General features: G+C 68.1%; 42 protein-coding genes and 1 tRNA gene (2 of these 43 running past the window's edge). 19 read left to right on the forward strand and 24 right to left on the reverse strand.

Translation table 11 applies throughout. From position 1 onward, the window contains the following. The 3 genes from ACODRV_RS03245 to ACODRV_RS03255 all read right to left on the reverse strand — a co-directional run. Positions 1-996: the 5' portion of a GH92 family glycosyl hydrolase gene (locus ACODRV_RS03245; RefSeq protein ID WP_141626183.1), read on the reverse strand. Its footprint begins 1,341 nt before the window's first position; only the first 996 of its 2,337 coding nucleotides appear in the window; the start codon lies at positions 994-996; its stop codon lies off the left edge, out of view. Positions 997-1,065: 69 nt separating this feature from the next. Then, a complete protein-coding gene (locus tag ACODRV_RS03250; RefSeq protein ID WP_488907396.1) occupies positions 1,066-1,614 on the reverse strand; it encodes a DUF4334 domain-containing protein in 549 nt (182 codons plus the stop codon). Positions 1,615-1,691: 77 nt separating this feature from the next. After that, entirely contained in the window at positions 1,692-2,303 is a 612-nt protein-coding gene (locus ACODRV_RS03255; protein ID WP_141626184.1) for a TetR/AcrR family transcriptional regulator, read from the reverse strand. Positions 2,304-2,362: 59 nt separating this feature from the next. Between ACODRV_RS03255 and ACODRV_RS03260 the strand changes: the two genes are divergently transcribed. The 3 genes from ACODRV_RS03260 to ACODRV_RS03270 are packed head-to-tail and all read left to right on the forward strand — an operon-like array spanning position 2,363 to position 5,336. After that, a complete protein-coding gene (locus ACODRV_RS03260) occupies positions 2,363-3,160 on the forward strand; it encodes a Coq4 family protein (protein WP_240811746.1) in 798 nt (265 codons plus the stop codon). Continuing rightward, a complete protein-coding gene (locus ACODRV_RS03265; protein ID WP_141626185.1) occupies positions 3,160-3,585 on the forward strand; it encodes a DUF2147 domain-containing protein in 426 nt (141 codons plus the stop codon). Before ACODRV_RS03260 ends, ACODRV_RS03265 begins: the two co-directional genes overlap by 1 nt. Further along, positions 3,552-5,336, forward strand: coding sequence for an AMP-binding protein (locus ACODRV_RS03270; RefSeq protein WP_488907397.1), 1,785 nt, complete (start codon positions 3,552-3,554; stop codon positions 5,334-5,336). The genes ACODRV_RS03265 and ACODRV_RS03270 overlap by 34 nt, the downstream gene beginning before the upstream one ends. A 14-nt stretch (positions 5,337-5,350) precedes the next feature. Here the strand turns inward: ACODRV_RS03270 and ACODRV_RS03275 are convergent, their stop codons facing one another. After that, positions 5,351-7,027, reverse strand: coding sequence for an FAD-binding dehydrogenase (locus tag ACODRV_RS03275; protein ID WP_488907398.1), 1,677 nt, complete (start codon positions 7,025-7,027; stop codon positions 5,351-5,353). A gap of 215 nt (positions 7,028-7,242) precedes the next feature. Between ACODRV_RS03275 and ACODRV_RS03280 the strand changes: the two genes are divergently transcribed. The 3 genes from ACODRV_RS03280 to ACODRV_RS03290 all read left to right on the forward strand — a co-directional run bounded on the left by ACODRV_RS03280 (position 7,243) and on the right by ACODRV_RS03290 (position 13,166). Next, entirely contained in the window at positions 7,243-10,242 is a 3,000-nt protein-coding gene (locus tag ACODRV_RS03280; RefSeq protein ID WP_488907399.1) for a TonB-dependent receptor, read from the forward strand. A 187-nt stretch (positions 10,243-10,429) separates the two neighbouring features. Next, complete coding sequence (locus tag ACODRV_RS03285) at positions 10,430-10,909, forward strand: hypothetical protein (protein WP_141626189.1); 480 nt, start codon at positions 10,430-10,432, stop codon at positions 10,907-10,909. An 88-nt stretch (positions 10,910-10,997) separates the two neighbouring features. After that, entirely contained in the window at positions 10,998-13,166 is a 2,169-nt protein-coding gene (locus tag ACODRV_RS03290) for a TonB-dependent receptor (protein WP_488907400.1), read from the forward strand. 199 nt (positions 13,167-13,365) lie between these two features. Here the strand turns inward: ACODRV_RS03290 and ACODRV_RS03295 are convergent. Then, positions 13,366-13,441, reverse strand: a tRNA-Lys gene (locus ACODRV_RS03295). A gap of 176 nt (positions 13,442-13,617) precedes the next feature. Here ACODRV_RS03295 and ACODRV_RS03300 point away from each other — a divergent pair. Together ACODRV_RS03300 and ACODRV_RS03305 are read left to right on the forward strand one after the other, a co-directional pair. Continuing rightward, positions 13,618-15,033, forward strand: coding sequence for an amino acid permease (locus tag ACODRV_RS03300; RefSeq protein WP_488907401.1), 1,416 nt, complete (start codon positions 13,618-13,620; stop codon positions 15,031-15,033). Continuing rightward, positions 15,033-15,386, forward strand: coding sequence for an Hpt domain-containing protein (locus ACODRV_RS03305; RefSeq protein ID WP_141626192.1), 354 nt, complete (start codon positions 15,033-15,035; stop codon positions 15,384-15,386). The genes ACODRV_RS03300 and ACODRV_RS03305 overlap by 1 nt, the downstream gene beginning before the upstream one ends. 62 nt (positions 15,387-15,448) lie before the next feature. Here ACODRV_RS03305 and ACODRV_RS03310 read toward each other — a convergent pair whose 3' ends face one another. Next, complete coding sequence (locus tag ACODRV_RS03310; protein ID WP_488907402.1) at positions 15,449-15,805, reverse strand: chorismate mutase; 357 nt, start codon at positions 15,803-15,805, stop codon at positions 15,449-15,451. Further along, a complete protein-coding gene (locus tag ACODRV_RS03315; protein ID WP_141626194.1) occupies positions 15,777-16,601 on the reverse strand; it encodes a ferredoxin--NADP reductase in 825 nt (274 codons plus the stop codon). The genes ACODRV_RS03310 and ACODRV_RS03315 overlap by 29 nt, the downstream gene beginning before the upstream one ends. A 610-nt stretch (positions 16,602-17,211) precedes the next feature. Here ACODRV_RS03315 and ACODRV_RS03320 point away from each other — a divergent pair. From ACODRV_RS03320 to ACODRV_RS03335, 4 genes are all read left to right on the forward strand, one after another. Further along, entirely contained in the window at positions 17,212-19,482 is a 2,271-nt protein-coding gene (locus ACODRV_RS03320; RefSeq protein ID WP_488907403.1) for a S9 family peptidase, read from the forward strand. 196 nt (positions 19,483-19,678) lie between these two features. Beyond that, positions 19,679-21,262: an amidase gene (locus ACODRV_RS03325; RefSeq protein ID WP_488907448.1), complete on the forward strand. Its 1,584-nt coding sequence runs from the start codon at positions 19,679-19,681 to the stop codon at positions 21,260-21,262. A gap of 215 nt (positions 21,263-21,477) precedes the next feature. Then, positions 21,478-21,927 (forward strand): low affinity iron permease family protein, encoded by a 450-nt coding sequence (locus ACODRV_RS03330; protein WP_488907404.1) that lies wholly within the window; start codon positions 21,478-21,480, stop codon positions 21,925-21,927. Positions 21,928-22,159: 232 nt separating this feature from the next. Then, the gene (locus ACODRV_RS03335) at positions 22,160-27,748 is read left to right on the forward strand and encodes a Calx-beta domain-containing protein (RefSeq protein ID WP_488907405.1); all 5,589 of its coding nucleotides are present in this window, start codon (positions 22,160-22,162) and stop codon (positions 27,746-27,748) included. Positions 27,749-27,772: 24 nt separating this feature from the next. Here the strand turns inward: ACODRV_RS03335 and cysC are convergent, their stop codons facing one another. Next, positions 27,773-29,545: an adenylyl-sulfate kinase gene (gene cysC / locus ACODRV_RS03340; protein WP_488907406.1), complete on the reverse strand. Its 1,773-nt coding sequence runs from the start codon at positions 29,543-29,545 to the stop codon at positions 27,773-27,775. After that, entirely contained in the window at positions 29,545-30,441 is an 897-nt protein-coding gene (cysD, locus tag ACODRV_RS03345) for a sulfate adenylyltransferase subunit CysD (RefSeq protein ID WP_488907449.1), read from the reverse strand. Before cysD ends, cysC begins: the two co-directional genes overlap by 1 nt. Before the next feature lie 82 nt (positions 30,442-30,523). On the opposite strand from cysD, the gene ACODRV_RS03350 reads away from it, so the two are divergent. After that, positions 30,524-31,429 (forward strand): ROK family protein, encoded by a 906-nt coding sequence (locus ACODRV_RS03350; protein ID WP_488907407.1) that lies wholly within the window; start codon positions 30,524-30,526, stop codon positions 31,427-31,429. Here the strand turns inward: ACODRV_RS03350 and ACODRV_RS03355 are convergent. Both ACODRV_RS03355 and ACODRV_RS03360 read right to left on the reverse strand, forming a co-directional pair. Then, complete coding sequence (locus tag ACODRV_RS03355; protein WP_141626199.1) at positions 31,426-32,763, reverse strand: sigma-54-dependent transcriptional regulator; 1,338 nt, start codon at positions 32,761-32,763, stop codon at positions 31,426-31,428. The genes ACODRV_RS03350 and ACODRV_RS03355 overlap by 4 nt on opposite strands. Then, positions 32,760-34,574 carry a sensor histidine kinase gene (locus ACODRV_RS03360; protein ID WP_488907408.1) on the reverse strand — a complete coding sequence of 605 codons (1,815 nt, stop codon included), beginning with the start codon at positions 34,572-34,574 and terminating at the stop codon, positions 32,760-32,762. The genes ACODRV_RS03355 and ACODRV_RS03360 overlap by 4 nt, the downstream gene beginning before the upstream one ends. A 245-nt stretch (positions 34,575-34,819) precedes the next feature. Here ACODRV_RS03360 and ACODRV_RS03365 point away from each other — a divergent pair, with 245 nt between their 5' ends. From ACODRV_RS03365 to thrC, 4 genes are all read left to right on the forward strand, one after another. Next, positions 34,820-36,169 carry a dicarboxylate/amino acid:cation symporter gene (locus ACODRV_RS03365; protein ID WP_141628245.1) on the forward strand — a complete coding sequence of 450 codons (1,350 nt, stop codon included), beginning with the start codon at positions 34,820-34,822 and terminating at the stop codon, positions 36,167-36,169. Between the two features lie 33 nt (positions 36,170-36,202). Then, a complete protein-coding gene (locus ACODRV_RS03370; protein WP_488907409.1) occupies positions 36,203-39,295 on the forward strand; it encodes a TonB-dependent receptor plug domain-containing protein in 3,093 nt (1,030 codons plus the stop codon). Positions 39,296-39,369: 74 nt separating this feature from the next. Further along, the gene (locus ACODRV_RS03375; RefSeq protein ID WP_141626202.1) at positions 39,370-40,677 is read left to right on the forward strand and encodes an alpha/beta hydrolase; all 1,308 of its coding nucleotides are present in this window, start codon (positions 39,370-39,372) and stop codon (positions 40,675-40,677) included. A gap of 40 nt (positions 40,678-40,717) precedes the next feature. Further along, the gene (gene thrC / locus ACODRV_RS03380; RefSeq protein WP_488907410.1) at positions 40,718-42,088 is read left to right on the forward strand and encodes a threonine synthase; all 1,371 of its coding nucleotides are present in this window, start codon (positions 40,718-40,720) and stop codon (positions 42,086-42,088) included. Here thrC and ACODRV_RS03385 read toward each other — a convergent pair. Both ACODRV_RS03385 and ACODRV_RS03390 read right to left on the reverse strand, forming a co-directional pair. Beyond that, the gene (locus tag ACODRV_RS03385) at positions 42,085-43,035 is read right to left on the reverse strand and encodes a homoserine kinase (RefSeq protein WP_488907411.1); all 951 of its coding nucleotides are present in this window, start codon (positions 43,033-43,035) and stop codon (positions 42,085-42,087) included. The two genes, thrC and ACODRV_RS03385, sit on opposite strands and share 4 nt — an antisense overlap. A gap of 2 nt (positions 43,036-43,037) precedes the next feature. After that, positions 43,038-44,777 carry an amino acid kinase family protein gene (locus tag ACODRV_RS03390; RefSeq protein WP_488907412.1) on the reverse strand — a complete coding sequence of 580 codons (1,740 nt, stop codon included), beginning with the start codon at positions 44,775-44,777 and terminating at the stop codon, positions 43,038-43,040. A 445-nt stretch (positions 44,778-45,222) separates the two neighbouring features. Here ACODRV_RS03390 and ACODRV_RS03395 point away from each other — a divergent pair, with 445 nt between their 5' ends. Beyond that, a complete protein-coding gene (locus ACODRV_RS03395) occupies positions 45,223-45,651 on the forward strand; it encodes a DUF2141 domain-containing protein (protein WP_141626206.1) in 429 nt (142 codons plus the stop codon). 70 nt (positions 45,652-45,721) lie between these two features. Here ACODRV_RS03395 and leuB read toward each other — a convergent pair whose 3' ends face one another. The 10 genes from leuB to ACODRV_RS03445 form a co-directional block, all read right to left on the reverse strand. Then, positions 45,722-46,822 (reverse strand): 3-isopropylmalate dehydrogenase, encoded by a 1,101-nt coding sequence (leuB, locus tag ACODRV_RS03400; protein WP_141626207.1) that lies wholly within the window; start codon positions 46,820-46,822, stop codon positions 45,722-45,724. Beyond that, positions 46,822-47,406, reverse strand: coding sequence for a 3-isopropylmalate dehydratase small subunit (gene leuD, locus ACODRV_RS03405; RefSeq protein WP_488907413.1), 585 nt, complete (start codon positions 47,404-47,406; stop codon positions 46,822-46,824). Before leuD ends, leuB begins: the two co-directional genes overlap by 1 nt. Beyond that, entirely contained in the window at positions 47,399-48,856 is a 1,458-nt protein-coding gene (leuC, locus tag ACODRV_RS03410; RefSeq protein WP_488907414.1) for a 3-isopropylmalate dehydratase large subunit, read from the reverse strand. Before leuC ends, leuD begins: the two co-directional genes overlap by 8 nt. Beyond that, the gene (locus tag ACODRV_RS03415) at positions 48,849-49,814 is read right to left on the reverse strand and encodes a branched-chain amino acid transaminase (RefSeq protein WP_488907415.1); all 966 of its coding nucleotides are present in this window, start codon (positions 49,812-49,814) and stop codon (positions 48,849-48,851) included. Before ACODRV_RS03415 ends, leuC begins: the two co-directional genes overlap by 8 nt. Continuing rightward, a complete protein-coding gene (locus tag ACODRV_RS03420; protein ID WP_141626211.1) occupies positions 49,798-51,027 on the reverse strand; it encodes a 2-isopropylmalate synthase in 1,230 nt (409 codons plus the stop codon). The genes ACODRV_RS03415 and ACODRV_RS03420 overlap by 17 nt, the downstream gene beginning before the upstream one ends. After that, on the reverse strand, positions 51,024-51,287 hold the full coding sequence (locus ACODRV_RS03425) for an ACT domain-containing protein (RefSeq protein WP_141626212.1): 264 nt from the start codon (positions 51,285-51,287) through the stop codon (positions 51,024-51,026). The genes ACODRV_RS03420 and ACODRV_RS03425 overlap by 4 nt, the downstream gene beginning before the upstream one ends. Before the next feature lie 3 nt (positions 51,288-51,290). Continuing rightward, complete coding sequence (gene ilvG / locus ACODRV_RS03430; protein ID WP_141626213.1) at positions 51,291-52,997, reverse strand: acetolactate synthase 2 catalytic subunit; 1,707 nt, start codon at positions 52,995-52,997, stop codon at positions 51,291-51,293. 3 nt (positions 52,998-53,000) lie between these two features. Beyond that, complete coding sequence (ilvC, locus tag ACODRV_RS03435) at positions 53,001-54,014, reverse strand: ketol-acid reductoisomerase (protein WP_141626214.1); 1,014 nt, start codon at positions 54,012-54,014, stop codon at positions 53,001-53,003. A 3-nt stretch (positions 54,015-54,017) separates the two neighbouring features. After that, positions 54,018-55,763 (reverse strand): dihydroxy-acid dehydratase, encoded by a 1,746-nt coding sequence (gene ilvD, locus ACODRV_RS03440; RefSeq protein ID WP_488907416.1) that lies wholly within the window; start codon positions 55,761-55,763, stop codon positions 54,018-54,020. A gap of 100 nt (positions 55,764-55,863) precedes the next feature. Continuing rightward, positions 55,864-56,016 carry a hypothetical protein gene (locus ACODRV_RS03445; protein WP_168196797.1) on the reverse strand — a complete coding sequence of 51 codons (153 nt, stop codon included), beginning with the start codon at positions 56,014-56,016 and terminating at the stop codon, positions 55,864-55,866. Between the two features lie 241 nt (positions 56,017-56,257). On the opposite strand from ACODRV_RS03445, the gene ACODRV_RS03450 reads away from it, so the two are divergent. After that, positions 56,258-57,058: a TonB family protein gene (locus ACODRV_RS03450; protein WP_141626216.1), complete on the forward strand. Its 801-nt coding sequence runs from the start codon at positions 56,258-56,260 to the stop codon at positions 57,056-57,058. 9 nt (positions 57,059-57,067) lie between these two features. Here ACODRV_RS03450 and ACODRV_RS03455 read toward each other — a convergent pair whose 3' ends face one another. Continuing rightward, positions 57,068-57,671, reverse strand: partial view of a cytochrome-c peroxidase gene (locus ACODRV_RS03455; RefSeq protein WP_488907417.1) — the 3' portion only. It continues 539 nt past the right edge of the window; only the last 604 of its 1,143 coding nucleotides appear in the window; the start codon falls outside the window, past its right edge; the stop codon is at positions 57,068-57,070.

The raw sequence follows: 57,671 nt of genomic DNA on the forward strand, positions 1-57,671 counted from the left end.
CATCTCCTCGGGCGCCTCGATCTCGACCGCCTGCAGCGCGTCGGACCATGCGTTGCGACTGGCGGCGCGGACGGCGTCGAAATCAAAGGCGCCGCCTTCGGACTCCAGATTGCGGAGAGCGCCGGCCTCATCGACCGAGGAGACGGCGACCTTGACCATCAGGGGGCCGGTGATCTGGCCGAAGTCGAAGGCGGCCTCGAGCTGGCGGCCCTGCACCTGCGCGCGGTCCGTCATATCGCGGCCCGGCTGACGGAAGCCGCGATACGGAACCTCTGTGTCGCGATCCTGAAGCTGGTAGCCGACCAGCGGCTTGGAGAAGCGCATGGCGAAATAGAGCTGGCGGCCGGGCGCCCAGCCGCGCGTTTCGCGGAAGCCGGTGACGGCGCCGTCCGGATGCACCCGGATGCGCGACCACAGCACCTTGCCCGGGTAGTCATAGATGGACGGACGGAAGTCCAGCAGGATCCGGGCGGGCTGGGACCGGGGGAAGCTGTAGCGATGCAGGCCCACGCGAACGCCGGCGGTGAGTTCGGCGCGCACGCCCGAGTCGGTCAGGCTGACGGCGTAATAGCCGGGCTCGGCCCGTTCGGAGGCCTTGTTGTAGCGGGAGCGATAGCCCGAACCCGGCTGGGCCGGATCGCCCGCATCCCAGCGCACCTCACCCGAGATCGGGGTGATCAGGACGTCGCCCAGATCCGAATGGCCGGTGCCGGAGAAATGGGTGTGGGAGAAGCCGAGGATGGTCGGGTCGTCATAGCGATAGCCCGCGGCCCAGTCGTAGGACTGGCGGAAGGGGCGGAAGTCGGTGTCGGGGCTGAGCTGCACCATGCCGAAGGGGGCGACGGCGCCGGGGAAGGTGTGCCCCTTGCCCGCCGTGCCGATGAAGGGATCGACGGCTTCGTAGGGCGTGGGCGGGGCAGGGGGCGCTTCCTGCGCCGTGGCGCAACCGCCCAGCGCGAGGGTCGCGAACACAGCCGTCAGTCCGAGATGCCGCATATGGGAAAGCCTCCACCCGTGAACGGCACGGAAACTAGGCAGGTTGGCCGCCGGAGGGAAGGCGGTGGGCTATCCGGCGTCGCGGATTTCGGGCGCGCGGGTCAGCAGGAAGAAGAAGGGGGCGGGCATGTCCCGATAGTCCATCAGTCCCATGACCCGGTTCTGGTCCACCCGACGGAAGTGATCGATGATCGGCAGGCCGTCGTAGATCATCGCCGCCGAGACTTTTGAGCCCCACTGGGCGAGGCGAAGGCGAGCGCCGGGGCGGTGCGTGGACAGCAGCGGCAAGAGGACGGCGACCGCCTGTCGGGCGGCGGCGGCGCGCGCGAGCCGCGGCGGCCGCAGGATGAGGCTGTAGGGGATGCGGGCCGCGGCCACGGACAGGGTTCCGGAGCCGTGACGGAACAGCAGGGGATCAACCGTGTCGGGATCGCGGAACCGTTTGCCCCGCCACCCATGGTATTCGAGCAAACCGTCGAGGGGATGGCCGCTGGGCAGTCCCGCGCCGTCCCACGTCCCCTGCAGCGCCTCCACCGGACTCGCGGGCAGGTGATCAAAGACCGCACCGGCGGTCTCTGGTCTTACGCCCTGTTTCAGCCAGGCGTCCAACGCGTCCAAGCCGGTCTCCCTGTTTACGCCCGGTATCCAACGCCAGCGGGAGGAAGACGATCCTGACCGTCCGGGCGGGCGAGCGGTCAGACGGCGTCGGGCTTCAAAAGGAAATGAGGCAGCAGGCCCGCTATGATCTGGCGGCCGGATTCGTCGTCCTGATCCAGCATTTTGCGCAGCGGGGGGCCGATCAGGGCTTCGCCGAACGCGCTGACGGCGATGAAAAGCACCGCCGCCGGAATGCGGGTATGGGCCTGACCGTCGGGATCGCCGAGCTTTTCCCGCACCGCGTCCACCAGATTGGTCACGGCGTCGCGCACCGGATCGAGGTGTGACAGGTCGCCCCGAAGAACGATCCAGGCGGCCAGCTTCGCGGCGCCGCCCCTGTCGAAGGCGTCGAAGACGGCGTTGATCAGCTCCAGCGGAGCGCCCTCGTCCGTCCGAAGCCGGGCGATCGCCGCATCGAGCGCCTGGGCCAGGTCGGACACCATCGACCCCATAAGGGCCGATTGCAGGCCGGCGGCGGAGCCGAAGTGATGGATGAGGTTGGCGTGGCTCATGCCGAGGTCGTCCGCGACGGCCTTGAGCGTCACTGCGTCAGGACCGCCGTCCAGCAGGCGTCGCCGCGCGAAGACCAGGGCTTCGGAGCGGGCTTCATCAGGCGTGCGCCGCCGACGTCCAGAGGCTACTATTGACATCTATGTAAGTTACATCCATGTAGATAGCGATGGTTAAGCTCAGCCCCCGGAGAGAGCAAGTGACAGCCGAATTGTTGGTCGATATGGCGGACCTTCGCCGCCCCGGTCATCCGGCGACGCGGGCGTCCACGCGGCTGAAGCCGCGTCGCGTCGAGCCGCTGCGCGCGCTCAAGGCCTTGAGACGTCTGATCGCCGACAAGGAGGACACCACCCAGGTGTTCGAGATCATGAACGCTCTGGCCGGCGGTTCGCTGCGCCGGGGCTACCAGAGGCTCCTGGAGGATTCCGAGGGCGCCCGGCAGGCCTTCCTGATGGGGGAGCTGGCGGATCGACTGCAGGACCGCGAGTGGCTGGAGACCTTGCCCGCGGACAGCGTCGGGGCGGCGTACCTGGCCTTCATCGACGAGCGTAACCTGTCCGCCTATGGTCTGGCCGACGAAAGCCGCAAGGTGGCCGATACCGAGATCGAGGCGGCGCATCCGCATGCCTGGTACGCGAGACGCCTGCGTGATGTGCACGACATCTGGCATGTCCTGACCGGTTACCGCACCGATGCCCTGGGCGAGGCCTGCGTGGTCGCCTTCTCCCTGCCGCAGACGCGCAGCCCGGGGTTCGGGTTGATCGCGGCGGGGGTGGCGATCCAGTTCGCCCGGGCGCGCACGGGGCATCCCTGCGCCCGGTCCGTGCTGGAGGCGTTCGGACGAGGACGACGCGCGGCCTGGTTGCCCGCGCTTGATTATGAGGCCCTGCTGGCCGAACCGCTGGTCGCCGCGCGGACGCGGCTGGGGCTGGCGGGGGCGACGCTCTATGATCGGGTGCCGCCCGAGTTCCGTAACGCCTACCACGGGGCCGCCTGATGCGAGCGGTTCTGCTGGCCGGCCTCGTTCTCTTCGCCGTTCCGTCCGCGGCCGCGGCGCAGGAGGCGTCAGTCCTCGGGCGTTGGCGCACGCCGGCCGAGGGCGGGGTGGTTGAAATTCACCGGTGCGGCGCCGCCCTGTGCGGACGGCTGGTGGACGCCGCCCCTCTGCGTCGGAATGCGGATCAGCGGGATGTCCGCAACCGGGACGCCGCCTTGCGGAACAGGCCTCTGCGCGGGGTGCTCGTGTTGAGAAATTTCACCGGCGGTCCGGACGAGTGGCGCGGCGGTCCCCTGTATGATCCCAACAGCGGCCAGACCGCCGAGCGCGGCACGCTGACCCTGACGGCGCCGGACAGGCTGGCCGTGCGGGGCTGCATCGCGCGGGTTCTGTGCCGGACGCAGACCTGGCGGCGGGCGGACTAGGGCCGGCGCGGGTGGACGGAGCGACCGAGGGCGACGATGCGCTGTGGGCGCGACGCTTCTGGACAGACCATTATCGGGCGGACGTGCCCGTCTGCATCCTGGAAGAGTTGTCACGACAGCCTCGCCTTGACGATCTCTTCGCGGCCGATGCGCAGCGGTTCAGCGAGCGGACCGGCTTCGTCAGCCTGGGCAGCGGCCTGACCTACGGCAGGGCCCTGGCCGAAGCGCGCGCCTTCGCCGGCTGGCTGCAGTCCATCGGGGTGGAACCCGGCGCCCGCGTGGCGCTGATGATGCCCAACTGCCTGCAGTATCCGGTCGCCCTGTTCGGGGTGCTGATGGCCGGCGCGGTCGTGGTCAACGTCAACCCGCTCTATACCGCCCGCGAACTGCGTCACCAGCTGGCGGACAGCGGCGCCTGCGTGGTCGTCGCGGCGCGCCTGTTCGCCGGGACGCTGGCGGAGGGGGTGGCGGGAACGGACGTGCGCCGGGTCGTGCTGACGGGTCTGGGCGATCTGATGCCGGCGCCCAGGCGATGGCTGGTGAACGCCCTCGGCGGTCGCGCCGCCTCCGCGCGATGGACCGGCCCGGTCGCGGCTGAACCGTGGCGGCGGGTGCTGGCCCGGGGTCGGGCCGCCGGCTATCGCCGGGCGCCGCGCGAGGCGGATGATCTGGCCTTCCTGCAATACACGGGCGGAACGTCGGGGACGGCCAAGGGCGCCATGCTGAGCCACCGCAACGTCGTGGCCAATGTGCTGCAGGGGCGCGCATGGGTGATGCGGCAAATCCCGCCGGAGACGGCGGTGAGCAATGTGACCCTGCTGCCGCTTTACCATATTTTCTCACTGACGGCGAACCTGCTGATGTTCACGGGCGTGGGCGGTCGCAATGTGCTCATCGCCAATCCGAGGGATGCGCGACTGGTCAACCTGATCCTGGCGCGCGAGCGCTTCGCTGGTCTGGCCGGGCTCAACACCCTGTTCGCGGGACTGCTGGCGACCCCGGCGTTTCGCCGACGGGATTTTTCGGATCTGAAGCTCACCATCGCCGGAGGCATGGCCACCCAAAGCGCTGTCGCCCGGGCGTGGGAGGCCGTCACCGGGGCGCCACTGGTGGAGGGATACGGGCTGACGGAATGTTCGCCCATCGTCTGCATCGGCCACGTCGATCTGGACCGGCCGGACTCGATGGGGTTCGACGGAACGGTCGGACGGCCGGTTCCGTCCACCGAGGTCCGCATGCGTCGCGCCGACGGAAGCTGGTGCGGCGTGGAAGAGCCGGGCGAGCTTTGCGTGCGCGGTCCTCAGGTCATGACGGGATACTGGAACCGACCGCAGGATACGGCGGCGATCCTGTCCGGCGACGGCTGGCTCGGAACCGGGGACGTGGGGGTCATGCTGGCCGACGGGCGGGTCCGGCTGGTGGATCGGTTAAAGGACATGATCCTGGTGTCCGGGTTCAACGTCTATCCCAGTGAGATTGAAGACGTCGTCGCCGCGCATCCCCTGGTGGCGGAGGTGGCGGCGCTCGGCCTGCCGGATCCGGTGCAGGGTGAGCGTGTGAAGATCGTGGTCGTGCCGCGATGCGAGACCCTGACCGAGGCGGAGCTGCTACGCCACTGCCGCGCCCATCTGACCGCCTACAAGACGCCGAGAGTGGTGGAGTTTCGATCAGAGCCCTTGCCGCGCAGCGCGGTGGGCAAGCTGTTGCGTCGCGATCTGGCCGTCAGTGCTGAGCGTTCAGACGGCGACTGATCGATGCACCGCGCCTAAAGATCGACGCTCATGGCTCGGCCGGCGGCGCGCCCGGTGAAGATGCATCCGCCAAGGAAAGAGCCTTCCAGCGCATTGTAGCCATGGGCGCCGCCGCCGCCGAAGCCGGCCGCTTCACCGGCGGCGTAAAGACCCTCGAACACAGAGCCGTCGGGGCGCAGAACACGGCTGTCGAGGTCTGTTTGCAGACCACCGAGGCTCTTGCGCGTCAGAATGCGAAGACGGACGCCGATCAGGGGACCGGCGGCGTGATCCAGCAGGCGATGAGGGCGGGCGACCCGCGCGAGGCGGTCGCCAAGATAGCGCCGCGCATCATGGATGGCCCGCACCTGAACGTCCTTGGAGAAGGGGTTTGAGAATTGACTGTCGCGGGCCTCGACCTGACGACGCACCAGCGCCGGGTCCAGCAGGGGCTGGGCGGTCAGGGCGTTCATGCGTTCGACAAGGGTGTCCAGATCGTCGGCGACCACGAAGTCCTCGCCCTGGCGCTTGAAGGCCTCTACCTCCGGCGTCGCGCCCGGGGCCAGCCGGGTTCGCAGAACCTCCAGCCAGCGGCTTGACGTGAGGTCGGCGTTCTGCTCGGAGCCGGAAAGGGCGAATTCCTTTTCCAGAATGGCCTGGGTGAGGATGAACCAGGAATGGTCGTAGCCAGCCAGGTCCGGCGTGGTGCGCAGATGCCGAAGGGTCGACAGGGTGTCGAACCCGGGCAAGGCCGGGGCGGGGAGGCGGCGGCCAAGGGCGTCCAGCCAGAGCGCCGACGGGCCGGGCAGCACACGGATCGCGTGGCGCGGCCAGACCGGGTTCCAGTTCTTCAGGCCCTCGACGTAGCACCACAGGCGATCCTGGTTCACGACACGCGCGCCCGTGTCCGCGGCGATGTCCAGCATCCTGCCGTCGACATGGGCGGGCACACCGGTAAGCATGTCGCGAGGGGGACGCCCCAAACGATCCGGCCAGTGGCGACGAACCCGCGCGTGGTCGCCGCCGATACCGCCCGTCGCCAGCAGAACAACCGGAGCCGAGAGATTGAATGCGCCGGTGACGCGCCTGTTGGTGGGGGCGCCCCTCGGCGCGGCGTCCGGCGCGAGGCGAACGCCCTCTACACCCGTAACGCGCCCGGCCTCGATCGTCAGGGTGTCGACGCGGCAGCGATGGTGAAAGGTCAACAGACCGCGCGTCTCGGCCTCGCGCGCCCGCGCGACGAGCGGCGCGGTCACGCCGGTCCCTGTACCCCAGGCGACGTGGAAGCGAGGGACGGAGTTGCCGTGACCGTCGGCGCGGCCATCGCCTCGTTCAGCCCACCCCACCATAGGGGTCAGACGTATGCCGCGGCTCCGAAGCCAGCGGCGCTTCTCGCCGGCGGCGAACTCCACATAGGCGCGGCCCCAGCGAACAGCCCAGACGTCATCGGCCAGCGCCCCGCCGAGGCGGTCCCAGCCCGCGCTTCCCGACCAGTCGGACCAGGCCAGGTCGAACGAGTCACGGACGCCAAGCCGTCGCTGCTCCGGGCTGTCGACGAGGAACAGTCCGCCGAAGGACCACCAGGCCTGACCGCCGAGGTTGGCCGGAGTCTCCTGGTCGACGAGGGCGACCCTGCGTCCCGCCGTGGTCAGCTCATCGGCCGCGACGAGGCCTGCCAGACCTCCGCCCACGATGATCGCATCCCGCTCCATGAGAACGCCCCGCTCGCTGGTCAAAATTAACACCAATGTCAGTAGCGAGGGTGTCGGTTTCGCCGACATTAATGTCAATAGATATTGACATGATCGTCAGTAGTGCGAAGCTGGTCGCAACTGCCGGTGGTCCCGTCCCACCGAGCGGCGAAACATGAGGCGGGAGGAAACGACATCAGCGCCGTTGGGGAACGGCGCGCCTTGGGAGGGATCTGATGGCTTCACAGGCCTGTATTCGCGCGCGTCTGGCGCTGACCGTGTCCGCCGTCGCCCTGGTGTTCGGGGCAGGCCAGGCTCTGGCCCAGTCCGCCCCCCAGCCCGCAACGCCGCAGGATGATGCAACTGCAACGGTCATCGACGATGTGATCGTCACGGCCCAGAAGCGGGAGCAGTCCGTTCAGGATGTGCCCATCGCGGTGACGGCCCTGACGTCCGAGGTGCTGGATTCGCTACGCATCGAGGGCGGCTCGGAGCTGTTGCGGGCGGTGCCGAACGTCAGCTTCTCGAAATCAAACTTCAGCATGTATAATTTCTCGATCCGCGGGATCGGGACCAAGGCCGTGTCAGCCTCCAGCGACCCGGCGGTCGCTGTCAGCTTCAACAACACGCCGCTGATCCGGAACCGGCTGTTCGAGCAGGAATACCTGGACGTTGATCGGGTCGAGGTGCTGCGGGGACCGCAGGGCACTCTCTATGGCCGCAACGCCACCGGCGGCGTGGTCAACATGTTCCCGAATCTGCCGGTCGGGCGCCATGAGGCCTTTGTGCTTGGGGAGGCCGGCAACTACGGCTCCCTGCGCGGACAGGCGATGCTCAATATTCCGCTGGGCGACACCTTCGCCGTCCGCGCGGCCGGTTCGTTCACCCAGCGCGACGGCTTCGATTACAACAGTTTCAACGATACCCACGTCAACGACCGGGATCTGTGGTCGACCCGGTTGTCCGCAGCCTGGACGCCGACGGACAATTTCCGCGCCAACCTGATCTGGGAGCATTTCGAGGAAGACGACAACCGGTCGCGCACGGGCAAGCAGCTTTGCACCCGCGATCCGGGGCCCGCGACGCTCGGGTCGGTGAACGTGCCCGCCGGTCTGATCCGCAACCAGCTCAGCCAGGGCTGTATGCCGGGCTCGCTCTATGACGACGCCGCGTTCGGCGCCCCCAACGGCGGGTCTCTGGCCTACATCCGCTTCGCCAGCTCCAATATCGGCCTGGGCTGGAACTCGGCGACCAATCCCCGGGTCCGGGTGTATCCGATACCGCTGGGCACGGACCCCTATGAGGGGGTCACCCAGTCCCGCGATCTGCGGGAGATCGCGACCAGCTACGATCCGGTGTTCCGGGCCGCCAATGACGTGGTTCAACTGAATATGTCGCTGGATCTGGGCGACACGCTGACCTTCCATTCGCAGACGGCGTGGTCAGCGGACGACTACTACGCCTCCCAGGACTATGCGCGGTACGTCTCGAACCCGATCTTCGTGGACTCCTCCAACCTGTTCAACACGGCGCGCCAGCCGATCACCTCGCCGATCTCGCCGGGCGGCGTGTTCACGGACCCGCAACTGGGAGCGTCAAACCGCATGCTGTCCGTGGACATGAGCCGCTCGGACAACAGGCAGTGGTACCAGGAGTTTCGCCTCCAGTCGGACATGGACGGACTGTTCAACTTCAGCGTCGGCGCCAACTATCTCGATTTCAAATCGCAGGACGACTACTTCGTCTTCAACAACGTCTTCACCCTGATCGCGCAGTACTGGTACAATCAGGACCTCACGACAGCGAACACCGGGCTGCGGCCGTTGGTCTGCGACGCCAGCGTCGCTCGCGAATGCGTCTATGTGGACCCGAACCCGCTCGACGCGCTCGGCGAGGACGGCCACAACTATTTCCGCAGCAAGAACCAGGTGCACACCCGGTCATGGGCCGTCTTCGGGGAGGGCTACTGGCAACTGGCGCCCGAACTGCGTTTGACGGCCGGGCTGCGCTACACCGTCGATCGCAAGGTCACCACCCCCTATCCCAGCCAGTTGCTGATGGGGGCGGAGCTGAACGGGACGCCTGGCTCGTCCTCCGGCGGGTACGTCCGCCAGGACTATCCGGCCCTGCCGGACGTTGAGCAGGAATGGGATGCCGTCACCGGTCGGCTCGTGGTCGACTGGTCGCCCGATCTCTCGTTCACCAATGACACCCTGATCTATGCGTCGTTGTCCCGCGGCTACAAGGGCGGAGGCACCAACCCGCCGCGGATGGAGATCAATCCCACGGTCGTTCAGTACCAGCCGTTGGCCGGCACCTTCGAGCCGGAATATGTCACGGCGATCGAGATCGGGGCCAAGAATACCCTCCTGGACGGCACGCTGCGGCTGAACACGACGGCCTTCTTCTACGACTACGAAGACTATCAGGTCTCCCAGATCGTGGACCGCATCTCCCTGAACGAGAATTTCGACGCCCGGATCTGGGGGGTGGAGATCGAAGCGCTGTGGCGGCCGGTCGAGCGTTTGCAACTGGACGCCAATTTCGGCTGGCTGAACACCCGGCTGGCCGACGGCTCGCAGTCCATCGATGTGATGGATCGGACCCAGGGCAATGCCGACTGGACGGTGCTGCGGCCCTGGATCCAGGTGCCGTCCAACTGCATCGCCCCGACGCGTTATGTGGAAGCGATCCTTAACCGGTATGTGTCGCCGACGGACCAGACCCAACTGGCGCTGAGCGCCCTGTGCGCGGGATCCAGCCGGTTCGGCACCTTCGACCCGTCCTTCCCGTCCACCATTCCTTTCTACAGCCTGTACGGGTTCACCTATAATCCGCTGCTGGAGGCCCCCAACGGCGGGCGTGGATTCATGGCGGACGTGGGCGGCAACGAACTGCCCAACTCTCCGAACTGGACGCTGAACCTGGGCGTTCAGTACACCTTCGCCCTGCAGCAATGGGACCTGACCGTTCGCGGGGACTACTACCGCCAGGGTGAGAGCTGGGCGCGGATCTACAACACTGAATATGATCGGCTGAAGGGGTGGGACAACGCCAACCTCTCCGTGTCGCTGTCCCATCCGGACGGGTTCACGATCGAGGCCTACGTCAAGAACGTCTTCGACGAGACGCCGATCACAGACGCCTTCACCAACAGCGATGACACCGGACTGACGACCAATGTCTTCACCCTCGACCCGCGCCTGATCGCGGTGCGGTTCAGCCGGAGATTCTGAGGCCTGCCGATCCGTTCGCAGGTTTTTTGACACAGGGGTTTGAACGACCGGCGAGTCCGGCCTCAAGATCGGCTGCGCCCAAATCAAGTCACTGAAATTAAACAATTAATTGGGTTGACTCTTCGCGTTGTTGGCAACTTTATGTAGGCGCTCCAACGAGGGGCTCACGTAAAACGGGAGGACTACCATGATCCGGAAACTCGCCTTCACCGCCGCCGCCCTCGCCAGCCTGACGATGGCGTCGCCGACCTTCGCCCAGACCTTCTCGCCCAGCTCGGGCGCGCTGTCGGGCTCCGGGAATGTCGATCTGCAGCAGACCGCGACCCTGAACTGCGACGTCGATGTCGATGTCGCTTCGATGGGGTCGACCAGCGCCACCATCACCACCCGCGATATCTACGCCGGCGACTTCCTGTGCTTCGTCGTCGCGCCCTACGGCACCTGGAATCTGGCCGTGGTGCCGGGCTACACGGACCGTATCGCCCTGACGATCGGCGCCAACACCATCGCCAACAAGCCGTGCTACGACACCATCATCGTGGCCTGGAGCAATGCCACCAAGGAGATCACGTTCAACAACGACGTGCTCGATCCGGTGACGCCCGGCGATCCGGTTTGCACCATCCTGAGCGGTGCGATCTCCATCCCGGGCCTGACTATCCTCTGAGCGAGTGAAGTTTCACTCCCCGATCCCGCAGACTTGCCGGGCGCCTCGTGCGCCCGGCATTTTCCTGCGTGCGGCGAGGGGCCGAGGATTGGCGGGGCTCCTGCTGGCAAGCGCAGGCGTCGGGTTGGCGAGCGGCGGCGCGGCGAAGGCGGAGCCGGAGGGCCGTGCCGGCCCGCCACAGGCGCACCCCCGGGCCGTCGCGGACCCGCATTCCCGCAACGTCACGGTGCTGGAGGAGGTGATCGTCGAAGGGCGGCGCGGTGCGACGGAGTTCACACCCGAGCGCGAGTTCGACGCCGAAGAGATCGATCGCCTGGGGGCGTGGAACATCGGCGAGGTCATCGCCCGGCTGGGGGAAACGCTGGGCCCGGACGAACCGCCGGTGGTCATCATCAACGGGCGGCGGATTCTTGATCCCCGGAACTTCACGGGATTCCCGGCGGAAGCCCTGTCCCGTATCGAACTTCTGCCGCCCGAGGCCGCCGCGCGCTATGGCGAGGATCCGGGCCGACGGGTGCTCAATGTGGTTCTCGTTCCCGAGTTTCACAGTCGGGACGGCATGGCGGCGGGCTGGCGGCCGACGGCCGGGGGCGCTTCCGGGGTGAACCTCGATCTGCGCCGGTCCTCGATCCAGGAGGACGACACGCGTCAGTATGGGCTGCAGGCCGGACGCGACACCGCCCTGCAGGCGGCGGAGCGCGCCGGCACAACGTCGGACGGGAACAGGACCCTGCGGCCTGAAACCCGCAACATGACCGTCAATCTTGCTGGGACCGGCACGGTCGAAGCTTGGGCCGTATCGCTCAACGGGACGCTTTCGGGCCGTCGGGAGCGCTTTGACGTGGCTTTGGACGGCGTCACGTCCCCGCTCGAGCAAAGCGCGGAGACCCTGGCCCTGAACGCCAGCGTAGGCGGGGAGGCGGGCGGCTGGACCGTGAGGGCAGGGCTGGACGGGCTGCTGGCGGAGACCCGGCAGTCCGGGGCTGCGCCTCTCGACGCGACGACCACGGGGCTGGCGGCTCACGTCACGGCCGATCGCCGGGTATTCGCCTTGCCGGCCGGGCCCGCGACCCTCACCCTTTCCGGGCGATGGAACCGGACCGAAACCCGGACCGAGACGCCGGAGGGAGCGCAGGAACGGTCCGCCGGGGGGCTAGACGTTCGCGCCGGACTGGGCCTGCCCCTGTCCCGCGCCGCCCGACGCGGGCGCGGAGGGACGACCGGGTCTCTCGGTGACGCCGCGCTGACCCTGGGCGGACGTCTGCGTGATGCGAACGCCTCGGATCTGGAGGGAGGGTTGAACGCCGCTCTCAGTTGGTCGCCCGTGAGAGGTGCTCGCTTCACCGCCCAGTGGGCGGGGTCCACGGACAGCCCGTCGGATGAGCAGCGGCTGGCGCCCGTTGTGTTCGGGGCGCCGCAGACCGTGTTCGATCTGCAGGCCGGGGAGGCCGTGGACATCGTCCCTGTGCTGGGCGGCAATCCGGACCTGCGCAATCAGAGGCAGGATCGTCTTGCCGCGTCGATGACGCTCGGCCCGTTCACGCCGTGGCGTCTGCAAGGCAATCTTTCGTGGGTCAGGCAGGACACGCGTGACGCCATCGGCGCCGTGCCGGCGCTTTCACCCGCGGCCGAGGCGGCCTTCCCGGACCGGTTCATCCGCGACGGCGCCGGGCGGCTCGTTCGCATCGACCAACGCCCGATCAATCTGGACCGGGTGCAGACCGAGACCCTGTCCTGGACGCTGAACATGACCGTGCCGCTGGGCGAGGGGAGAGGGGACGCCCTTCAACTGGGCGTCGGACAAAGCCGCCGACTGGTGGATCGCGTCGTTCTGCGGGCCGACTACCCGCTTCTGAATCGCCTTGACGGGGACGGTGGAAGCGGCGTCGCCGATCAGCTGAGCCTTCGGGCTGATGTTCGGCTCGGGCCGTGGACCACCAATCTGGAGGCGCGACGACGGGAGCCGACGCGCGTGCGACGGATGGTCGGGCAGGATGGGCCGGATGATCTCCGACTGGACGCCTTCAATACGGTCGATCTGAAGGTCGGCTACCGGCTGGAGCGGCTCAGCACGACAATGGACGAGGGGCCGGCGCGACAGGATCCGGGTCTGCGCCTAGAACTCGAGGTCACCAACCTGTTCGACACCCGGCAGACGGCTCGGCTCGGTGACGGCCGTTCCGCTCCGGGGTACGGCCGGGATGTCACGGACCCGCTTGGACGCACGGTCCGGGTGACGCTTCGAAGTCGCTTCTAGGGACAGACCCCGCCATCGGTCCGACCGGGGCTGAAGCCGGCCGACCTGTAGCAGCTCAGGGGGCGCGCTGGTGGAAAGCCTCCAGCGCCGCACAGGCGGCGTGGGGGCGGCTTCCGGTCTTTCGGGCCCCGGGGCTCATGACAAAGGGCTGTCGCCGGAGCGACAGAACCTTCAAGTCATCGGAAGTAAAGGGAAACGATGGTGGGTGATCACAGGTTCGAACTGTGGACCCGCTGATTAAGAGTCAGCTGCTCTACCAACTGAGCTAATCACCCGAACTCATCGTCTTCACGCTGACAATCGGTGGGGACCGCGTCGGCGAGGGGGGGGAGATAGAGGCTCGCTTCGCAGAACGCAAGCGGCTTTTGCGTGTCCGTATCGGTTTGTCGCAGGAGCGGTTAGGTTCGCTGCGGAATCAGCCGCCGGGGAGCGGCGCAGGGGAGACGCAGATATGGCCTTCTGGAACCGCCGCCGCTCGATTGACGCGATGCTGGCGCCGCATGACGGGCCCGCGCTGAAGAAGACGCTGGGCTGGCCGCACCTGATGGCGCTGGGCGTCGGGGCCATCGTCGGCACGGGCATCCTGACCCTGATCGGCGTGGGCGCCGGACTGGCGGGCCCGGCTGTCCTGATCAGCTTCGCGCTGGCGGGTCTGGTCTGCGCCTGCGCGGCCTTGGCCTATGCGGAACTGGCGACCATCATGCCCGCCTCGGGCAGCGCCTATACCTACTCCTATGCCGCGATGGGCGAGATCTTCGCCTGGATCGTGGGGTGGAGCCTGATCCTCGAATACTCGCTGGTGGTCTCGGCCGTGGCCGTGGGCTGGTCGGGCTATGCTGTGCCCTTCCTCGCCGGATGGGGGATCGATCTGCCGACGGCCCTGACGGTCGGGCCGCACGTCGCGGGCGGACTGATCAACCTGCCGGCGGTCTTCATTATCGCTGTGGTGACCGGCCTGCTGTTGCTGGGCACCCGCGAGAGCGCGACGCTCAACGCCATTCTGGTGGTCATCAAGATCGCGGCGCTCGTGGCCTTCGTGGCCATCGCCTTGCCGAAGTTCGACACGGCCCACTTCAGCCCCTTCATGCCCAACGGGTTCGGCGCGCCCTTCGTGCAGACCGGAGTCATGGCGGCGGCGGCGATCATCTTCTTCGCCTTTTACGGCTTTGACGCCATCGCCACGGCGGCGGAGGAGACCAAGAAGCCGGAACGCGACCTCGCCATCGGCATCGTCGGTTCGATGGTGATCTGCACCGTGCTGTACATCGCCGTCGCGGCCGCCGCGATCGGCGCGGCCCCGGTGGCCTCGTTCGCCGACAGCCCTGAGCCGCTGGCCCACATCATGCGCGGGCTGGGGCAGGGCGTGGCGGCCCAATGGATCGCCGCCGCCGCCGTGGTGGCTCTCCCGACCGTGCTGCTGGCCTTCCTGTTCGGCCAGAGCCGCATCTTCCTGGGCATGTCGCGCGACGGCCTGCTGCCGAGCCGTCTGGCGAAGATCTCGAACCGGGGCGTGCCGGTGGTGGTGACGGTCTTCACCGCCATCGTCGTGGCCTTCCTGGCGGGGATCATGCGGCTGGACGAACTGGCCTCGCTGGCCAACGCCGGCACGCTGATGGCCTTCATGGCCGTGGGCGTAAGCCTGATCGTGCTGCGTATCCGTGAGCCGAACCGTGTGCGGAAGTTCAAGGCCCCGCTGTGGTGGCTGGTCGGCGGTATCGCCATCGTCGGCTGCATCACCTTCTTCCTGAGCCTGAAGGGTTCGACCCAGCTATACTTCCTCGGCTGGAACGGGCTGGGCCTGGTGATCTACCTCGTCTGGTCGTCGCGGAACTCGCGGCTGGCCAAGGGTGAGGAGGCCGAGGGCTGATGGCGCGTCGGGACCTGTCGGGGGCGGTCGACTTCTCCGTTCTGGAGCGGATGACCGGCGGCGAGGACGCGATCACCGACGAGGTCCTGGGCCTGTTCGGCCAGCAGGCGGCCCTGTGGTCGCCGATGCTGGATATCCGTGAGGAAGGCTGGCGCGACGCCGTGCACACGATCCGGGGCGCGGCCTCGGGCATCGGGGCGGATGCGCTGGCGCAGGCCTGCCGGACGGCGGAGGCGGCGCAGAAGGCCGAAGCGCCGCCGTTGCTGGACCGGGTCAGGGATCAGCTGGAGATCGCCCTGAGCGACGTGGCGGCGTACCGGCATGAGATCATGCTGCGGAGCCTGAGGGGGTAACTGCCGCCGGCGCCCCTCCACCACGCTACGCGCGGTCCCCCTCCCCCAAGGGGGAGGAACGCTTACGTCCGTGTCTTGTCCCAGACGCTGAACTCGTGGGCGATGCAGCGGTCCACGAGGGTGCGCCAGACCGGCTCGGCGATGTCGGCCGAGAGGCCGGCGGGTCCGGCGGCGGCGAGCACCTTGGCGACCACATCCTCGATGCGGGCGTCGTCATGGACGACGTCGCGGCTGGGCTTGATACGCGCGGCGGCGTGCATGTAGCGCTGGCGCTCGGCCAGCAGGGTGACGAGCGCGCGGTCCAGAGCGTCGACGCCGTGGCGGACCTCGGCCATGGTCAGGCAGTCTTCCGGGGCGACGCGGGCGTCGATGGGGACGATCACGGGGGACTCAGCCGACAAAGGCGCGCTCCAGAACATAGTCGCCGGGCTCGGCGTTCGAGCCCTCTTTCAGGCCGTAGGTTTCGAGCAGTTCGCCCGTTTCCTTGATCATGGCCATCGAGCCGCACAGCATGACGCGGTCGGTGTTGGGCGAGAAGCCGATTGGCAGTTGCAGGTCGGCGAAGACGTCGCCGGACTTGATGCGGTCGGTGATCCGACCCGGCGTTTCGAACTTCTCGCGGGTGACGGTCGGGTAGTAGACCAGCTGGGCCTTCGCCTCATCGCCGACCAGCGGGTCCTCGTGGATGCCGTGGGTGAAGAAGTCGCGGTAGGCCAGGTCGGCCACATTGCGGACGGTGTGGCAGACGATGACCTGACCGAAGCGGCTGTAGGTGTCCGGGTCGCGGGCGACGCTGAGCCAGGGCGCGAGCCCCGTGCCGGTGCCGATCAGCCAGAGGCGCTCGCCCCCGGTCAGGGCGTCCAGCACCAGGGTTCCGGTCGGCTTCTTGCCCATCAGGACGGTGTCGCCCGGCTGGATCTTCTGCAGGCGCGAGGTCAGGGGACCGTCGGGCACCTTGATGGAGAAGAACTCCAGCTCCTCGTCCCAGTGCGGGGAAGCGATGGAGTAGGCCCGCAGGACGGGCTTTCCCGCCATTCCGTCCTTGGCCTCGCCGGGCAGGCCGATCATCACGAACTCGCCCGAACGGAAGCGGAAATCCTCCGGACGGCGGATGCGGAAGCTGAACAGCTGATCGGTCCAGTGGTGGACGGTCAGAACCTCAAGCTCATGGAAGGGCGAGGCCTTGGCGGGGGGAGGGGCGACGGCGTCGGTCATTGCCGCGCTTATTACGGCGCGCCGCGCCGGGGGGGAAGGGCGGCGGTGTCGCGCCGTCGGAGCGAAATGTGCACTCGGAAAAAAATGGAGTGCACATCGTGCACTTTTTCCCGTGAGGCGGGGTGTGCGGGGGCGGCTCAACCGGTGGCGAGGGCGTTGGGCGCGACCCGAGGGGCTGGCGACAAGGTGGTCCAGCGGGATTTCTTGTGTGGCGGGCGTTTATCGTAGGCTCAACCCGGAGGGAGCAACCACGGACCGCGATGTCAAAGACCGGCGTGCAGTCTGGCATGCCGATGCGTCGTTTTTGGACGTGTGTGTGAATTCCCTCTCCCGATGGGAGAGGGATTGAGCGCACGGCGGCGTAGCCGTCGTCCTTGCGCGAAAGGGTGAGGGTCGGCTGGTTCAGTCGGCGTGAGCCGCTGCGCAGGACAGGGATGCGGCTTACGCCGAATGCTGACCATAGCCCCTCACCCTTTCGGCTGGCGCATCGCTGCGCTCTGCGAGCCTCAAGCCCTCTCCCGCCGGGAGAGGGTTGGAATGTTGGGGGTGACGGGAGCGGATTCCGTCTCTAGCGTCCGGGTCCGGTTCAAAAATCCATCGTCGGGCGTTCATGCGTAATATCCTGCTGGCCTCCACCCTGCTTGTGGCGACGCTGTCGCCGTTTACCGCCGCGATGGCCCAGCAGGCGTCCGCGCCCGCCGAGGCGCCGGCCCAGAGCGCGATCCTGACGCCGGAGCGGGTGTTCGCGAACCCGTCGCTGGCCGGGCCGGTGGCCAAGGGCGTCAGCCTCTCGCCGGACGGCGAACTGGTCGCCTTCCTGCGCTCGCGCGAGGACGACGCCGATGTGCAGGACCTGTGGGCCGCGCCGACCGGCGAGGGCGAGCCGTTCAAGCTGATCGACGCGCGGGCGCTGGTCCCCGACGCGGGCGAACTGTCGGAAGCCGAGAAGGCCCGTCGCGAGCGCATGCGCATCAGCGCGCGCGGCGTGGTCGAATATTCGTGGGACGAGCAGGGGCGCTACATCCTGGCGCCGCTGGAAGGCGACATCTTCCTGGCGACGCGGGCTGACGGTTCGGTGCGCCGCCTGACCGAGACCGAGGCGGACGAGATCGACGCCAAGGTCTCGCCGAAGGGCAATTTCGTCTCGTACGTCCGGGATCAGGATCTGGTCGTCTATGATCTGAGCACCAACACCGAGACGGCGATCACCGCCGACGGCGACGGGCTGAAGACCTGGGCGACGGCCGAGTTCATCGCGCAGGAAGAACTGGATCGCGACACCGGCTACTGGTGGAGCCCGACCGAGCGCTATATCGCCCTGCAACATACAGACGAGAGCACGGTCGACATCATTCCGCGTCTGGACATCACCGGCGGCGGGGCGACGACAGTGGAGCAGCGCTATCCGCGCGCGGGTCGTCCGAACGCGGTGGTCGAACTGTATGTGCACGACCGCCAGACCGGGAACCGGATCAAGGTCGATCTGGGCCCGAACACCGACATCTATCTGGCGCGGGTGAACTGGTCGTCGGACGGCAGCGTGCTGTACGTCCAGCGCCTGTCGCGGGACCAGAAGACGCTGGACCTGCTGAGCGTCGATCCGGCCACGGGCGCGTCGCGCGTGATCGTCAGCCAGACGTCAAACGCCTGGGTGCCGCTGAGCCACGACTTCCGCGCGCTGGAAAACGGCGACTTCATCTGGTCGACGGAAGAGACCGGCTGGAAGCATCTGTATCTGTACAACCGCGACGGCCGCCGCCTGCGGGCGATCACCCGGGGTGAGTATCCGGTCAAGGGTCTGGCGGGCGTGAACCAGCGCACGGGCGAGGTCTTCTTCACCGCCTCGATGCGGGACGGACGCGAACTGCCGATCGAGCAGCAGCTGTTCCGCGCGAGCCTGCGCCGGACGGTGACGCCGGTGGCGATCACCTCTGCCGGGGGCTGGTGGGGCGCGTCGATGAACCGGACGGGCACGGCCTTCGTCGGCACCTACACCGACCTGAACACGCCGTCGCAATCGGCCCTGTATCGCGCTGATGGAACGCGCATCCGCTGGATCGAGGAGAACCGTCTGGAGCCGGGGCATCCGGCCTATCCGTTCGCGTCGCGCCGGGGCGAGGTGACCTTCGGCACGCTGGAAAGCCATGGCGAGACCCTGGTCTGGCAGATGACGACGCCGCCCGGTTTCGACCCGACGAAAACCTATCCGGTGGTCATGCAGGTGTATGGCGGACCGTCGGGCGGCGGGGTGAAACGCGGCTGGCAGTCGTCAACCAATCAACTGTTGACCGAGGCCGGATACATCGTCTTCCGCCTCGACAACCGGGGAGAGGGCGACCGCTCGGCTGCGTTCAAGCAGGCCCTGTATCTGAAGATGGGACAGCCTGAGATCGAGGATCAGGTCCTGGCGGCTGACTATCTGAGATCATTGCCTTTTGTGGACGATGCCCGCATCGCCATGATGGGCTGGTCCTACGGCGGCTTCATGACCCTGATGGCGGCGACGGAGCCGCGGATGGGGCTGGCCGGGGCGCTGGCGGGCGCGCCGCCGACGGAATGGGGCCTGTACGATACGGCCTATACCGAGCGCTACATGTCGACGCCGGAGCTGAACGTCGAAGGCTATGCCGCCTCGGACGTCATTCCGCGCCTGCCGAACCTGACCGGGCGGCTGCTGCTGATGCACGGCATGGCCGATGACAATGTGATCCTCGAGAACTCGACGCGGGTGATCAACGCCCTGCAGCAGAACAGCCAGCCGTTCGAGCTGATGCTGTACCCGGGACAGCGTCACGGGGTGCGCGGCAACGAGCGCCAGTTGCAACAGTGGCGGACGTATCTGGACTTCCTGGACCGGACCATCGGGACGCGGTCGCATTGATGATCGCCCCTTCCCCTCGAGGGGGAAGGGGTGGGGGGATGGGGTGATGGCAGTGATGATCCAGATATTGCGCGCGTGGCTCGGCCTTCGGTTGGACGGAGCCTTTGGTGATCCATCCGGACGCAGACTGCCTCCACCCCTCCCAACCCTCCCCCTCGAGGGGAGGGCTTTGGCGGGGGCGGCCGCGGCGCTGGTGATGCTGGCGGCGGGGACGGCGCTGGCGCAAAGCCGCGAGCCGCCGCTTATCATAGTGACCGCTAAGGACTTCGATCCAGCTAACTTCCGGCCGTACCAACAGGGCGCCATCAACGAAGCAGACCCGCTACCACAATCGCTGAGTCTCCCGGAGGCTCGAGCCTACATCGACGCCAATAGTGGCACTGGCCTCGTATATCGTTTGACGGAACGGGTAGAACAGGCGGCGCAATACAACAGCGTTGTCGCGATGAACGGCGATGCGCTGGATATAGCTGCTGCCCAGGATCACACCGAGCATGTGTTCACGCCGCTACTCTGGCAGATCCCAGTCCTGTTGAAGGACAACATCGACGCGGTAGAATTCCATACGACGGCGGGGTCGCTGGCGCTGGCGGAGAATGCGCCGGGCCGGGACGCGCCGCTGGTGACACGTCTGCGCGACGCCGGGGCGATCATCCTCGGCAAGACCAATCTGTCCGAATGGGCCAACATCCGTTCGTCGAACTCGATCAGCGGGTGGAGCGCGGTCGGGGGGCAGACGCGCAATCCCTACGACCCGGAGCGGACCCCGTGCGGGTCGTCGTCGGGCAGCGCGGTGGCGGTGGCGATCGGGCTGGCGCCGGCGGCGATCGGAACGGAGACGGACGGGTCGATCACCTGTCCGGCCTCGGTGAACGGGATCGTCGGATTCAAGCCGACCGTCGGGCTGGTGTCGCGCACCCATATCGTGCCGATCAGCCATTCGCAGGACACCGCAGGCCCGATGACGACCACGGTCGAGGATGCGGCTCGCATTCTGACCGTGATCGCGGGGAGCGACCCGCTGGATGCGGCGACGGCCGAGGCGGATGCGCGCAAGGTGGACTATCGCGCGGCGCTGGACGCCGGGTCCCTGCGCGGGGCGCGGATCGGGGTGCTGCGCTATCTGCTGCCGTCCTATTCGGAGGAGACGCGCGAGGTGTTCGAGCGGTCGTTGCAGGTCATGCGCGACGGCGGGGCCGAGATCGTGGACATCACCGAGCCGCCCGCCGACTGGCGCAATCTGGGGACCTGGGAGCTGCAGGTCCTGATGACCGAGCTGAAGGTCGATCTGAACGCCTATCTGGCCTCGACAGACCCGGAGCAGGTGAAGACCCGGACGCTGGCCGATGTGATCGCCTTCAACGCCGCCGAGCCGCGCGAGACGGTGCTGTTCGGACAGGAGCTGTTCCTGCGCGCCGAGGCGACGACGGGACTGGAAGACCCGGTCTATGTACACGCCCGCGAAAGCTCGCTGCGGGCCGCGGGTCCCGACGGGATCGACCGGATGATGGCGGACCACAATGTCGTGGCCCTGATCGCGCCGACCACCTCGCGCGCCTGGACCAACGACCGCGAGGACGATGACGACATGCAGGGTTCGGCCAGCCGTCTGGCGGCCATCGCCGGCTATCCGCACCTGACCGTGCCCATGGGCCTTGACCGGGGCATGCCGGTGGGGCTGAGCATCATGGCCGGCAAGTGGGAGGACGCGAAGGTCCTGTCGCTGGGCTATGCGTTCGAGCAGCTGACGCAGGCGCGGCGGGTGCCGGAGGGGCGGTAGGCTCCACGGGCGGCGGGGGAATGCCGGTTGGCGGCGGTGCGGGGGAAGTGATTGGTGATTGGTGGGTGGCCGCTGAACCGCCCGTGGGCCATGGCCCGCTGGCCGCGATGCCGTGAACCACCAATCACCAGTCACCAATCACCTCTCCCGGCGCCTTCCCGGCCGCAGCGCGCCCGGTCGAAGCAACCTTCACCGTTCCACGAGGTTTCGCCGTCATGGAAAAGCTGTTCATCCGGTTCGCGACCCTGACGGCGAAGATCGCGGGCAAGCCGTGGACGTTTCTGGGCTGCTGCGGGATCGTGGTGCTGTGGGCGCTGTCGGGGCCGGTGTTCCGGTTCAACGAGACCTGGCAGCTGGTGATCAACACCGGCACGACCATCATCACCTTTCTGATGGTGTTTCTGATCCAGAACACCCAGAACCGCGACGGGGCGGCCATGCAGGCCAAGCTGGATGAGCTGCTGTACGCGGTGAAAAAGGCCGACGCGCGCTTCATCGGCATCGAACACCTGACCGACGAGGAGCTGGACGCCATCCTGAAGGACGTCGAGGCGCGGGGACGGGCGGTGCACGGGGGCAAGCCTGCCGGGCCGATCAGGGGGCGGCCCGGGAAGCGCGTCGAGGACCTCAAGGCCGCGAGCAGCAAGGTCAGCAAGCCCGCTTGATCCGGCGGCGCCGCCTTAATTCGCGTCTGAAACGAAACCTGAGGTCGTTCATGTAGTTGGCGGTTTCGTGACGGTTTTAAGTCTTAAGAAAGTCTTGAAATCCAATGGGTCGCCAGTAAAAACTTGGTCTCAAGGGGGGATGGTCGCCACAATTGAAATGTGGTCCGGCCCCGGAGCATTTGCACCGGGCGACCTCTCCGCGCCCGGCTTCTGAACAGACCGAGGACGCATCATGACCCTGGCCGCCGGCGATATCGCGATCATTTCGATGAACGCGGACACCACCAAGACGTTCGCATTCGTCGTTCTGGTCGACATCGCGCCGGGGGAGGTGATCAAGTTCACCGACAACGGCTGGCTGAGCACCGGAAGTTTCCGGACCGGCGAGGGCACGATTACCTGGACGGCCCCGGCGGGCGGCGTCGCGCGCGGCACGGTCATCACCATCGACACGACCTCGACCGTCTCGACGGTGAACGTCGGCACGGTCAGCGATAGCGGCGACGTCAACTTCGCCACCAGCGGCGACCAGATCCTGGCCTATCAGGGCGCGGATAACAGCCCGACCTTCCTGTACGCGGTGAACAACGAGGCGACCGGCTGGCAGACGACGGCGACCAACACCAACACCTCGGCCCTGCCGCCGGGGCTGGTGGAGGGCACGACCGCCATCGCCCTGAACGAGATCGACAACGCCGCCTATTCGGGCAGCGTGTCCGGCACGCGCGCCGAACTGCTGGCCCTGATCGGCAACCAGAGCAACTGGGCCGTGAGCGACACCGTCAACCAGACGCCTCCGGGCAGCTTCAGCGTCGGCGGCAGCATGGCCTTCTCGATCGGCGATGCGAGCGTGACCGAGGGCGACGCCGGAACGGTGACGATGACCTTCACCGTCACCCGCACCAACGGGACGGGCGCCGCGACGGTGGACTGGGCGACCTCGGACGGCACGGCGACGGCGGGGGCGGACTATGTGGCGGGCTCGGGCACGGTGAGCTTCGCCGACGGCCAGACCAGCGCGACCATCACCGTGACGGTGAACGGCGACACGGCGGTCGAGGGCGACGAGACCCTGAACATCACCCTGACCAACCCGTCGACCGGCACCATCGCCGACGGCGCGGGCGAGGGCACGATCAACAATGACGACGTCCCCGCCGGGTCGGTGACGCCCTTCATCAATGAATTCCACTACGACAACGCCGGCACCGACACCAACGAGTTCATCGAGATCGCGGGCAGCGCGGGCACCAACCTGAGCGGCTGGGCGCTGGTCCTGTACAACGGTGGCAACGGCCAGTCGTATTCGACGATCAACCTGTCGGGCACCTTCGCCGACATGCAGAACGGCATGGGCGTGCTGAGCTTCGCGGCCACGGGCATCCAGAACGGTTCGCCGGACGGCATCGCGCTGGTGAACGTCGCGACCGGACAGGTGGTCGAGTTCATCAGCTACGAAGGCGTGATGACCGCCACCAACGGCCCGGCCGCCGGCATGACCAGCGTCGATGTGGGCGCGGGCGTGGAAGAGCCCGGCGACGCCAACGGCACCTCGATCAGCCGCGTCGGCATCGGCGGACAGGACAACTTCACCTGGCAGGTGGTCACGGGCGGCGACACCGCCGGTGCGATCAACACCGGCCAGACCTTCACCCCGGTGGTGTCGGTGGGTGACGCCACCGTCGCCGAGGGCGACAACGGTACGAGCCTGATCACCTTCACCGTGACCCGCACGACCGCGGACGGCGCGGCGACCGTGGACTGGTCGACGCAGGACCCGATCCCCGGGAACGGCACGGACGCCAACGCCGGCGAGGACTATGGCCGCGCCAACGGCACGGTGACCTTCGCTGACGGCGAGTTGACCGCGACCTTCACCGTGACGGTCTTCGGCGATGTGACCCCTGAACTGACCGAGCATTTCGAAGTCCAGCTGTCGAACCCGACCGGCGGTCTGGTGATCGGCGACGGCGTCGGCATCGGCGCCATCACCAACGATGACGCGACCCCGCCGACGGTGTCGGTCGCCGATGTGTCGGTGGTCGAGGGCGACAGCGGCACGGTCACCCTGACCTTCACCATCACCCGCGCGGGCGGCACGGGCGCCTTCAGCGTCGATTACGCCACGCTGGACGGCACGGCGACGGCCGGCGAGGACTATGCCGCCGCCTCGGGCACGCTGAGCTTCGCGGACGGCCAGATGACCCAGACGGTGACGATCACCGTCAACGGCGACACCGCCTCGGAAGCCACCGAGCGGTTCACCCTGAACCTGTCGAACGCGACCAATGACGCGGTCATCACCGACGGCGCGGCGACGGGCGTGATCACCAACGACGACCTGACCGCCATCTATACGATCCAGGGCGCGGGCCACATCTCGACCTATGTCGGCGAGGAAGTGACCACGACCGGCATCGTGACCGCCATCGACAACAACGGCTTCTACATCCAGGACCCGAACGGCGACGGCGACCGTCGCACCTCGGACGCCATCTTCGTTTCGACCGGCACGGCGCCCACGGGCATCGTGATCGGCAGCGCCGTGACCGTGTCGGGCGTGGTGCAGGAGTCCATCGGCGCGGCGGGCAACCTGAGCACCACCCAGATCGCGGCGGGCGTGAACGGTCTGAACTACGCCGCCAACGGCACCGGCACGGTGCAGATGACCTACATCGGCAACGGCGTGGGCGAGTACCAGGCGCCGACGGCGCTGGTCGACGACGACAACTTCACCTCGTTCGACCCGGAGACGGACGCCATCGACTTCTACGAGTCGATGGAAGGCATGCTGGTCACCGTGCGCGACGCGCAGGCGGTGTCGGACACGGCCTCGGGCTCGACCTACGTCGTGGCCAACTCGGGGGCGAACGCCACCGGGATGAACGACCGGGGCGGCATCACCAACTCGGCCGGCGACTTCAACCCTGAAGCCCTGATCATCTACGACGACTCAACCATCTCGGGCGCCTATTCGCCGAACCACACGGTCGGCGACCGGCTGGGCGATGTGAGCGGAGTCATCAGCTACTTCGGCGGCGAATACGAGCTGATCGTGCGCGACCCGGTGACGGTCGTGCAGGACGTGACCGCCACGGCCGAGACCACCGATCTGGTGCAGGCCGACACGGGCGCCAACGAGCACCTGACCATCGCAAGCTACAACGTCGAGAACCTGGACCCGGGCGACGGCGCGCGGATCACCGAGCTGGCGCTGGACATCGTCAACAACATGGGCACGCCGGACATCATCGGCCTGATCGAGGTGCAGGACGGCAACGACGGCACCCTGTCGGGGCAGGCGTCGGCGCAGGCCCTGATCAACCAGATCGTCGCCAACGGCGGCCCTACCTACGTGTACGTCGAGGTTCCGCCCGCGTCGGAAGGCTCGTCCGGCGGTGAGGCCGGCGGCAACATCCGCAACGGCTTCCTCTACAACCCGGACCGCGTGGACTACGTCAACGGTTCGGCGGTGGCCCTGCTGGACCCGGCCTTCACCGGCAGCCGCAAGCCGCTGTCGGCCCAGTTCGAGTTCAACGGCGAGATCATCACCGCCCTGTCGATCCACTCGACCTCGCGCATCGGCTCGGACCCCTACATGGGTTCGACCCAGCCGCCCGCGAACGCCGGTGAAGGCGGTCGTCTGGCCCAGTCGCAGGCCATCGAGGCCTATCTGGACAATCTGCGTCTGGTCGATCCGAATGCGCACATCGTGGTGTCGGGCGACTTCAACGCCTTCTATTTCGAGCAGTCGGTCTCGTTGCTGGAAGACGGCGGCCTGAACAATCTGTGGAGCCTGCTGCCGGAAGAGGAGCGCTACTCCTACGTCTTCGGCGGCAACTCGCAGACGCTGGACCACATGCTGGTCTCGGGTTCGCTGATGAACGGCGCCCAGTTCGACGGGGTGCACATCAACACCTTCATGGCCGATCAGGCGAGCGACCACGACGCCCTGCTGGCGCAACTGGTCGTGGTCGGGGCGGGCAACAACCTCGTCACCGGCACGGCGGGCGCCGACACCATGGCCGCGCTGGCCGGTAACGACACCTATGTCGTCAACCATGTCGGCGACGTGGTGACCGAAGCCGGGAACGCCGGTACGGACACGGTCCGGGCCTCGATCTCCTACGCCCTGACCGCCAACGTCGAGAACCTGGTCCTGACCGGAACGGCGCTGAACGGCACGGGCAACGCCCTGAACAATATCATCACCGGCAACGTCGGGAACAACGTCCTTAACGGCGGCGACGGCGACGACCTGCTGGTCGGTCTGGACGGGGTGAACAGCCTGATCGGCGGCGCGGGCGTCGACACCATCAGCTATGCGCTGGCGACGGCCGGGGTCGATGTGCGCCTGAACGGCAACGTCACCCGCGACAACGGCATGGGCGGCACGGACACCCTGTCGGGCATCGAGAACGTGACCGGGTCGGACCACAACGACACCCTGATCGGTTCGAGCCTGAACAACGTCCTCGCCGGCGGTCTGGGGCGGGACGTCCTGCTGGGTCTGGCGGGCAATGACACCCTGATCGGCGGCGACGGCGTGGCCAACGAACTGTACGGCGGCGCGGGCGACGACCTGTATGTCGTCACCACCCAGGACTCGATCGTGGAACTGGCGGGCGAGGGCGTCGACACCGTCCAGACCAACCTGACCAGCCTGACCCTGAGCGCCAACGTCGAGAACCTGACCTATACGGGCTCGGCGGCGTTCAACGGCGTAGGCAACGCGTCGGACAACACGATCCGCGGTGGCGTGGGCGCTGACATCCTGAACGGGGCGGACGGCAATGACGTGCTGGCCGGCGGCGCCGGGGCGGACATTCTGGTCGGCGGCGCCGGGTCGGACACGGCGGACTATTCGGGTTCGACCGGCGCTGTCAGCGTCCGTCTGGCCGGTCAGTTCGCCTTCGACGACGGCTTCGGCGCGCGTGATGTCTATTCGTCGGTCGAGAACGCCACGGGCTCGGCCTTCGACGACCTGCTGTTCGGCTCGTCGGGCGACAACGTCCTGAACGGCGGTCTGGGCGCGGATACCCTGCTGGGGCTGGACGGCAACGACACCCTGATCGGCGGTGATGGCGCGGCCAACACCCTGCAGGGCGGTCTGGGCGACGACATCTATGTCGTCACCGCCAACGACACCGTGACCGAGTTTGTCGGCGAGGGTATCGATACCGTCCGCACCAACCACGGCAGCTATGCCCTGGGCCCAAACCTTGAAAACCTCGAGTACATCGGGTCGGGCGCCTTCCAGGGTACGGGCAACGGCCTGAACAACGTCATCATCGGCGGCGCGGGCAACGACTTCCTGATCGGCGGCGGCGGCAATGACACCCTCAACGGCGGCCTCGGCTCCGACACGGTGGTGCTGCGCGGCGTCGCGGACGAGTATCAGGTCACCCATCTGGGCGGCGACAGCTATCAGGTGGTGGACACGGTCAACGGCCGCGACGGCACGACCATCGTGACGGGGGTCGAGCAGCTCCAGTTCTCGAACATCACCGCCTTCCTGTCGCCCATCTCGTTCCCGGCCCTGTCGGACAAGGCGGACGCAGGGCCGCAGGTGCAGCCGACGCCGGCGGACGACGACTTCCTGCCGGTGGGCGGCAAGGCCGCGGGCGAGCCGCTGGTCCTGCCGGGCTCGGACGACCTGTATGTCTTCGACAAGCACGCCGGAGACGCGCTGGTGCTGCCGGGCGTCGATGATGCGGGCGGACCGGACTTCAGGGTCGTGTCCGATCTGTCGACCTGGAACACCCACGGCGATCACAGCCTGCTGCTGCCGAACCCGGCGGACGAGCTGCTGGGCGCCTGAATCCGGATGTGAGGCGCAGGGGTGTCAGCGCCCCTGCCGGCTCCGGATCAGGTCCATGATGAGATCGGCCGCCTGTTCGCAGGAGCAGGCGGTCGTATCAATCCGGAGGTCCGGCGCTGTCGGCGGCTCATAGGGGCTATCGATGCCGGTGAAGTTGGCCAGACGGCCCGCGCGGGCCCGGGCGTAGAGACCCTTCACGTCGCGCGACTCGACGACGGCCAGCGGTGCGTCGATGTGGATTTCCAGAAACTCGCCGGGCGCCATCAGGCCGCGCGCCATCTCCCGTTCGGCGCGGAAGGGGGAGATGAAAGCCACCAGAACGATCAGGCCCGCGTCGGTCATCAGCCGGGCGACCTCGGCCACGCGGCGGATGTTCTCGACGCGGTCGGCGGCGGTGAAGCCCAGATCGCGGTTCAGCCCGCCCCTGACGTTGTCGCCGTCCAGCAGGGTGGAGTGCAGGCCCGCCGCGAACAGGCGCTGTTCGACCCGGTCGGCGATGGTTGACTTGCCGGCGCCGGACAGGCCTGTGAACCAGAGGACCAGCGGGTGCTGACCCTTGAGGACGGCGCGGTCCTGACGGCTGACGGAAAGGGGCTGAGGCCGGATGTTGGTCGCGCGGCGCAGGGCGAAGCGGATCATGCCCGCGCCCGCCGTGGCCGAGGTCATCCGGTCGATCAGGATGAAGCCGCCGAGGTCGCGATTCCGGGCATAGGGCTCGAACGGGACCGGGGCATCGAGCGACAGGGTGACGAGGCCGATGTCGTTCAGATCCAGGGTGCGGGCGGCCAGAGCCTCTCCGGTGTCGGGATCGACGCGGTGTCTGATCTCCATGACGCGGGCGGGGACGGTGGCGGTCCCGATCTTCAGGTCATGGGTCCGGCCGGGCAGAAGGGGCTGGTCCGACATCCAGACCAGATGGGCCTCGAACTGATCGGCGACGGCGGGCGGGGCGTCGGGCGAGACCAGCCAGTCGCCGCGCGAGACCTCGACGGGGCGGTCCAGCGTCAGGCTGACGGACGGGCCCGCGCCGGTGACGGTGGCGATGACGGCCTCGGCGCCCGAGGGCAGGACGCGAACGGGATCGCCGGGGCGGACGGCGCCGGCGGCGATCCGGCCCGCGAAGCTGCGGTGCTCGCCGTGACGAATGACAGTCTGGACCGGAAGGCGAAAGGGGCTGTCAGTGACGGCGGGGAGGGGCGTGGCCGCCAGCCACTCCGACAGCAGAGGCCCGTCATGCCAGGACAGGGCCGGGTCACGACGGGTGACGCCCGCGCCGGTCAGGGCGCTGAGCGGAACGGCGGTGAGATCGGTCAGAGCGAGCGACGAGGCGAAGGCGCGGAACTCACTCTCGATCCGGTGGAAGGGGGACGAGGCGTGATCGACCAGATCCATCTTGTTGACCGCCAGCAGGACGCGGCGGACGCCCATCAGGGCCAGCAGGCGAAGATGACGACGGGTCTGGGGCTGGAGCGTCTTGCGGGCATCAACCAGCACGACAGCGACATCGGCGGTGGAGGCGGCGGTGGCCATGTTGCGGGTGTACTGCTCATGACCCGGGGCGTCGGCGAGGATGAAGCGGCGACCGTCAAGGTCGAACGGGCGGTGGGCCACATCAATGGTGACACCCTGTTCCTGCTCGGCGGCGAGGCCGTCGAGCAGGTGGGACAGGTCCGGGGCGGGGCCGAGGGCGGCGAGTTGGTCCGCAGGGACGGCGCCCGTGTCGTGGAGCAGCCGACCGATCAGGGTCGACTTGCCGTCATCGACCGAGCCGCAGGCGATCAGGCGAACCGGCCGCATCAGAAATAGCCCTCGCGCTTCCGGCGCTCCATGGCGGCGGGAGCGTCAAGGTCGATGGCGCGTCCCTGACGTTCGGAGTTCGGCGCGGCGGCGAGCTCGGCGATGACGGCGTCCGGATCAGCGGCCTCGCTCTCGACCGCGCCAGTCAGGGGCCAGCAGCCGAGGGTGCGGAAGCGGACCTGCCGGATCGTCGGGACTTCGCCCGGACGCGGCGGGAGGCGCGGATGGGCGAGGATCAGGACGCCGTTCCGTTCGACCACGGGACGGTCGGCGGCGAAGTAGAGGTCCGGGACGGCGATCCCCTCGCGCCGGATGTAGCGCCAGACATCCAGCTCGGTCCAGTTGGACAGCGGGAAGACGCGCAGGGACTGACCGTCGCTGAGGCGGGTGTTGTAGAGACTCCAGAGCTCGGGCCGCTGGGCGCGCGGGTTCCAGCCGTGGGCGGCGCCGCGGACAGAGACGATACGCTCCTTGGCCCGGCTGGCTTCCTCGTCCCGACGGGCGCCGCCGAAGGCCGCGTCGAAGCGACCCGCATCCAGCGCCTGCTTCAGACCCTGGGTCTTCCACAGGTCGGTGTGAACCGCCGCGCCGTGATCGAAGGGATTGATCCCGGCGGCATGGGCTTCCGGGTTGCGATGGATGATCAGGTCCAGCCCCGCCGTCGCGGCGTCACGGAAGGCGTACAGTTCGTCGAACTTCCAGGTTGTGTCGACGTGCAGGAGGGGAAAGGGCGGCGGTGCGGGATGGAAGGCCTTGCGCGCCAGATGCAGCAGGACGGCGGAGTCCTTGCCTGCCGAGAACAGCAGGACAGGGCGGGCGACGCCCGCGACCGTCTCGCGGATGATGTGGACGGCCTCGGCCTCCAGCCAGTCGAGAACGTCGTCCTGCAGTCTCATGGGATACCAGTGCAGGTGGAATCGCCCGGCGCCAAGAGCGCGGGGCATGGCGCCGCGTGATCTGACGCGGCAGGGTGCCGTCATGAATACGGGAATCGCTTCTCCGCTGATCGCGGGCGTCGAACTGGGCGGCACGAAATGTGTCTGCGTGCTTGCGTCCGGGCCGGACGACATCCGCGATGAGGTGCGCCTGCCGACGACAACGCCGGAGGAGACCCTGGGCGCGATCCGGGCGGTGCTGGAGCGCTGGGCCGCGGGGCCGGGCTTCGCCGCCATCGGTCTGGCCAGCTTCGGGCCGGTGGAGCTGGACCCGAAGTCGGACAAGTACGGGCACATCACCGAGACGACCAAGCTGGCCTGGCGCTGGGCCAGCCTGAATGTGCTGCATGAGGGCTTCGGCGTGCCGGTGGCGCTGGATACGGACGTGAACGGCGCGGCGCTGGCCGAGGGGCGCTGGGGCGCGGCGCGGGGGCTGGACAGCCATGCCTATGCAACCGTCGGCACCGGGATCGGTGTCGGCGTGGTAGTCAACGGCCGGACCGTGCGCGGGCTGGGCCATCCGGAACTGGGGCATCTGAAGGTCGGCCGTCTTCCGGGCGATCAGTGGCCGGGCGTCTGCGCCTATCACGGCGACTGCGTTGAGGGGCTGGCGTCGGGACCGGCGGTCGAGGCGCGGGCGGGCAAGCCCGGTGTCGAGGTGACGCCGGACGATCCGGCCTGGGACATGGTCGTGCATGCGCTGGCCGGGATGCTGCACAATCTGGTGCTGACCGCCTGTCCTCAGCGGGTGCTGATCGGCGGTGGCGTGGCGGACGGCCAGCCCTGGCTGTTCGAGCGTCTGCGCGCCGCGCTGGTGGAAAGCCTCGCGGGCTACGGCGTGGCGGGCGCCATCGCGGCGGACGTGGAGGCCTACCTTCAGCCGCCGGGGCTGGGGCCGAAGGCCGGTCCGATGGGCGCGATCGCGGTGGGTTTGACGGCGCTGGGTTAGCGCCGCCGATGCTCGGACGGCTGGATGCCGTGGCGGGCCATCTTGTCGTAGAGGGTCTTGCGCGGGATCTGCAGGGTCTCCGTGACCCGACGGATATCGCCGCCGTGGGCGGTCAGGGCCTCGCGGATCAGTTCAGCCTCATAGTCCTGAACCTGTTTTGACAGGCTGCGGTCCGTCTCCAGCCGTTCGGCCGGGGCGGCGATGCCGACGGCGACTTCGCTGGCGTAGTTGGACAGTTCCCGCAGGTTGCCCGGCCAGTCGTGTTCCAGCAGGCGGCGGCGGATGGCGTGGTCGATGGACGGAATGGGGCGTCCCAGACGACGGGCGGCGCGGTCGAGGAAGCGGGCGAACAGGACCGGCACGTCTTCGCGGCGCTCGCGCAGGGGCGGGATACGGACGCGCACCACGTTGAGGCGGTAGAACAGGTCTTCGCGCAGGTCGCTCCGCGCGACGGCCTCGGCCGGGTCGGACTTGGTGGCGGCGAGGATGCGCAGGTCCAGCGCGTGGGCTTCGGCCGCGCCCAGCGGCATGACCTCGCGCTCCTCCAGCACCCGCAGGAGGAGGAGTTGGGCTGCGCGGGGGGCCAGGTCGATCTCGTCGAGGAACAGGCTGCCCTGATGCGACTGCTCGATCTGGCCCTCGCGGCGACGCAGGGCGCCGGGAAAGGCGCCGGCGGCATGGCCGACCAGCTGGCTCTCAAGACCCTCGTCGCGAAGGGTGGCGCAGGAGACGGGCACGAAGGGTTTGAGCCGACGGCGTCCGGCGTTGTGGATGGCGCGCGCGACGGCCTCCTTGCCGGCTCCGGTCTCGCCCTCGATCAGGACATCGACCTCGGCGTCCGAGAGGCGCTGGATGGCGGCGCGGAGGGCCGTGACGGCGCGGCTTTCTCCGCTGAGCGGGATCGACCATTCGTCCTCGACGGCGAGAGCGGCGAGGCGGCGGTTGTCCAGCACCAGCGCGCGCTTCTCCAGAGCCCGGTGGAGGGTCTCCAGCAGGCGTTCCGGGGCGAAGGGCTTGGCCAGAAAATCATAGGCGCCGCGCTTCATCACATCGACGGCCTCGGCGATGTCGCCGTGACCGGTCATGACGACGACCGGCAGGTCCGGATCAACAATGGCGAGACGGTCGATCACCTGACGTCCGTCCAGACCGGGCATGCGGAGGTCGGTGACCACCACGCCGTCGAAGCGGCCGTCCAGCGCCTTCAGCGCGGCGTCGCCGGAGGCGAACTCCGACACCGACAGGCCCGCCAGCGACAGGCGCTCGGACAGGGCGGACCGGAAGGCGTCATCGTCCTCGATCAGGGCGATGCGGTTACAGGGCTGGAAACTCATTCGGCCTTCGCCAGTACGATCTTGAAGACGGCGCCTTCGGATTTGGGAGAGGGGGCGTGGAGCAGCTCGCCGCCGAAGCCGGCGACGATGTCCCGGCTGATGACGAGGCCGAGGCCCAGCCCGTCGCGCTTGTCGGTGGTGAAGGGGGTGAACAGGCGCTCGCGAACCTCCGCCGAAACGCCCGGGCCGTTGTCGGCCACCTTGATCGTCACCTTGCCGGAGCGGACGGAGACGGCGATCTCGATGACCGGGGCGGCGACGCCGTCGAGCGCCTGAATGGCGTTCTGGAGCAGATTCAGCACGACCTGTTCAAGACGGTTACGTTCGGCCAGCACTTCAAGACCCTCCGGCGCGCGGGTGCGCTTCAGGGTGACGCCCTGTTCGCGCAGACGGGGGCTGACCAGCAGCAGGGCGCCGTCGATGGCGGCGTCAACGCCGACAGCCACCGTTCCGGAGCGGGTCTTGCGGGAGAAGGCGCGCAGTTCGTCGGTGATGGCGCCGACCCGCTGGGTCAGGTCGTTGATCCGGGTCAGGGAGCGGCCCGCCGCCTCGGCGTCCTGGCGATCCAGATAGACGGCGGCGGTGTCGGCGTGGGTGCGGATGGCGGCGAGCGGCTGGTTGATCTCGTGCGCGACCCCGGCGGCGATCTGGCCCAGGGTGGCGAGCTTGTTGGCCTGAATGAGTTCATCCTGAAGGTCCTGACGGCCCTTTTCCAGACGCCGCCGCTCCTCGATCTCGCGGTTGAGCTGATCGTTGGCGGCGCGGAGTTCTGCAGTGCGGGCGTCGACGGTGCGCTCCAGCACGATCCGGGCGGCCTCGTCCTCCGCCGAACGGGCGCGGGCGCGCTGGCGGCGGCGCAGCAGAACGCCCGTCAGGCCCGCCAGCAGGGTGACGCTGAGAAGGGCCAGAACTCTCGCGCTGACCACGGCCCGGGTGACGCCGTTCCCGGCCGGGGAGAGAAGGTGGAGCCGCCAGCCCATCTCGGGGACCGGAACGGAGGTTCGGGCGTAGAGATCGGGAGGAGTGTCTTGCGACAGGCGGATCATGCCCGGCTGGAGCGCCTCGAAGGGCAGGGCGGACAGGTCCACGCGTCCGGCGGTCTGGTCCACTTCCAGCCGGTGACGGCGATCGGCGGGCAGGGCGCCGGTCGTATGGAAGCGCCACTCCGGTACGGTGGTGATCAGGACGACGCCGTCGCCGTCGGTGACATAGGTCGGTTCACCCGACCTGCGCCAGTCGGCCTCCAGCGTATCGAACTCCAGCTTGGCGACGACGACGCCCAGCGGACGACCGTCGGCGGCTTCGACCCGGCGGGCGAGATACAGGCCCGGGCGTCCGCTGACGGTGCCGAGGGCGAACAGGCTGGCCTGCCCGTCGCGCATGGCCTCGGAATAGTAGGGGCGGAAACGATAGTCCGAACCGACGAAACTGATCGGCTGGTTCCAGTTGCTGGCGGCGAGGGCCAGGCCGCGCGCATCCAGCGCATAGATGACCGCCGCGCGGGTCTCGCGGGCCAGCCCTTCGAGCTTGCGGTTCAGGCGATCCACCCCGGCGGGGGACGGGGTGGCGAGAACCGATTGCAGGTCCGGGTCCTGGGCCAGGACCATGGGCAGGGAGCGGTGCCGCTCAAGCTCACTGCGCAGGACGGCGGCGTGCAGGGCGGTGGCGGTTGAGGATTGGTCGAGCGCCTCAGCCCGCGCCTCGCGCCGGGCGAACTCTCCGGCGAGCAGCGTTACGACCCCGGCGACAATCAGCCAGAACAGCGCGAAAAGGCGCCACTGACCCTGTGCGGAATCGAGAAAACGGGGCATCGGGAGAGTAATGCGGGATTTCGCACACAAGTCCAGAAATGATGTGCGGAAATCCGCCCAGTTTTGAGTTTTTGCACCCGCGAAATCGGGAATAAATCAAGTAATGTCAGTGTGATGATGGATTTCGGCCTTCCGCTTGCGAGGTCGGACCGGGGCTTTCGATAATAGCTCCACGTCACCGCATCAGACGGTGAACCAATCCGGGACCGGCAAGCGGTCTCACTCGGGAGGGTCTTTTGATCCAGATTGCATCCACGCCGGAGGCGGGCGCCGTGCGCAAGCCCTGGTACCGTAGCCTGTATGTGCTCGTCCTCGGCGCCATCATCGCCGGCGGATTGATCGGCCATTTCTGGCCCGAGCTGGGCAAGGACCTTAAGCCGCTCGGCGACGCCTTCATCAAGCTGGTGAAGATGATCATCGCTCCGGTGATCTTCCTGACGATTTCAACCGGCATCGCCGGGATGAGCGACCTGAAACGCGTCGGCCGGGTGGCCGGCAAGGCCTTCGCCTACTTCTTCGTCTTCTCGACCCTGGCCCTGATCATCGGTCTGGTGATCGCCAATGTCGTGCGTCCCGGCCATGGGCTGAACATCGACCCGGCGACCCTCGATGCGGGTTCGGTCGCGCAATATGCGCAGGCCGCCCATGAATCGACCATCGTCGGCTTCCTGACCGGGATCATCCCGACGACGCTGGTGAGCGCCTTTGTCGAGGGCAACATCCTGCAGACCCTGTTCGTGTCGATCCTGTTCGGCCTGTCGCTGGCCATCGTCGGCGCGCCGGCCCAGCCGGTGGTGCGGGCGCTGGAGTCGCTGAGTCAGGTGATCTTCCGTCTGGTCGCCATCCTGATGAAGGCCGCGCCCATCGGCGCCTTCGGGGCCTTCGCCTTCACGATCGGGGCCTATGGCCTCGCGTCGATCGCAAACCTGATCGCGCTGATCGCCACCTTCTACCTGACGGCCCTCGTCTTCGTGCTGGGCGTGCTGGGGCTGGTGGCCCGCGCCAACGGCTTCTCGATCTTCAAGCTGATCGGCTACCTGAAGGAAGAGCTGCTGCTGGTGCTGGGCACCTCGTCTTCCGAGGCGGCCCTGCCCAGCCTGATGCAGAAGATGGAGAAGGCCGGGGCGCCGAAGTCCGTGGTCGGACTGGTCGTACCGACGGGCTATTCGTTCAATCTGGACGGCACCAACATCTACATGACGCTGGCGGCGCTGTTCATCGCCCAGGCCATGAACATCGAACTGAGCCTGCAACAACAGATCCTGCTGCTTCTGGTCGCCATGCTCAGCTCCAAGGGCGCGGCGGGGATCACCGGCGCCGGCTTCATCACCCTGGCGGCGACGCTGGCCGTGGTGCCCGCGGTGCCGGTTGCGGGCATGGCCCTGATCCTCGGCATCGACCGCTTCATGAGCGAGTGCCGGGCGCTGACCAACTTCATCGGAAACGCGGTGGCGACCCTGGTCGTCGCGCGCTGGGAGGGCGAACTGGATCGCGATGCGCTCCATGCCGCCCTTGGATCAAAGCCGGGGGCGCTCGCCGCGTCGCCTGATCCGGCCGCAGGGCCGGGAGACAAGGAAACCCTGACAGCCGACTGAAGAAACGGCGGGGGTTAAAAGGGAGGAACGGGAATGAAGTCGAGATACAGAAGCGCGCTGCTGGGCGGCGCGGCGGTGCTGACGCTGCTGGCCGCGGGCGCCGCGGCTGCGCAGGAGGCGCCGCCGGTCGAAACCGCGCCCGAACAGGACGCGTCCCAGGACGGGGCGGCCCAACTGGGCGACGTCGTGGTCGTGGGATCGCAAATCCGCGGCGCCTCGACCACCAACGCCCTGCCGGTCGTGGTGGTCGATCAGGAGCAGATCGACAGCGTCGGCGCGGTGTCGGGTGACGACCTGCTGCGGTCGATCCCGCAGATGGGCGACGTGCTGTTCGACAGCGCCAACAACCCGCAGACCTCCAACTCGGCGCGCGGCGACGTGAACTCGGTCAACCTTCGCTCGCTGGGGGTCGGCAACACCCTGGTGCTGGTGAACGGGCGTCGCGTGGTGCAGCACCCGACCAGCCAGGGCACGTCGGACACCGGCACGGTGCCGGTGCTGAGCTACAACTCCAACGCCATTCCGGTCGCCGGACTTGAGCGGGTCGAGGTGCTGCTGGACGGCGCGGCGGCCATCTACGGCGCCGACGCCGTGGCGGGCGTGGTCAACACCGTGCTGCAGGACGACTTCGACGGTTTCACCTTCGAGAGCCGCTACGGCGGCGCCGAGGGCACGAGCATGCGCGAGCTCGATCTCAACGTTTTCGCCGGCAAGAATTTCGACCGCGGAAATGTCTCGCTGTTCGCCAACTATTCCAGTCGCACCAAGCTGATGGCCGATGAGCAGGACTTCACCTTCAGCGACGACATGCGGCCCTTCTTCTCGGGCTTCCCGGGCTACGAGACCTCGACCGTGCCGGACGGTCGTTCGTCGCACACGACCTGGGCGGCGCTGACGATCGCGCCCGTGACGACGGCGACCCGCCCGCGCTCCAACGGCACGGTCGTGACGACCGCCGCCGGCGCCTTCCACTATCAACCGGAGAGCTTCGGCTGCGTCGGCGCCGATCTGGGCGACATCTGTCTGGTCAGCGGCGCGGCGGCCTACAACGGGGTGAACCGCGAGATGCGGTTTGATACCCGCAAGGGCACGACGGTGCGCCCGTCCGTCGAGCGGGCCAACATCTTCCTGACCGGCCACTACGATCTGACGGACAACCTGACCGCCTTCGGCGAGCTGTCCTTCTATGCGGCTGAAAGTAATGCGATCCAGCCGCCGGTGGTCAATCTGAACGGTCTGTGGATTCCGGCGACCAACTACTGGAACCCGTTCGGTCCGACTATGATGAACGGGGCGCCGAACCCGAACCGCCTGCCCAACCTGACCAATGTTCCGGCCTCGGGGCTGGCGGTGCGTCTGGGCAACTACCGGTTCGCGGACACGGGCTTCCAGGAGGTGAAGGTCAAGAACTATCAGTCGCGCTTCCTGGCTGGCCTGCGTGGTGAATGGCGCGGGTTCGACTGGGAGGGCGCGCTTCTTTACTCCGAGGCCGAGGCCGAGGACATTTCGCCCAACATCAACATGACGGCCTTGCAGGCCCAGCTGGCCCTGTCGACGCCCGACGCCTACAACCCGTTCAACGGCGGGTGTGTGGATACGCCGAGCTACAATGACTGCACGCCGTCGTCGCAGGCGGCCATCGACGCCATCGTGTTCGACATGCGTCGCGTCTCGCGCACCACGCTGGCGCTGGCCGACTTCAAGATGTCGCGGAGCGACCTGTTCGAACTGCCGGGCGGCCCGGTAGGCGTGGCGATGGGCGTCGAATTCCGTCGTGAAACCCAGAGCGACGACCGCGACGAGAACGTGGACGGCACCTTCACCTTCGTCGACATGGTGACGGGCGAGGTCAATCCGTCGAATGTTTCGGCGGTCAGTCCCAACCCGGACAGCAAGGGTGACCGCACTGTGGCGGGCGCCTTCGTCGAGTTCGCCATTCCGGTCATCTCGCCGGAGATGAACATCCCGCTGGTGCAGAGCATCGACGTTCAGCTGGCGGGTCGCTTCGAGGACTATTCGGACTTCGGCTCGGTCGGGAAGCCCAAGATCGCCCTCGCTTGGGATATCGTGGAAGGCCTGCGGTTCCGGGCCTCGTATTCGGAAGGCTTCCGCGCGCCGAACCTAGAACAGGTGAACGCAACCCAGTACGCCCGTCTGGCCAGCGCCCCGGACTTCATCCGCTGTGAAGCGGACATCCGCAACGGCACCATCGCCAACATGACCCAGTGCACCCGCACGGCCAGCGTCTCGCTGCAGATCGCGGGCAACCCCGACCTGAAGCCCGAGGAGAGCACCAATCAGTCCTATGGTCTGGTCTTCCAGCCGACCTTCCTTCCGGAAGTGCTGGGCGACTTCACCTTCACGGTGGATCGCTGGAAGATCGAGCAGGAGCAGATCGTCGGACTGCTGGGCGCCCAGACCGCGCTGGCGTTGGAGTATCTGAACCGGGTGCAGGGCGGGACCAATCCGAATGTGGTCCGTGCGACCCCGACGCAGGACGACATCGATCTGTTCGACGGCACCGGCCTGACGGCGGTGGGGACGGCGCAAACTATCAGCGACCGGTTCATCAACCTGCTGCCGCAAACGGCGGAAGGGCTGGACCTCGGCTTCACCTGGGCCAAGCGTCGGACCGAGTGGGGGACCTTCATCTTCCGCGCCAACGCCCAGCAGTTGCTGAAGTTCTCGCGCGCGCCGGGGGATATCGTGGACTCGCTGTACGCCGCGCGTGAGGCGGGGATCATCGACTCCCTGACTCCGCTGCCGGACTCCAGCCAGCTGATCGCCCAGAACGGCCGCCCCGAGTGGAAGGTCAACGCCAGCTTCACCTGGCGGCACGGCCCGTGGCGGGTGGGCGCCTCGACCCAGTACGTCAGCGAGGTGTTCCAGACGAGCCTGCTGAGCTCGACCGGTCAGGCGTGGAAGGTCACCGACCAGATGACGCTGAACCTGTACGGCCAGTACGCCTTCGACGAGCGTTTCGGCGCCGCCTCGGGGACGGATCTGCGTATCGGCGTCCGCGATCTGACGGATGAAGGTCCGTCGCTGGCGGACGGTGGTTATCTCGGTTCAGTGCAGCGCCCGTATGGCCGCTACTGGTACGTCGACATCTCGAAGACGTTCTGAGACTGAACCGGGCTGAACCGGCGCGGATCGTGCCTCCCCCGATCCGCGCCGGATTTCCTTTGATGAGGGTTCCGATGAAACGACTGGCCGCTCTGTTCGGGGGCCTGATGCTGGCGACGCCCGGCCTCGCTGTGGCGCAAGGTGCGGCATCGACCCCGTCGCCGCTCGAAGCGGTGGAACCGACGCCGATCAACTGTCCGGCCTCCGTGGGGCGGGAGGTGCGTTGCCTTTCAGGCCGGGACGTCAACGGCGCCTGGTACATCATCGCCATGCCGACGACGTGGAACCGCAAGTTGATCGTCCACGCCCACGGCGGTCCGCGCACCGGCGAGCCCGAAGCTCCGGACTCGCTGGAGGACCTGGACCGGTTCTCGGTGATGGTGAAGCAGGGTTACGCCTGGATCGGCTCGACCTATCGCCGGGGCGGGTACGGCGTGCGCATGGCCGCCGAGGACGCGGACAACAGCCGCAAGATCTTCTGGGCGCGCTTCGGCCGTCCGGCCCGGACCATCCTTCACGGCCAGTCGTGGGGCGGGAACGTCGCGGCGAAGGCGGCGGAGCTTTACGCCCTCGATATCGAGGGGCGACCCAACTACGATGGCGTCCTGCTGACCAACGGCGTGCTGATGGGCGGGACGAAGGCCTATCAGTTCCGGGCCGATTTGCGGGCGGTCTACCAGTTCTACTGCGGAAACCATCCCGCGCGGCAGGACGGCGCCTATCCGGTCTGGCAGGGGCTGCCCGCAAACGCGACGATGACGCGGGCGGAACTGCGGCGGCGGATCGTGGAGTGCACCGGCGTGGGCTTGTCGCAGCGGGACCGGCGCGCGGACCAGACCCGCAGGCTGCGCGACATCCTCGCCGTGACCGGAATCGAGGAGGACGAGCTGATCGCCCACATGACCTGGTCGACCTTCCTGTTCCAGGATCTGGTGCAGAGGCGGCTGGGCGGATTGAATCCTTTCGACAACAGCCGGACCGTGTACAGCGGCTCTTCCGACGACGCGGCGCTGAACGCGGGCGTGGAGCGGTTCACGGCGGACCCGACGGCTGTTGCAAGACTGGCCTATGACGCTGATCTGTCGGGGCTTATCGTGGCGCCGACGGTGACGATCCATGCGCGCTACGATCCGACGGTGACCTGGCTGGCGGATGCTGAGTACGCCCGAACGGTGGCGGCGGCGGGGCGCTCGCATCTGCTGGCGCAGGCGCTGACGGACGAGAACCAGCACAGCAGGCTTCAGGACGGCGGCTATCTGACCACGCTGGACGCGCTCGAGCGCTGGCTGGATACCGGACAGCGTCCTGATCCCGCGACCTTCCAGCAACGGTGTCTGACGCTCGCGTCCGCATCAGCCTGCCGCTTCCTTCCAGCGGGTTGACACTCATTGACGGCGGCGATCCGGTCGCCGACGAAAGGGGATGACCTCCCCGTCCTATGTCAGCACCCGTGGCCGTTCCCAGCTCGTCGATTTCGCCGGGACCGTGATCAACGGCATCGCGCCGGACGGCGGCCTGTTCGCGCCCGCGACCTGGCCGAAGCTGTCGCTGGACGATCTGATCGCGGGCGGCGCGGACTATGCGACGCTGGCCGAGCGGCTGCTGACGCCGTTCGTCGGCGAGGGGCTTCCGGCGGGGGCGCTGGCGGCGGCGACGCGGCGGGTGCAGGAGCGTTTCCTGCATCCCGACGTGGTCCCGCTGGTCGAGCTGGAGCCCGGCCTGCATGTGCTGGAGCTGTTCCACGGGCCGACGGCGGCGTTCAAGGACCTGGCCATGCAACTGGTGGCCGGGATGGCCGAGAGCCTGCTGGCGAACACGGGCGAACGCCTGCTGCTGCTGACCGCCACCAGCGGGGACACCGGCGCGGCGGCGGTGAAGGCCTTCGCGGGCGCGGACCGGATTGATCTGGTGGTGCTGCACCCGCTGGGCCGGGTGTCGCCGATGCAGCGGCTGCAGATGACGACAACCGGTGCGCCGAACGTGCTGAACCTGGCGGTGCGCGGTGACTTTGACGACTGCCAACGGCTGGTGAAAGCCCTGTTGGGCGCCCCGGCGTTGAAGGCGAACCGGCGGGTCAGCTCGGTCAACTCGATCAACTGGGCCCGGCTGTCAGGGCAGGCGCCCTATTACGCGGCGACGGCGGCGAAGCTGGCGGAGCCCGCGACCTATGTGGTGCCCACCGGAAACTTCGGCGACGCCTTCGCGGGCTGGGTGGCGCGCCAATGCGGCCTGCCGATCGGCGATCTGGTGGCGGCGACGAACCGGAATGACGCGCTGGTGCGGGCGCTACATACGGGAGTTTATGAGCGGACGCAGGCCGAGCCGACGGCCAGCGTCAGCATGGATGTTCAGGCGCCCTCGAACTTCGAGCGGCTGGTGTTCGAGGCGACGGGGCGGGATGCGGACCTGACGCGGGGGCTGTTCGAGGACTTCAACAGGGCAGGCCACGTGACCCTGCCGGGCGACGTGCTGGCGGCCCTGCGGCGCGAGGTGTCGGCGGTCTCGGTCAGCGAGGCGGAGACGGTGGCCGAGATGCAGCGGACCTGGCGCGAGAACGGGCGGGTGATCTGTCCGCACACGGCGGTGGCGCTGCATGCGGCGCGGCGGGTCGAACGGACAGGGCCTGTCGTCGCCCTGTCGACCGCGCACCCGGCGAAATTCCCCGACAGCGTTGAGGCGGCGCTGGGCTTCGCGCCTGAGCGTCCGCCGCAACTGCAAGGGCTGGAGGGCAAGACCGAGCAGTTCGAGACGGTGGACGCGACGCTTGAGGCGGTGCTGGCCGCGATCGGTTAAGCCGCCAGCGCGGCCTGTTCGGTCCACCAGTCCAGCCGTCTCAGGAAGGGGGTCGGGTCCTTGGGCGTCACCAGACGCGTGGGATCATGGAACAGCCGGTCGTGCAGCCGCGTCAGGGTGAAGCGGACTGCGGCGACGGCGCCAAGCGCGGGCAGGGCGGCGCGTTCGGCCACCGAGAGCGGGCGCACGGACTCATAGCCTGAGCGGAAGGCGGCCAGAGCGGCGGGCAGGGGCAGGCCGTCGGCGTCGAAGCCCCAGGCCGAAAGGGCGATGGCCAGATCGTAGGCGAGGGCGTCGGTGCAGCCGAAATAGAAGTCGATCAGCCCGCTGGGGGCGTCTTCGTCGAACAGCAGGTTGTCGGGGAAGTAGTCGGCGTGGATCGGACCACGCGGCAGCCCGGCGGCGGGATCGCCGCTCGCGCCGCTGACCCACGGCGCCATCCGGCCCAGCAGCAGGCGGTCGTCGGCATCAGCACGGGTCAGGCAGCGGTCGAACAGGGCTCGGCGGGCGGCGGGCCCGACCGGGTTGGCGCGCTCCAGCGGGAAGTCGACCGCCGCGAGGTGCAGGCGCGCCAGCAGGGCGCCGGCCGCGTGCTGATGCTCCAGCGAGGGCTCACGCTTCCAGGCCCCCGGCAGCCATTCGAGGATTGCGGCGGGGCGACCGTTGAGTTCGCCGACGGCCTGCCCCTGATCATCGAGCACGGCGCGGGCGCAGGGCAGGCCCTTGTCGGCGGCGTGGGCGGTCAGGCCGAGACAGAAGGGCAGGGAGGCGGCGTCCGTGCGACCCTCGAACAGGGTCAGGACATACCGACCCCGGTCGGTGTCGATGCGGTAGTTGGTGTTCTCCACCCCTTCGGCGATGGGCGTGAGCGACCGCAGGGCGCCCAGCCCATAGCGGCTAATGAAGGGCTCGGCGTCGGCCTCCTCGACGGGGGTGAAGACGGCCATGGTCAGACGGCCTTCGACAGGCGGGCGGCGGCGAGGTCGGACAGGTCGGCCAGCAGGCTTTCCGCCGTGGCCCAGCGACCGGCGCCGCGGCCGCGACGGCGCACGACCGATCCGTCCTGCGAGATGACCTTCAAGGCGTTGCCCTCTCCCTTCAGCTCCGCGAACAGCGGGTCCAGCGCGCCCGAGACCAGACGGACGGCGGCGACCAGCTTGCCGTCTTTCAGCTCGCAGCGACAGAGCTGACGCGAACCGGCGGGCGGCAGGGCGGCGGGGTCCAGAACATCGCGATGAATGGCGACGTCGTCCGGCATCACGCCGAAGGCTTCGAACGAGAGCAGGCGGACCTTGGCGAGGGCGTCGAGGCCTTGCAGATCGGAGGACGGGTCTTCCTCGGCGAAACCGGCGGCGCGGGCTTCGGACAGGGCCTGATCGAAGGCGGCGCCTTCGCCGAGACGGGCGAGCATGAAGTTGACGGTGCCGTTCAGCACGGCCTCGAAGGCGACGACCGGAGCCTCGTCCCGGGCAGCGCGCACGGCCTCGACCATGGGCACGCCGCCACCGACCGAGGCGGACCAGAGCAGTTTCGCGTCGTTGCGAGCCGCCAGTTCGAGCAGGCCGTCCGGATCGGCGCTGACCGCCTGTTTGTTGGCCGTGGCGACATAGACACCGCGCGACAGGGCGGCGGCGATGACATCGTAGCCGGCCTTCGCCTCCGACAGGGCCTCGAGCACAAGATCGGGGTCCCGCTCCAGCAAGGCGACGGGGGTGGACACGAGCAGCGGGGCGAGCTGGGCATCAGATGCGCCGGGGACATCGCGGGGTTTGGACGGATCGCGGACGAGGACGCCGACGACCTCGACGCGGGGATCGACCAGCAGGCGGGCCAGTGCGCCGCCGCCGACCACGCCGCAGCCGGCGACGGCCACACGAAGACGACGGTGGGCGGGCGCGGGCTTCGGCGGGGCGCCGACCGGGCCGACGACCGTGCGGTGGCCGTCGAGGTAGTTGCGGACCTCGACCTTCAGCTTGCGGGCCTCGGCGAGATCGAGCGCGTCCGGCTGGACGAGGCCGCCGCCCAGCGCCTTGGCCTCGGCCCAGCTGGCCTGATCATAGCGGCGGGCGTCGGGATGGACGTTGGGGTCGCGGTCGTAGAGGCCGTCGACGTCCTTCACCAGCTGGACGCTGTCGAGCTCAAGTTCGGCGGCGAGGAAGAGGGCCGTCAGGTCCGATCCGCCACGGCCCAGCAGGACGACCTGCCCTTCGGGCGAGACAGCGCCGAAGCCGGGGACGACCACCACTTCATGCTTCAGCAGGGCGCGGTCGAGGGCGGCGCGGTCCAGCGACAGCGGGCGGGCGTGCTCGCAGGGGCCATCGGCGACGAGGCCCAGCTCCCGGACCGTCAGGGTGGCGGCGCTGAGACCGACGCGATCGCAGGCCAGGGCGACCAGGGCGGCGGAGCGTTCCTCACCCTGAACCACGTAGGCAGGCAGCAGGCTGTTGTCGTGGGCGAGACCGAGGGCGCGGGCCTCGGCGAGCAGGCGGTCCGTTTCACCGGCGAGCGCCGAGACGACGGCGACCACGCGTCGGCCCCGTCGGACTTCGGCGTAGATGTCGGAGGCGACCTTGGGCGCGTCGGCGGGATCGACCAGCACGGAGCTGCCGAACTTCATCACGACCACCTCGGGCGAGGCGGCGGGGAGGGCGGGTACGGGGCGTTCGAGGACGGCGAGTTGGGCGTTCATCGGAGGGGCTTTCGAGGAGAGGGGAGGAAAAGAAAAACCCCGCCCGGAGCGATCCGGGCGGGGTTGGGTTTTTGCGTTCCTGAGCTTTGGTGCGCGCTAACCGTTCCCCGCCGGAGCGGTGATGGTGGTGGTGCCGGTCATACCAATGACGCGCGCGGTCGCGCCGCCGCACGAGGCGGTCGAGGCGATGGCGATGCGGGCGTCGAGGCGGTTCACGGCGGACCTGCTCAGTTCAAGTTCAGAACGGAGGCTGACGGACAATCCCCCTCGCCGTCAACCCGAAAGGTGAAAAATTGCGCGTGACCTGCACCGGTGCGGCCCGGTGAGCACGGCGCGACCCTGTGGCCCGACCGTGAGAAGCAGTGAGACTGAATTTGACACAGAGAACTTTAGAATGCAAAGTACTCTTCATGAGGCGGGGCTGGCCCGCTTTTGGAGACCTGTCATGAATAAGATCATCCTTGCGGCCTTGGCCGCCGCATCCTGCCTCGCCGCCGCCCCCGCGCTTGCAGGAGACGTCACCGTGACCCTGACCGGCGTGCAGGCGCGCGGCGGCCAACTGCTGGCCGCCCTGCAAACGCGGGATCAGTTCCTGCAACCCGCCGGGACCTACGGCGATGTCGTGCGCAATCCGGAGGCCGGGACGGTCACCGTGACTTTCCGCGACGTGGCGCCCGGCGACTATTCGCTGTCGGTCCTGCACGACGTCGACAGCAACGGGCAAATGAAGATTGAGGGCGGCATGCCGGCGGAGGGCTGGGCCATGGTCAACGGCGCGGCCCTCCGCGCGGCGCCGACATGGGACCAGGTGAAGTTCACGGTCCCGGCCAGCGGCGACAGCCGCCTGACCGTGCCGATGCAATATCCTCGCTGACGCAGAACGCCCCGCCCCTCGAGAGAGAGGCGGGGCGCTTCAATTTCGGGCTATGCCGATCAGGCCCGGTTCAGGCCCAGTGCATCTGGACGCGATGAGCGGCGGCCCAGTGGATGGCGCGCAGCCCGTCGATCACGGCGTTGGCGGCGGCGCGGGTGCCCAGCTCCCCGCCCAGATCGGCGGTGACGGCTCCGGCTGACAGGACGGCGGCGCAGGCGGCTTCGATGGAGCCGGCTTCGTCCTCCAGTCCCAGGCTGTGACGCAACAGCAGGGCGGCGGACAGGATGGTGCCGACCGGGTTGGCCTTGTCCTGACCGGCGATGTCCGGCGCCGAGCCGTGGATCGGTTCGAACAGGCCCGGACCGCTGGAGCCCAGCGAGGCCGAGGGCAGCAGGCCGATGGAGCCGCCCAGCACCGAAATCTCGTCCGACAGGATGTCGCCGAACATGTTTTCGGTCAGGATGACGTCGTACTCGCGCGGCTTGCGGATCAGGTGCATGGCCATGGAGTCGACCAAGGCGTGCTCCAGTTCGATACGCGGGAACTCCTCGGCATGGACGCGGCTGACGACCTCGCGCCAGAGGCGGCTGGTTTCCATGACGTTGGCCTTGTCGACCGAAGTGACCTTGCCGCGACGCTGCTGGGCGGTCTGGAAGGCGGCGCGGGCGACGCGTTCGATCTCCGGCACGGTGTATTCGCAAAGGTCGGTGGCGCGGTCGGCGGTGCGGGTCTTTTCCCCGAAATAGATGCCGCCGGTCAGCTCGCGGAAGACGATCAGATCGACGCCCTCGACGATCTCCTTCTTCAGCGGCGAACGGTGGGCCAGCACCGGCGAGACCTGCAGGGGACGCAGGTTGGCGTACAGGCCCATGGCCTTGCGCAGGCCCAGCAGGCCTTCTTCCGGACGGCGTTTGCCGCCATCCCACTTCGGTCCGCCCACGGCGCCCAGCAGCACTGCGTCGGCGGCCAGACAGGCGGCGGCGGTTTCCGGCGGCAGGGGGTCGCCCGTGGCGTCGATGGCCGCGCCGCCGATCAGGTGTTCGCTGAAGTTGAAGGTGTGACCGAAGAAGTCGCCGACGACCGTCAGCACGGCCTTGGCCGCGTGGGTTACTTCGGGGCCGACGCCGTCACCGGGCAGGACGACGATGTCATAGGTCTTGGAGGCGGGCATCAGACGGTCTCTTTCCGGCGTTCAAAGGCTTCGATGTCAGGCAGGCGGGCTTGCAGCCAACCGAGGGTGTCGACCCCGTCCAGCAGGCACTGGCGGGCGAAACTCTCCACCGCGAATGCGACAGGCGGTGCATTGCCGCGCTGGATGGTTGAGGTTTCCAGATCAATGGTGATCGGCTGGTCGGCGTGGGCGGCCAGATCGTCCCAGGTCGCCTGATCGACGACGATGGGCAGGAAGCCGTTCTTCAGGGCGTTGGAGGTGAAGATGTCGGCGATCTCGGTCGAGACGACGGCGCGGAAGCCGTAGTCCATCAGCGCCCAGGGAGCGTGTTCACGCGACGAGCCGCAGGCGAAATTTTTCCCCGCCAGCAGGATGCGGCGCTCGGTCGGGTCGATCCGGTTCAGGATGGCTTCAGGCTTGGGCGAGCCGTCGGACTCATAACGCCAGTCGTAGAAGGCCCATGCGCCCAGACCCTCGCGGCTGGTCGTGCTCAGGAAGCGGCCGGGGATGATCTGGTCGGTGTCGATGTTCGACTGTGACAGGACCACGGCTTTTGAGGTCAGGGATTTGAAGGGCTCAGGCATTTTGGGCTCCTACCGCCTCGCGCGCGGCGCTCGGCTGCTTGAGGAGGGCGGCCTCCTGCAGAAACACGCGCGGGTCGGTCAGGACACCGGTGATGGCGGTCGCCGCCGCCGTGGCGGGGCTGGCCAGAATGGTGCGCGAACCGGGGCCCTGACGGCCCTCGAAATTGCGGTTGGAGGTGGAGACCGCCAGTTGGCCCGGAGCCACCATGTCGCCGTTCATGGCCAGACACATGGAGCAGCCCGGGATGCGCCACTCGGCCCCCGCGTCGGTGAAGACCGTGTGCAGCCCTTCGGCTTCGGCGTCGCGACGGACGGCCTCCGAGCCGGGAACGACCAGCATGCGCAGGCCCGGCTTCACCTTGCGGCCGCGCAAGACTTCCGCGGCGGCGCGCAGGTCGGGCAGGCGGCCGTTGGTGCAACTGCCGATGAAAACGACATCGACCGCATGGCCGGTGGTCGCCTCGCCGGGGGTGAAGCCCATATAGGCCAGCGCCTTTTCGCCGGAGGCGTCGTACGGAGCCGGGACGGGCTCGCCGATGGCCGAGCCCGCGTCCGGGGTGGTGCCCCAGGTCGCCATGGGGCGGATGGCGCCGCCGTCGATGTGGACTTCGGCATCATAGATCGCGCCGGGGTCGGAGGCCAGCGACAGCCAGTCGGCGACGGTCTGGTCCCAGACGGCGGCGTCGGGCGCGTGCTTGCGGCCCTTCAGCCAGTTCACGGTGGTCTGATCCGGAGCGATCATGCCCGCGCGGGCGCCCGCCTCGATCGACATGTTGCAGACGGTCATCCGCCCTTCCATGTCCAGCGACCGGATGGCCTCGCCGGCGTATTCGACCACGAAGCCGGTGCCGCCGCCGAAGCCCAGACGGGCGATGATGGCCAGCGCCACGTCCTTGCCCGAGACGCCGGGCTGCAGCTGTCCGTCCACGGTGACGCGCATGGTCCTCGCCTTGCGCTGCAACAGGCATTGGGTGGCCAGCACATGGCCGACCTCGGAGGTGCCGATGCCGAAGGCCAGGGCTCCGAACGCGCCGTGGGTGGCCGTGTGGCTGTCGCCGCAGACGACAGTCATGCCGGGCTGGGTCAGGCCCAGTTCCGGTCCCATGACGTGCACCACGCCGCGATCCGCCGAGTCCCAGCCCGCCAGCGAGACGCCGTGCCGGGCGCAGTTGGCTTCCAGCGTCTCGACCTGCGCCCTGGAGGCCGGCGTGTAGTAGGGGCGCTCGCCGCTCGCGTCCGCGGGCAGGGTGGGGGTGGAGTGATCCAGGGTGGCGAAGGTGCGGTCGGGACGACGCACCTTCAGGCCCCGGCTCTCGATCTCGGAGAAGGCCTGCGGACTGGTGACCTCGTGGACCAGATGCAGGTCGATGTAGAGCACCGCCGGGGCGTCAGGCGTTTCCGCCTGCACCACGTGCCGGTTCCAGACCTTCTCGAACAGGGTCTCAGGCATATTCGGCCTCGCGCTGCGGAGCCGGGGCGGGGGCGTTGATCGGCTCCAGCCAGCTGAGGCGATCCGGCGTGGCGCCGGTGAACAGGCCGCGGAAGGCGGCGTTGACCGCCTTGGTCACCGGCCCCGGCCCCGCGGCGCGGGTGGCGATGCCGTCCACGGAGCGGACCGGGGTGATCTCGGCGGCCGTGCCGGTCATGAAGATCTCGTCGGCGACATAGAGGGCCTCGCGCGGCAGGATCTGTTCGCGGGTCTCGTACCCCAGACCGCGCGCCAGCTTCAGCACGCTGTCGCGGGTGATGCCCATCAGGATGGAGGCGGCGGCGGGCGGGGTGATGATCTCGCCGTCCTTGACGATGAACAGGTTCTCGCCGGCCCCTTCCGACAGGCGGCCGTCGGTGCCCAGGGCGATGCCTTCACCGAAGCCGCCGACCCGGGCTTCGCGCCCGATCAGATAGGACGACAGATAGTTGCCGCCCGCCTTGGCGCCCGAGGGCACGGTGTTGGGGGCGATTCGCGACCAGCTGGCCACGCAGGCGTCGACGCCCTTTTCCAGCGCCTCCTCGCCCAGATAGGCGCCCCACGGGAAGGCGGCGATGGCGACATCGACGTTCATATTCTGGGGAGAGGGCGTCACCCCCATGCCGCAGGCGCCGAGGAAGGCGATGGGGCGGATGTAGGCGGACGTCAGCCCGGTTGATCGCACGGTGGCGCGGCAGGCCTCGACCAGCTCGTCGACTGTGTACGGCAGTTCGAAGTGATACATGCGGGCGCTGTCGAACAGTCGGCGCACATGGTCTGTCAGGCGGAAACCGCAGGGACCGTCCGGGGTGTCATAGACGCGAATGCCCTCGAACACCGAGGTGCCATAGTGCAGGGCGTGGCTCATCACGTGAACCTTGGCGTCGGCCCAGGGCGTCAGCTCGCCATTGACCCAGATATGTTCAGCCAGCGGCTGCATACGCGTACTCCTGTCGGGGGGCGGCGTCCGGGCGCGAGGCCTCGATGATCGCCAGCAATTCGTGGTCGTTGATCTCGCCGATCTCGTCGGCGCGGCGTTTGAAGCCCGCGAAGGCGGCGGCCAAATGGGCGCCGGATACGGGTTGGCCCAGCGCCTCGGCGCGCTTGGCGACCGCATGGCGGCCCGAGTGCTTGCCCAGTACGAACCAGGTGCCTTCGAAGCCGACATCCTGAGGGCGCATGATTTCGTAGGTCGACGGGTCGGCCATCATGCCGTGCTGGTGGATGCCCGCCTCGTGGGCGAAGGCGTTCAGACCGACGATGGCCTTGTTGCGCACGACCGGGGTGTGGGTGATCTCGCTGAGCAGGCGGCTGGCGCGGACCAGATGGGTGGCGTCCACGCCGGTGTGCAGGCCGTAGCGATCCGACCGGGTGCGGATGGCCATGACCATTTCCTCGATCGAGGCGTTGCCCGCCCGTTCGCCGATGCCGTTGATGGCGCCCTCGACCTGACGCGCCCCGGCTTCGACCGCTGAGAGGGAGTTGGCGACGGCCATGCCCAGATCGTCATGACAGTGGGCCGAGAAGACCACGTGTGGATGACGCACGCGGACCGCGGCCATCAGGTTGCGGTAAATCTCGGCGATCTCGCCCGGCGTGGAGTAACCGACGGTGTCGGGAATGTTCAGGGTGGTGGCGCCCGCGGCGGCGGCGACTTCGCACACCTCGGCCAGGAATTCCGGCTCGGTGCGGATGGCGTCCTCGGGGCTGAACTCCACGTCCTCGAAGCGGGTGCGGGCATAGGCGACCGAACGCTCGGCGGCTGCCAGCACCTCGGCCTTCGACATCTTCAGCTTGGCCGACCTATGGATCGGGCTGGTGCCCAGGAATACGTGGATGCGGCGCTCCTGAGTGCCGCTCAGGGCGCGGTACGCAGCATCGATGTCGGACTCGTTGGAGCGGGCCAGCGAGCAGAAGACGGGGCCCTCCACCTCGCCGGCCACACGGCGCACGCATTCTTCGTCTCCGGGTGAGGCGGCGGCGAAACCGGCCTCGACCACATCGACCTTCAGGTCCGCCAGCACGCGGGCCATGCGGACCTTGTCCTCCGGCCCCATGGAGAAGCCGGGCGCCTGTTCGCCGTCGCGCAAGGTGGTGTCGAAGACGATGACCCGGTTCGGATCGGCGGCGACGGCCTTTTGAACCTTGGTCATGCCGCTACCTCAGGATGGAAGGACGAGGCGGAAGCGCTGACGCGGGTGACGCCGAACAGCTTGTCGATCTGTCGGCCCAGGGTCCGGGTGCAACGGGCGGCGTCGCGGCCGCGCACGGCCATTTCGATTCGGCGTGCCGGGCCCTCATCGCGCATGGTGATGCCATCGATGTGGAAGCCGCGACGCTCAACCAGACCGATCAGGCGCTGAAGCGAGCCGTCGGCGCGATCAATGTTCAGGTGCAGGGTTTCGGTGCTCATGGCTCAGGCGCCTTCCATCATTTCAGCGTTGCTCTTTCCGGGCGGGACCAGCGGCCACACGTTTTCCCGGGGGTCGATAATCACGTGCGCGAGGCAGGGGCCGTCGGCGGCCAGCAGGCGGGCGATCCCGGCCTGGACCTCCTCGCGTCGGCTAATTCGGAAGGCTTCGATCCCGAAGGCCTCGGCGACCTTCACGAAGTCCGGATTGTCGGACAGGTCGATCTCCGAGTAGTTGCCGTCGAAGAACAGCTCCTGCCACTGGCGGACCAGACCCAGGGAGCTGTTGTCCAGCAGCAGAACCTTCACCGGGATGCCGTAGCGGCGCAGGGTGGCCAGCTCCTGCACGTTCATCATGAAGCCGCCGTCGCCGGCGATGACGACGACCGTGGCGTCCGGATCGGACAGCTTGGCGCCTATACCGGCGGGCAGGCCGAAGCCCATGGCGCCCAGGCCGCCGGAGGTGATGTGGGCTTCCGGCTTTGCGAACCGACAGTGCTGGGCGGCCCACATCTGGTGCTGGCCGACGTCGCAGGCGGCGACGAAGTCATCACCGGCGGCTTCCGAGATCGCCTTCAGCAGGGCCGGGGCGTAGACGCCTTCGCCCGGAGCGTCGGCGTAGCGGAAGGCGGTGCGCTGAACCCGGCTGGCGCAGTGGATCATCCACGGATCAATGGCCGGACCCTTGCCCGCCAGATGGGCGGTCAGGGCCTCGACGCCCGGCGCCAGCTCACCCGCGACCGGAATCCAGGTCTCGCGCAGCTTGCCGATCTCGGACGCGTCGATGTCGAAATGGATGACGCGGGCGTGGGGGGCGAACTCAGCCAGCTTGCCGGTGGCGCGGTCGTCGAAGCGGGCGCCGAAGACGATCAGCAGATCGGCTTCCTGCACGGCCTCGTTGGCCGCGCGCGTGCCGTGCATGCCCAGCATGCCCTGGAAGCCTGGAGCGTCGGTCGGGATCGTGCCCAGCGCGTTCAGGGTCGCGACCGACGGGATGCCAGTGGCCTCCGCGAAGGCGCGGACCTGCTCTGTCGCGCCGCCGATCTTCACGCCGCCGCCGACATAGATCAGTGGCCGTTGCGCGGCGCGGATGGCGTCCGCGGCCGCGGCGATGGCGTCGTGGTCCACCGGAACGACGGTGTTCGGATAGCTGAAGCCGAAGTCCTCGGTGGTCTGACCGACCTGAACGTCCTTGGGCAGGTCGACCAGAACCGGACCGGGGCGGCCCGAGGCGGCGATATGGAAGGCTTCCTCGATGGCGGCCGGAACATCGGCCGGATCGCGGACCAGGATGGAGTGCTTCACGATCGGCAGGGTGACGCCCAGGATATCGATTTCCTGGAAGGCGTCGGTGCCCATGACGCCTTGCGCGACGTTACCGGTGATGCAGACGACCGGGATGGAATCCATCATCGCATTGGCGATGCCGGTGATCAGGTTGGTGGCGCCGGGACCGGAGGTGGCCATGCAGACCCCGACCTTGCCGCTGCGACGGGCCCAGGCGTCGGCGGCGAAGGCGGCGGCCTGTTCATGACGGACCAGGATGTGGCGCAGGTTCGATCCGGCCAGGGCGTCATAGACGGGCATGATCGCGCCGCCCGGATAGCCGAACACGACCTCAACCCCCAGCCGCTCCAGGGTGGAGACGAGCAGGCGGGCGCCGCTTTTCGGGGCGGCGGCGGGTTCAGACATACGGGCGGCGGAGGCGGTCATGGTTCAGGCGGCTTCCGATTTGGGGGCGTGCAGCCAGGCCATGCGCTCGCGCAGTTTCGCGCCGGTCCGTTCGATGGGCTGTTCGCCGTCAGCCTTGACCCAGGCGTCGTAGCGGGGCTTGCCCGCCTCGTTCTCGGCGATCCATTCGCTGGCGAACTGACCCGACTGGATTTCATCCAGAATGGTCTTCATGCGGGCGCGGGTTTCGTCGGTGATGACGCGCGGGCCTGACTTGACCGAGCCCCACTTGGCCGTTTCCGAGATGAACTCGTTCATCCTGGTGATGCCGCCTTCGTAGAACAGGTCCACGATCAGCTTCAGCTCGTGCATACACTCGAAGTAGGCGATCTCGGGCTGGTAGCCGGCCTCGACCAGGGTGTTGAACCCGGACATGACCAGCTCCTTGGCGCCGCCGCACAGGACGGCCTGTTCGCCGAACAGGTCGGTCTCGGTCTCCTCGCGGAAGGTGGTCTCCAGCAGGCCGCCGGTCGCGCCGCCGTTGCCTTTGGCGTAGCCCATGGCGCGGTCGCGGGCCTTGCCGGTCGCATCCTTCTCGATGGCGAACAGGGAGGGGACGCCCCGGCCGCGCTGGTATTCACGGCGGACCAGATCGCCCGGGCCCTTGGGGGCGACCAGGATGACGTCCATGTCCTCGCGCGGCGTGATGCGGCCGTAGATGATCGAGAAGCCGTGGGCGAACAGGATGGCGGCGCCCTGTTTGGCGTTCGGCTCGATGATGTCGCGATAGACCTCGGCCTGGATCATGTCCGGCGTCAGGATGGCGATGATGTCCGCGCCCTTGACCGCCTCGGCGGGTTCGGCGGTCGGGACGCCGTCGGCGGTGGCGTTGCGCCAGCCCTTGCCGCCTTCGCGGACGCCCGCGACCACATCATGGCCAGAGTCCTTCAGGTTCTGGGCATGGGCCCGGCCCTGCGAGCCGTAGCCGATGATGGCGATGCGCTGACCGGCGATGGCGCCGGGGCGAATATCGTCGTTGGTGTAGATGGTGATGGCCATGGTTCAGGCGTCCTCTCGGGCGGCGCGGGTTTCGGTCTCGGCGGGACGCTGGACCGGGGGCGGGTTGGGAATGGTCACGGCGCCTTGGGCGGCGGAGGCCACCGAGGCGCGGTACTTGGCGAAGACACCGTGCGCCGGGCGGATGGTGTGTGGGGCGAAGTCCGCCCGGCGCGTCGCCAGATCGACGCCGATGACGTCGATGCGGCGATGGGTGACGTCGATGGCGATACGGTCGCCGTCGCGGATCAGGGCGATGGGGCCGCCGACCGCCGCTTCCGGCGAGACGTGTCCGGCGACGAAGCCGTAGCTGGCGCCCGAGAAACGGCCATCGGTGATCAGGGCGACGTCGTGCACGCCGCGACCCTTCAGGGCGGCGGTGACCTGCAGCATCTCGCGCATGCCGGGGCCGCCCTTGGGGCCTTCGTAGCGGATGATGATGACGTCGCCTTCGCCGACCGATCCGTCCTGAACGGCGTGGAAGGCGTCTTCCTCGCTGTCGAAGACACAGGCCGGGCCTTCGAAGCGATCGACCTGGTGGCCGGTCAGCTTGATGACCGCGCCGTCCGGGGCGACGTCGCCGTAGATGACGGCGAAGCTGCCGCGATCCATGACGGGGGCGTCGAAGGTGGCGACCACCTGCTGGCCCGGGGTCTCCTCGGCTTCGGCGGCCTCGGCGAACAGGCTGCGGCCGGAGACCGTGGGCGCGTTCACGATCTTGCCCGCTTCGGCCATTCGCTGGGTGACCAGACGGGTGCCGCCCGCGGCGAACAGGTGCGAGGCCAGGAAGCGGCCGCCCGGCTTCAGGTCGCAGATGACGGGGGCGTCGACGCAAGCCTGATGGCAGTCCTCGACGCCGAACTCGACCCCGGCTTCGGCGGCGATGGCGGTGAGGTGCATGACGGCGTTGGTCGAGCCGCCCGAGGCCGAGACGGCGACGGCGGCGTTCCGCAGGCTGGCGCGGGTGATGTATTTGCGGGCGCTGTCGCCGGCGAAGACGCGTTCGACGATCAGGCGACCGCAGCGCTCGCCCTCGGCGGCCTTGGCCGGATCGACGGCGGGAACGTCATTGGCGCCCATCGGGGACAGACCCATGACCGACAGGGCCATGGCCATGGTGTTGGCGGTGAACTGGCCGCCGCAGGCGCCGGCGCCGGGGCAGACCGCCGTTTCGACGGCTTTCAGGCCTGCGTCGTCCAGGGCTCCGGCGGCGTGGGCGCCGATGGCCTCGAAGATCTCCTGAACCGAGACCTCCTTCTGGCCGATGGTCCCCGGCATGATGGTACCGCCGTAGTAGACCAGCCCCGGGATATCCATGCGGGCCAGCGCCATGGCGGCGGCCGGTATGGTCTTGTCGCAGCCGACGATGCAGATGACGCCGTCCAGCTGATGGCCTTCGACGGCCAGCTCGATGCTGTCGGCGACGACCTCGCGGCTGATCAGCGAGGCCTTCATGCCGGGCGTGCCCATCGAGATGCCGTCGGTCACGACGATGGTGTTGAAGTCGACCGGATAGCCGCCCGCGGCGATGATCCCGGCGCGCACGTCGGCGGCCAGACGGTCCAGGTGCATGTTGCACGGCGTGACCGAGGACCAGGTGTTGACCACCGCGATCATCGGCTTGTCGAAATCGGCGTCCTGCATGCCGGCGGCGCGCAGGTAGCTGCGGGCCGCGGCGCGGTTCGGGCCGGCCGTAACCGCGCGACTTCTCGCGTTAGGGGGACGGTCGTTAGAGGTGAAATCTTGCGTCATTGCGAAGGGTCGCTCCGGAGGTGTCCGGATCGCGCACAACAAAAAACCCGCTTCCTGGTTGGAAGCGGGTGGCTGCGGGCGATCCTGATTTTGCGTTAGGTCAGGTCACGTGCGTCCACACCGCTCCGGTAAGGAGGGCGAGCGATACAGCGATAATAAGGGTGTTCAGGGCCAGTTGGACCGAAGGCGCACGCGTGGCCGCGATCGCCTTGGCGGCGCTCTTGCGGTCAACGATGTGGACGCGATTGGCCACGGGGGCTCCTGTTCAACGCCGTTAAGAAACCATGCCTCGCTGCGCCGCACAAGACCGTTAAGCAAAATTCTTGCGCAGCGGGACGGGGAGGGACCAGTTTGCGCAGAAAATCACCGATGTCCGCAGCGGGATTTTCACGTGCGGCAGGTGTGGAATTTGCGAGTGATTATCGCTATTCACTGCCCATGTTTTCGTTCCCCGCCCCGCGATCCGCACGCCTGACAAAGGACGACTGACGGACATGGCGGCGATCCCTCTCACAGGCAGGCCGGAGCCACAGTCGCAACAGGCGAAGGGCCACCGCGGTGGCCGGTTCGCGGCCTATGGCATCGCGGCGGCGGCCCATGCCGGTCTGGTGATGCTGATCGGCCTGCAGGCGGCGCCGTCGTCGGACGGAGGGGCGGCTCCGGTGATCAATCTGATGCTCGAGCCCTCGCCGCGCTTCGACTCCGAGACGCCGCCCGCCGTCGCTTCCATGGCTGAGCAGGAGGCGCCGGCTGCGGCGCGGCCCCAGCCGGTGGCCGCACCGCTACGTCTCCGTCAGACGATCTCCTCCATTCCGTCCGACCTGACCCTGCCGCCGCCGGTCAAACTCAACGAGCCGACCCCTCGCGTTCACAACGCCCGGGACACCGGGGATCGGCAGGGGACAGCGCGTAACGCCGAGGGAGCCGGTTCAGGGCCGATATCGGCGGACGCTTCCCTCAACGGGGCCACGCAGGGCGGCGGGGGGCAAGCGCTGGGCGCCGCCGCCGCCGCCGACACGGACGTCTACTTCGCCCGGGTGCTGGCCTGGATCGAGCAGCACAAGCGCCATCCCGGCGACGCACAGGGCTTGGTGACCGTCAGCTTCCGGCTGGATCGCCGCGGGCGGGTCAGCGGCCTGCGTCTGGTGCGGTCCAGCGGTGTTCGGGCGCTGGACCGGTCGGCCATGGATCAGATCGCGTCGACCCAGCCGTTCCCGCGCCCGGAGCCCGGAGCCCGGTGGGCGTCGCGGGAGTTCACGGTGAACATGGACTACCGGACCCGTCCGGGGCGCTGATCCACAACCTCAGAGCGTCTCCAGGAAGGCGACGAGGTCGTCGATCTCTTCCTCGGTCAGGTTCAGCGGCTGCAGCATAGGGTCGGTCCTGGGGAACAGGGGATCGTCCTCCTGCGCGGCCGTCGGACGCGGATGGGCGCCGCCGGCGTTGTAGAAGCGGACGATGCCCTCAAGGCTCGGGAACAGACCGTTGTGCATCCAAGGTCCTGTACGCGATGTGCTGAGCAGGCTTGGCGTGCGGAAGGCGCCCACATCCCGCGCCAGCCCCGTGACCTCGTACCGGCCCAGATCCTCGCGCTCGCGGCCATAGAAGGTTAGGCCGAGATTATGGAACTTGCCGTCGCTGAACACCGGGCCGCTGTGGCAACTGGCGCAGGCGGCCTTGGTGCGGAACAGGTGCAGGCCGCGCAACTGCTGGTCATTCAGCGCGCTCCGCTGGCCATCGATGAAACGTCGCCACCGGACCTGACCGGGACGCAGGTTTCGTTGGAAGGACGCCAACGCCTTGGCGATCCGGTCGATGGTGATGGTTTCGTCTCCGAAGGCCTTGCGGAAGTCTTCGGCGTAGGATGGTTCGGCCGCGATCCGGGCCTCGATCTCGGGCAGGGCTCCG

Source organism: Brevundimonas sp. FG8 (assembly GCF_057808845.1).

What these genes read in the sequence shown, in the direction of transcription:
- ACODRV_RS03280 (WP_488907399.1), top strand. Translation starts at nt 7,243, where the DNA reads ATGGCTTCACAGGCCTGTATTCGCGCGCGTCTGGCGCTGACCGTGTCC.
- ACODRV_RS03300 (WP_488907401.1), top strand. Translation starts at nt 13,618, where the DNA reads ATGGCCTTCTGGAACCGCCGCCGCTCGATTGACGCGATGCTGGCGCCG.
- ACODRV_RS03330 (WP_488907404.1), top strand. Translation starts at nt 21,478, where the DNA reads ATGGAAAAGCTGTTCATCCGGTTCGCGACCCTGACGGCGAAGATCGCG.
- ilvG (WP_141626213.1), bottom strand. Translation starts at nt 52,997, where the DNA reads ATGACCGCCTCCGCCGCCCGTATGTCTGAACCCGCCGCCGCCCCGAAA.
- ACODRV_RS03370 (WP_488907409.1), top strand. Translation starts at nt 36,203, where the DNA reads ATGAAGTCGAGATACAGAAGCGCGCTGCTGGGCGGCGCGGCGGTGCTG.
- ACODRV_RS03415 (WP_488907415.1), bottom strand. Translation starts at nt 49,814, where the DNA reads ATGCAGCCGCTGGCTGAACATATCTGGGTCAATGGCGAGCTGACGCCC.
- ilvD (WP_488907416.1), bottom strand. Translation starts at nt 55,763, where the DNA reads ATGACGCAAGATTTCACCTCTAACGACCGTCCCCCTAACGCGAGAAGT.
- ACODRV_RS03360 (WP_488907408.1), bottom strand. Translation starts at nt 34,574, where the DNA reads ATGCCCCGTTTTCTCGATTCCGCACAGGGTCAGTGGCGCCTTTTCGCG.
- ACODRV_RS03395 (WP_141626206.1), top strand. Translation starts at nt 45,223, where the DNA reads ATGAATAAGATCATCCTTGCGGCCTTGGCCGCCGCATCCTGCCTCGCC.
- ACODRV_RS03390 (WP_488907412.1), bottom strand. Translation starts at nt 44,777, where the DNA reads ATGAACGCCCAACTCGCCGTCCTCGAACGCCCCGTACCCGCCCTCCCC.
- ACODRV_RS03275 (WP_488907398.1), bottom strand. Translation starts at nt 7,027, where the DNA reads ATGGAGCGGGATGCGATCATCGTGGGCGGAGGTCTGGCAGGCCTCGTC.
- cysD (WP_488907449.1), bottom strand. Translation starts at nt 30,441, where the DNA reads ATGAGACTGCAGGACGACGTTCTCGACTGGCTGGAGGCCGAGGCCGTC.
- leuD (WP_488907413.1), bottom strand. Translation starts at nt 47,406, where the DNA reads ATGCCTGAGCCCTTCAAATCCCTGACCTCAAAAGCCGTGGTCCTGTCA.
- ACODRV_RS03310 (WP_488907402.1), bottom strand. Translation starts at nt 15,805, where the DNA reads ATGTTCTGGAGCGCGCCTTTGTCGGCTGAGTCCCCCGTGATCGTCCCC.
- ACODRV_RS03420 (WP_141626211.1), bottom strand. Translation starts at nt 51,027, where the DNA reads ATGACCAAGGTTCAAAAGGCCGTCGCCGCCGATCCGAACCGGGTCATC.
- ACODRV_RS03355 (WP_141626199.1), bottom strand. Translation starts at nt 32,763, where the DNA reads ATGAGTTTCCAGCCCTGTAACCGCATCGCCCTGATCGAGGACGATGAC.
- thrC (WP_488907410.1), top strand. Translation starts at nt 40,718, where the DNA reads ATGACCTCCCCGTCCTATGTCAGCACCCGTGGCCGTTCCCAGCTCGTC.
- ACODRV_RS03335 (WP_488907405.1), top strand. Translation starts at nt 22,160, where the DNA reads ATGACCCTGGCCGCCGGCGATATCGCGATCATTTCGATGAACGCGGAC.
- cysC (WP_488907406.1), bottom strand. Translation starts at nt 29,545, where the DNA reads ATGCGGCCGGTTCGCCTGATCGCCTGCGGCTCGGTCGATGACGGCAAG.
- ACODRV_RS03450 (WP_141626216.1), top strand. Translation starts at nt 56,258, where the DNA reads ATGGCGGCGATCCCTCTCACAGGCAGGCCGGAGCCACAGTCGCAACAG.
- ACODRV_RS03385 (WP_488907411.1), bottom strand. Translation starts at nt 43,035, where the DNA reads ATGGCCGTCTTCACCCCCGTCGAGGAGGCCGACGCCGAGCCCTTCATT.
- ilvC (WP_141626214.1), bottom strand. Translation starts at nt 54,014, where the DNA reads ATGGCCATCACCATCTACACCAACGACGATATTCGCCCCGGCGCCATC.
- leuB (WP_141626207.1), bottom strand. Translation starts at nt 46,822, where the DNA reads ATGCCCGCCTCCAAGACCTATGACATCGTCGTCCTGCCCGGTGACGGC.
- ACODRV_RS03350 (WP_488907407.1), top strand. Translation starts at nt 30,524, where the DNA reads ATGAATACGGGAATCGCTTCTCCGCTGATCGCGGGCGTCGAACTGGGC.
- ACODRV_RS03320 (WP_488907403.1), top strand. Translation starts at nt 17,212, where the DNA reads ATGCGTAATATCCTGCTGGCCTCCACCCTGCTTGTGGCGACGCTGTCG.
- ACODRV_RS03315 (WP_141626194.1), bottom strand. Translation starts at nt 16,601, where the DNA reads ATGACCGACGCCGTCGCCCCTCCCCCCGCCAAGGCCTCGCCCTTCCAT.
- ACODRV_RS03285 (WP_141626189.1), top strand. Translation starts at nt 10,430, where the DNA reads ATGATCCGGAAACTCGCCTTCACCGCCGCCGCCCTCGCCAGCCTGACG.
- leuC (WP_488907414.1), bottom strand. Translation starts at nt 48,856, where the DNA reads ATGCCTGAGACCCTGTTCGAGAAGGTCTGGAACCGGCACGTGGTGCAG.
- ACODRV_RS03255 (WP_141626184.1), bottom strand. Translation starts at nt 2,303, where the DNA reads ATGTCAATAGTAGCCTCTGGACGTCGGCGGCGCACGCCTGATGAAGCC.
- ACODRV_RS03375 (WP_141626202.1), top strand. Translation starts at nt 39,370, where the DNA reads ATGAAACGACTGGCCGCTCTGTTCGGGGGCCTGATGCTGGCGACGCCC.
- ACODRV_RS03265 (WP_141626185.1), top strand. Translation starts at nt 3,160, where the DNA reads ATGCGAGCGGTTCTGCTGGCCGGCCTCGTTCTCTTCGCCGTTCCGTCC.
- ACODRV_RS03425 (WP_141626212.1), bottom strand. Translation starts at nt 51,287, where the DNA reads ATGAGCACCGAAACCCTGCACCTGAACATTGATCGCGCCGACGGCTCG.
- ACODRV_RS03305 (WP_141626192.1), top strand. Translation starts at nt 15,033, where the DNA reads ATGGCGCGTCGGGACCTGTCGGGGGCGGTCGACTTCTCCGTTCTGGAG.
- ACODRV_RS03325 (WP_488907448.1), top strand. Translation starts at nt 19,679, where the DNA reads ATGCTGGCGGCGGGGACGGCGCTGGCGCAAAGCCGCGAGCCGCCGCTT.